Annotated in this window: 60 protein-coding genes, 1 tRNA gene and 1 pseudogene (2 of these 62 running past the window's edge); 25 read left to right on the top strand and 37 right to left on the bottom strand. The window is 73.6% G+C overall.

What is annotated here, in order from left to right; genetic code table 11:
• The 3 genes from cseB to EDD39_RS03320 form a co-directional block, all read right to left on the bottom strand.
• Positions 1-108, bottom strand: partial view of a two-component system response regulator CseB gene (cseB, locus tag EDD39_RS03330; protein WP_244256587.1) — the 5' portion only. It extends 660 nt beyond the left edge of the window; only the first 108 of its 768 coding nucleotides appear in the window; its start codon is at positions 106-108; its stop codon lies beyond the left edge, outside the window.
• Positions 109-218: 110 nt separating this feature from the next.
• Positions 219-1,157 (bottom strand): endonuclease/exonuclease/phosphatase family protein, encoded by a 939-nt coding sequence (locus EDD39_RS03325; protein ID WP_425269736.1) that lies wholly within the window; start codon positions 1,155-1,157, stop codon positions 219-221.
• Positions 1,158-1,195: 38 nt separating this feature from the next.
• The gene (locus EDD39_RS03320; protein WP_244256585.1) at positions 1,196-2,242 is read right to left on the bottom strand and encodes a D-alanyl-D-alanine carboxypeptidase family protein; all 1,047 of its coding nucleotides are present in this window, start codon (positions 2,240-2,242) and stop codon (positions 1,196-1,198) included.
• Between the two features lie 285 nt (positions 2,243-2,527).
• On the opposite strand from EDD39_RS03320, the gene EDD39_RS03315 reads away from it, so the two are divergent.
• Positions 2,528-2,600: transfer RNA gene (locus tag EDD39_RS03315), tRNA-Arg, on the top strand.
• 74 nt (positions 2,601-2,674) lie between these two features.
• Here the strand turns inward: EDD39_RS03315 and EDD39_RS03310 are convergent.
• The 12 genes from EDD39_RS03310 to EDD39_RS03265 form a co-directional block, all read right to left on the bottom strand.
• A complete protein-coding gene (locus EDD39_RS03310) occupies positions 2,675-3,841 on the bottom strand; it encodes a tyrosine-type recombinase/integrase (RefSeq protein WP_123553296.1) in 1,167 nt (388 codons plus the stop codon).
• Positions 3,841-4,065, bottom strand: coding sequence for an excisionase family DNA-binding protein (locus EDD39_RS03305; protein WP_033250982.1), 225 nt, complete (start codon positions 4,063-4,065; stop codon positions 3,841-3,843). Before EDD39_RS03305 ends, EDD39_RS03310 begins: the two co-directional genes overlap by 1 nt.
• On the bottom strand, positions 4,058-5,410 hold the full coding sequence (locus EDD39_RS03300; RefSeq protein ID WP_123553295.1) for a replication initiator: 1,353 nt from the start codon (positions 5,408-5,410) through the stop codon (positions 4,058-4,060). The genes EDD39_RS03305 and EDD39_RS03300 overlap by 8 nt, the downstream gene beginning before the upstream one ends.
• Positions 5,411-5,473: 63 nt before the next feature.
• Complete coding sequence (locus tag EDD39_RS39245; protein WP_162869927.1) at positions 5,474-5,644, bottom strand: hypothetical protein; 171 nt, start codon at positions 5,642-5,644, stop codon at positions 5,474-5,476.
• Positions 5,645-5,649: 5 nt separating this feature from the next.
• Positions 5,650-5,841, bottom strand: coding sequence for a hypothetical protein (locus EDD39_RS03295; RefSeq protein WP_123553294.1), 192 nt, complete (start codon positions 5,839-5,841; stop codon positions 5,650-5,652).
• 104 nt (positions 5,842-5,945) lie between these two features.
• Complete coding sequence (locus tag EDD39_RS03290) at positions 5,946-6,482, bottom strand: DUF6197 family protein (RefSeq protein WP_123553293.1); 537 nt, start codon at positions 6,480-6,482, stop codon at positions 5,946-5,948.
• Between the two features lie 14 nt (positions 6,483-6,496).
• The gene (locus EDD39_RS03285; protein WP_030908200.1) at positions 6,497-6,685 is read right to left on the bottom strand and encodes a hypothetical protein; all 189 of its coding nucleotides are present in this window, start codon (positions 6,683-6,685) and stop codon (positions 6,497-6,499) included.
• A 13-nt stretch (positions 6,686-6,698) separates the two neighbouring features.
• Entirely contained in the window at positions 6,699-6,890 is a 192-nt protein-coding gene (locus tag EDD39_RS03280) for a mobile element transfer protein (protein WP_123553292.1), read from the bottom strand.
• 19 nt (positions 6,891-6,909) lie between these two features.
• Positions 6,910-7,593 (bottom strand): DUF2637 domain-containing protein, encoded by a 684-nt coding sequence (locus EDD39_RS03275; RefSeq protein ID WP_123553291.1) that lies wholly within the window; start codon positions 7,591-7,593, stop codon positions 6,910-6,912.
• A gap of 81 nt (positions 7,594-7,674) precedes the next feature.
• On the bottom strand, positions 7,675-7,848 hold the full coding sequence (locus tag EDD39_RS39240; protein ID WP_162869926.1) for a hypothetical protein: 174 nt from the start codon (positions 7,846-7,848) through the stop codon (positions 7,675-7,677).
• Between the two features lie 81 nt (positions 7,849-7,929).
• Positions 7,930-9,309, bottom strand: coding sequence for an FtsK/SpoIIIE domain-containing protein (locus tag EDD39_RS03270; RefSeq protein ID WP_123560090.1), 1,380 nt, complete (start codon positions 9,307-9,309; stop codon positions 7,930-7,932).
• A 5-nt stretch (positions 9,310-9,314) separates the two neighbouring features.
• Positions 9,315-9,662, bottom strand: a complete 348-nt coding sequence (locus EDD39_RS03265; RefSeq protein ID WP_123553290.1) for an SCO3933 family regulatory protein — start codon at positions 9,660-9,662, stop codon at positions 9,315-9,317.
• Between the two features lie 175 nt (positions 9,663-9,837).
• Here EDD39_RS03265 and EDD39_RS03260 point away from each other — a divergent pair, with 175 nt between their 5' ends.
• The 4 genes from EDD39_RS03260 to EDD39_RS39235 all read left to right on the top strand — a co-directional run bounded on the left by EDD39_RS03260 (position 9,838) and on the right by EDD39_RS39235 (position 12,512).
• Complete coding sequence (locus EDD39_RS03260; protein ID WP_123553289.1) at positions 9,838-10,158, top strand: putative quinol monooxygenase; 321 nt, start codon at positions 9,838-9,840, stop codon at positions 10,156-10,158.
• A complete protein-coding gene (locus tag EDD39_RS03255; RefSeq protein WP_123553288.1) occupies positions 10,155-11,396 on the top strand; it encodes a transcriptional regulator in 1,242 nt (413 codons plus the stop codon). Before EDD39_RS03260 ends, EDD39_RS03255 begins: the two co-directional genes overlap by 4 nt.
• A 706-nt stretch (positions 11,397-12,102) precedes the next feature.
• Entirely contained in the window at positions 12,103-12,342 is a 240-nt protein-coding gene (locus tag EDD39_RS03250) for a DUF2188 domain-containing protein (RefSeq protein WP_123553287.1), read from the top strand.
• Positions 12,343-12,347: 5 nt separating this feature from the next.
• Positions 12,348-12,512, top strand: a complete 165-nt coding sequence (locus EDD39_RS39235) for a hypothetical protein (RefSeq protein ID WP_162869903.1) — start codon at positions 12,348-12,350, stop codon at positions 12,510-12,512.
• A gap of 354 nt (positions 12,513-12,866) precedes the next feature.
• On the opposite strand, the pseudogene EDD39_RS40570 reads toward EDD39_RS39235, so the two are convergent.
• A pseudogene (locus EDD39_RS40570) lies at positions 12,867-13,118 on the bottom strand (hypothetical protein); the annotation flags it as partial.
• Position 13,119: 1 nt separating this feature from the next.
• On the opposite strand from EDD39_RS40570, the gene EDD39_RS03240 reads away from it, so the two are divergent.
• From EDD39_RS03240 to EDD39_RS03235, 3 genes are all read left to right on the top strand, one after another.
• Positions 13,120-13,638: a hypothetical protein gene (locus tag EDD39_RS03240; protein WP_123553286.1), complete on the top strand. Its 519-nt coding sequence runs from the start codon at positions 13,120-13,122 to the stop codon at positions 13,636-13,638.
• 156 nt (positions 13,639-13,794) lie between these two features.
• Positions 13,795-14,175 (top strand): DUF6879 family protein, encoded by a 381-nt coding sequence (locus EDD39_RS42640; protein ID WP_425269735.1) that lies wholly within the window; start codon positions 13,795-13,797, stop codon positions 14,173-14,175.
• A 67-nt stretch (positions 14,176-14,242) separates the two neighbouring features.
• Positions 14,243-14,551 carry a hypothetical protein gene (locus tag EDD39_RS03235; RefSeq protein WP_123553285.1) on the top strand — a complete coding sequence of 103 codons (309 nt, stop codon included), beginning with the start codon at positions 14,243-14,245 and terminating at the stop codon, positions 14,549-14,551.
• A 143-nt stretch (positions 14,552-14,694) separates the two neighbouring features.
• Here the strand turns inward: EDD39_RS03235 and EDD39_RS03230 are convergent, their stop codons facing one another.
• From EDD39_RS03230 to EDD39_RS03220, 3 genes are all read right to left on the bottom strand, one after another.
• A complete protein-coding gene (locus EDD39_RS03230) occupies positions 14,695-15,105 on the bottom strand; it encodes a hypothetical protein (RefSeq protein WP_123553284.1) in 411 nt (136 codons plus the stop codon).
• A gap of 97 nt (positions 15,106-15,202) precedes the next feature.
• The gene (locus EDD39_RS03225) at positions 15,203-15,412 is read right to left on the bottom strand and encodes a DUF397 domain-containing protein (RefSeq protein WP_123553283.1); all 210 of its coding nucleotides are present in this window, start codon (positions 15,410-15,412) and stop codon (positions 15,203-15,205) included.
• Positions 15,405-16,235: a helix-turn-helix domain-containing protein gene (locus tag EDD39_RS03220; RefSeq protein ID WP_123553282.1), complete on the bottom strand. Its 831-nt coding sequence runs from the start codon at positions 16,233-16,235 to the stop codon at positions 15,405-15,407. Before EDD39_RS03220 ends, EDD39_RS03225 begins: the two co-directional genes overlap by 8 nt.
• A 114-nt stretch (positions 16,236-16,349) precedes the next feature.
• Here EDD39_RS03220 and EDD39_RS03215 point away from each other — a divergent pair, with 114 nt between their 5' ends.
• The 3 genes from EDD39_RS03215 to EDD39_RS03205 are packed head-to-tail and all read left to right on the top strand — an operon-like array spanning position 16,350 to position 17,142.
• Positions 16,350-16,724: a hypothetical protein gene (locus EDD39_RS03215; RefSeq protein ID WP_123553281.1), complete on the top strand. Its 375-nt coding sequence runs from the start codon at positions 16,350-16,352 to the stop codon at positions 16,722-16,724.
• Positions 16,721-16,906, top strand: coding sequence for a hypothetical protein (locus EDD39_RS03210; RefSeq protein WP_123553280.1), 186 nt, complete (start codon positions 16,721-16,723; stop codon positions 16,904-16,906). Before EDD39_RS03215 ends, EDD39_RS03210 begins: the two co-directional genes overlap by 4 nt.
• On the top strand, positions 16,903-17,142 hold the full coding sequence (locus tag EDD39_RS03205; protein WP_123553279.1) for a hypothetical protein: 240 nt from the start codon (positions 16,903-16,905) through the stop codon (positions 17,140-17,142). Before EDD39_RS03210 ends, EDD39_RS03205 begins: the two co-directional genes overlap by 4 nt.
• Before the next feature lie 34 nt (positions 17,143-17,176).
• On the opposite strand, the gene EDD39_RS03200 is transcribed toward EDD39_RS03205, so the two are convergent.
• From EDD39_RS03200 to EDD39_RS03190, 3 genes are all read right to left on the bottom strand, one after another.
• The gene (locus EDD39_RS03200) at positions 17,177-17,674 is read right to left on the bottom strand and encodes an ATP-binding protein (RefSeq protein ID WP_123553278.1); all 498 of its coding nucleotides are present in this window, start codon (positions 17,672-17,674) and stop codon (positions 17,177-17,179) included.
• Between the two features lie 176 nt (positions 17,675-17,850).
• The gene (locus EDD39_RS03195; protein ID WP_123553277.1) at positions 17,851-18,660 is read right to left on the bottom strand and encodes an ABC transporter permease; all 810 of its coding nucleotides are present in this window, start codon (positions 18,658-18,660) and stop codon (positions 17,851-17,853) included.
• On the bottom strand, positions 18,657-19,631 hold the full coding sequence (locus EDD39_RS03190; RefSeq protein ID WP_123553276.1) for an ABC transporter ATP-binding protein: 975 nt from the start codon (positions 19,629-19,631) through the stop codon (positions 18,657-18,659). The genes EDD39_RS03195 and EDD39_RS03190 overlap by 4 nt, the downstream gene beginning before the upstream one ends.
• A 276-nt stretch (positions 19,632-19,907) precedes the next feature.
• Between EDD39_RS03190 and EDD39_RS39230 the strand changes: the two genes are divergently transcribed.
• The 8 genes from EDD39_RS39230 (at position 19,908) to EDD39_RS03155 (ending at position 34,745) form a co-directional block, all read left to right on the top strand.
• Positions 19,908-20,072: a hypothetical protein gene (locus EDD39_RS39230; protein WP_157852240.1), complete on the top strand. Its 165-nt coding sequence runs from the start codon at positions 19,908-19,910 to the stop codon at positions 20,070-20,072.
• A 161-nt stretch (positions 20,073-20,233) separates the two neighbouring features.
• Positions 20,234-21,472, top strand: coding sequence for a cytochrome P450 (locus tag EDD39_RS03185; protein WP_123553275.1), 1,239 nt, complete (start codon positions 20,234-20,236; stop codon positions 21,470-21,472).
• Entirely contained in the window at positions 21,469-22,302 is an 834-nt protein-coding gene (locus tag EDD39_RS03180; protein ID WP_123553274.1) for a biotin/lipoyl-containing protein, read from the top strand. The genes EDD39_RS03185 and EDD39_RS03180 overlap by 4 nt, the downstream gene beginning before the upstream one ends.
• The gene (locus EDD39_RS41880; RefSeq protein WP_123553273.1) at positions 22,299-25,376 is read left to right on the top strand and encodes an ATP-binding cassette domain-containing protein; all 3,078 of its coding nucleotides are present in this window, start codon (positions 22,299-22,301) and stop codon (positions 25,374-25,376) included. The genes EDD39_RS03180 and EDD39_RS41880 overlap by 4 nt, the downstream gene beginning before the upstream one ends.
• A complete protein-coding gene (locus tag EDD39_RS03170) occupies positions 25,373-27,619 on the top strand; it encodes an ATP-binding cassette domain-containing protein (RefSeq protein ID WP_123553272.1) in 2,247 nt (748 codons plus the stop codon). Before EDD39_RS41880 ends, EDD39_RS03170 begins: the two co-directional genes overlap by 4 nt.
• A 1-nt stretch (position 27,620) precedes the next feature.
• Positions 27,621-30,869 carry a type 2 lanthipeptide synthetase LanM gene (locus EDD39_RS03165; RefSeq protein ID WP_123553271.1) on the top strand — a complete coding sequence of 1,083 codons (3,249 nt, stop codon included), beginning with the start codon at positions 27,621-27,623 and terminating at the stop codon, positions 30,867-30,869.
• Positions 30,870-30,897: 28 nt separating this feature from the next.
• Positions 30,898-33,165: a TOMM precursor leader peptide-binding protein gene (locus EDD39_RS03160; RefSeq protein WP_123553270.1), complete on the top strand. Its 2,268-nt coding sequence runs from the start codon at positions 30,898-30,900 to the stop codon at positions 33,163-33,165.
• 53 nt (positions 33,166-33,218) lie between these two features.
• Positions 33,219-34,745: a SagB/ThcOx family dehydrogenase gene (locus tag EDD39_RS03155; RefSeq protein ID WP_123553269.1), complete on the top strand. Its 1,527-nt coding sequence runs from the start codon at positions 33,219-33,221 to the stop codon at positions 34,743-34,745.
• An 82-nt stretch (positions 34,746-34,827) separates the two neighbouring features.
• Here the strand turns inward: EDD39_RS03155 and EDD39_RS03150 are convergent, their stop codons facing one another.
• The 3 genes from EDD39_RS03150 to EDD39_RS03140 form a co-directional block, all read right to left on the bottom strand.
• On the bottom strand, positions 34,828-35,520 hold the full coding sequence (locus EDD39_RS03150) for a response regulator transcription factor (RefSeq protein WP_123553268.1): 693 nt from the start codon (positions 35,518-35,520) through the stop codon (positions 34,828-34,830).
• Between the two features lie 31 nt (positions 35,521-35,551).
• Complete coding sequence (locus EDD39_RS39225) at positions 35,552-35,830, bottom strand: hypothetical protein (RefSeq protein ID WP_162869925.1); 279 nt, start codon at positions 35,828-35,830, stop codon at positions 35,552-35,554.
• 247 nt (positions 35,831-36,077) lie between these two features.
• Positions 36,078-36,407 (bottom strand): hypothetical protein, encoded by a 330-nt coding sequence (locus tag EDD39_RS03140; protein ID WP_123553266.1) that lies wholly within the window; start codon positions 36,405-36,407, stop codon positions 36,078-36,080.
• A 275-nt stretch (positions 36,408-36,682) separates the two neighbouring features.
• On the opposite strand from EDD39_RS03140, the gene EDD39_RS03135 reads away from it, so the two are divergent.
• Positions 36,683-37,699: a LuxR C-terminal-related transcriptional regulator gene (locus tag EDD39_RS03135; RefSeq protein WP_030459025.1), complete on the top strand. Its 1,017-nt coding sequence runs from the start codon at positions 36,683-36,685 to the stop codon at positions 37,697-37,699.
• Between the two features lie 349 nt (positions 37,700-38,048).
• Here EDD39_RS03135 and murJ read toward each other — a convergent pair whose 3' ends face one another.
• Both murJ and EDD39_RS03125 read right to left on the bottom strand, forming a co-directional pair.
• Entirely contained in the window at positions 38,049-40,163 is a 2,115-nt protein-coding gene (gene murJ, locus EDD39_RS03130; protein WP_244256584.1) for a murein biosynthesis integral membrane protein MurJ, read from the bottom strand.
• 306 nt (positions 40,164-40,469) lie between these two features.
• Positions 40,470-41,288, bottom strand: coding sequence for a phosphatase PAP2 family protein (locus tag EDD39_RS03125; protein ID WP_162869924.1), 819 nt, complete (start codon positions 41,286-41,288; stop codon positions 40,470-40,472).
• 346 nt (positions 41,289-41,634) lie between these two features.
• Between EDD39_RS03125 and EDD39_RS03120 the strand changes: the two genes are divergently transcribed.
• Both EDD39_RS03120 and EDD39_RS03115 read left to right on the top strand, forming a co-directional pair.
• The gene (locus EDD39_RS03120; protein WP_030918934.1) at positions 41,635-42,606 is read left to right on the top strand and encodes a sigma-70 family RNA polymerase sigma factor; all 972 of its coding nucleotides are present in this window, start codon (positions 41,635-41,637) and stop codon (positions 42,604-42,606) included.
• A 43-nt stretch (positions 42,607-42,649) separates the two neighbouring features.
• Complete coding sequence (locus tag EDD39_RS03115) at positions 42,650-42,841, top strand: hypothetical protein (protein WP_123553264.1); 192 nt, start codon at positions 42,650-42,652, stop codon at positions 42,839-42,841.
• A 10-nt stretch (positions 42,842-42,851) separates the two neighbouring features.
• Here the strand turns inward: EDD39_RS03115 and mscL are convergent, their stop codons facing one another.
• The 6 genes from mscL to EDD39_RS03085 all read right to left on the bottom strand — a co-directional run bounded on the left by mscL (position 42,852) and on the right by EDD39_RS03085 (position 45,940).
• Positions 42,852-43,268, bottom strand: coding sequence for a large conductance mechanosensitive channel protein MscL (mscL, locus tag EDD39_RS03110; protein WP_123553263.1), 417 nt, complete (start codon positions 43,266-43,268; stop codon positions 42,852-42,854).
• A gap of 582 nt (positions 43,269-43,850) precedes the next feature.
• Positions 43,851-44,063 (bottom strand): hypothetical protein, encoded by a 213-nt coding sequence (locus EDD39_RS03105; RefSeq protein ID WP_244256583.1) that lies wholly within the window; start codon positions 44,061-44,063, stop codon positions 43,851-43,853.
• Between the two features lie 34 nt (positions 44,064-44,097).
• Positions 44,098-44,460 carry a DUF6247 family protein gene (locus EDD39_RS03100; RefSeq protein ID WP_244256582.1) on the bottom strand — a complete coding sequence of 121 codons (363 nt, stop codon included), beginning with the start codon at positions 44,458-44,460 and terminating at the stop codon, positions 44,098-44,100.
• Between the two features lie 63 nt (positions 44,461-44,523).
• Positions 44,524-44,742 (bottom strand): DUF397 domain-containing protein, encoded by a 219-nt coding sequence (locus EDD39_RS03095; protein WP_123553262.1) that lies wholly within the window; start codon positions 44,740-44,742, stop codon positions 44,524-44,526.
• Positions 44,743-44,894: 152 nt separating this feature from the next.
• Positions 44,895-45,113 (bottom strand): DUF397 domain-containing protein, encoded by a 219-nt coding sequence (locus EDD39_RS03090; RefSeq protein ID WP_123553261.1) that lies wholly within the window; start codon positions 45,111-45,113, stop codon positions 44,895-44,897.
• Positions 45,110-45,940, bottom strand: coding sequence for a helix-turn-helix domain-containing protein (locus tag EDD39_RS03085; protein ID WP_123553260.1), 831 nt, complete (start codon positions 45,938-45,940; stop codon positions 45,110-45,112). The genes EDD39_RS03090 and EDD39_RS03085 overlap by 4 nt, the downstream gene beginning before the upstream one ends.
• Before the next feature lie 195 nt (positions 45,941-46,135).
• Here EDD39_RS03085 and EDD39_RS38880 point away from each other — a divergent pair, with 195 nt between their 5' ends.
• On the top strand, positions 46,136-46,342 hold the full coding sequence (locus EDD39_RS38880) for a hypothetical protein (RefSeq protein WP_148089378.1): 207 nt from the start codon (positions 46,136-46,138) through the stop codon (positions 46,340-46,342).
• 48 nt (positions 46,343-46,390) lie between these two features.
• Positions 46,391-46,711: a hypothetical protein gene (locus tag EDD39_RS03080; RefSeq protein ID WP_123553259.1), complete on the top strand. Its 321-nt coding sequence runs from the start codon at positions 46,391-46,393 to the stop codon at positions 46,709-46,711.
• Between the two features lie 334 nt (positions 46,712-47,045).
• Here EDD39_RS03080 and EDD39_RS03075 read toward each other — a convergent pair whose 3' ends face one another.
• From EDD39_RS03075 to EDD39_RS03065, 3 genes are all read right to left on the bottom strand, one after another.
• A complete protein-coding gene (locus EDD39_RS03075) occupies positions 47,046-47,384 on the bottom strand; it encodes an FmdB family zinc ribbon protein (protein ID WP_123553258.1) in 339 nt (112 codons plus the stop codon).
• A 95-nt stretch (positions 47,385-47,479) separates the two neighbouring features.
• Entirely contained in the window at positions 47,480-48,787 is a 1,308-nt protein-coding gene (locus EDD39_RS03070) for an MFS transporter (protein ID WP_123553257.1), read from the bottom strand.
• 205 nt (positions 48,788-48,992) lie between these two features.
• Entirely contained in the window at positions 48,993-50,534 is a 1,542-nt protein-coding gene (locus tag EDD39_RS03065) for a potassium/proton antiporter (RefSeq protein ID WP_123553256.1), read from the bottom strand.
• Positions 50,535-50,752: 218 nt separating this feature from the next.
• Here EDD39_RS03065 and EDD39_RS03060 point away from each other — a divergent pair, with 218 nt between their 5' ends.
• Positions 50,753-53,497, top strand: coding sequence for a penicillin acylase family protein (locus tag EDD39_RS03060; protein ID WP_123553255.1), 2,745 nt, complete (start codon positions 50,753-50,755; stop codon positions 53,495-53,497).
• 50 nt (positions 53,498-53,547) lie between these two features.
• On the opposite strand, the gene EDD39_RS03055 is transcribed toward EDD39_RS03060, so the two are convergent.
• Positions 53,548-53,960 carry the 3' portion of a 5-formyltetrahydrofolate cyclo-ligase gene (locus EDD39_RS03055; RefSeq protein ID WP_244256581.1) on the bottom strand. 181 nt of this gene lie beyond the right edge of the window, so 413 of the gene's 594 nt are visible here — the last part of the coding sequence; its start codon lies off the right edge, out of view; its stop codon occupies positions 53,548-53,550.

Raw genomic sequence — 53,960 nt, 5'->3', positions numbered from 1 at the left:
GACCCGGTACCCGTAGCGCTCCAGGGCCAGCTGGACCGAGCGGCGGATCACCGCGTCGTCCTCGACGACCAGCACGCCGACCGTGTCGGCCGCCCGGGTTGCGGACAAGACTTCTCCCGTGTCTCCGCCCGGGGCCCCGGGCTCCGGCGAGCTCACCGGTGGTAGATCGTAACCGCCCGGTGCCCCGGCCCGGAGCGCCCCGGGGACGCCGGCGGCCCTCACAGCCGCAGCGCCGCGGCGACCGGCAGGTGGTCGCTGCCGGTGCCGGGCAGGGTCCACGCCGCGCGCGGCGCGACGCCCCGCACCAGGACCTGGTCGATCCGGACCACCGGGAACGACGCCGGCCAGGTGAAGCCGAAACCGTCCCCGGCCTCCTCCTGCGCCGAGCGCAACGGCCCGGTGAGCACGCCCAGCGCGGAGTCGCCGACCGAGCCGTTGAAGTCCCCCAGGACGACCACCCGCGGCAGCCGCTCGGCCCGGACCGCCCCCGCCAGCCGGGCCGCCGCCTCGTCGCGCCGCGCCGTGGTGAACCCGGCCGCCGGCTGCACCCGGACCGAGGCGAGGTGCGCCGCGTACACCGCCACCGGCCCCTGCGGAGTCCGCACGGTCGCCCGCAGGGCCCGGGTCCAGGGCATGATCTCCACCGGCTCCACCTCCTCCAGCGGGTACCTGCTCCACAGCCCGACCCCGCCGCGCACCTCCGCGTACGGGTAGGCCGCGGCCAGCTCGCGCCGGAACACCTCCTGCGCCCGGCTCGCCAGCTCCTCCACCGCCAGCACGTCGGCCCCCGAAGCGGCCAGCGCCCGGGCCGTCCGCCCCGGATCGGGGTTCTCCTCGTTCACGTTCTGGCTGACCACCGTGAGGTTCCCGCCCCCCGCCCGTTTGTCGACCAGCGCCGGGGCGAAGAGCACCGTCCAGACCAGCGCCGGAGCCAGCACCGCGACCACCGCCGGAACCGACCGCCGCACCACCGCGACGACCAGCAGCAGCACGACCCCCGCCCCCGACCACGGCAGCACCGTCTCCCACAGGCTCCCGAGCCGCCAGATCCCGTTCGGCACCAGCGCGTGCCCCGCCATCAACCCGGCCCACCCCAGGGCGGCCACCACCCCCGCCCGTCCCGTCCTCCCGGCCGCGCCCACGCTGCTCACGCCCACCCCCGCCCGTCCCGTCCTCCCGGCCGCGCCCACGCCGCTCACGCCCACTCCCGCTGCTCACTGGCGAGCGCGGCCAGCACACCCGGCAGCTTCTGCTGCAACGCCTCGACGAACTGCCCGCTGCTCTCCAGCACGGCCCGCAGCCCCTCGGCCGGGGTGGTGCGGGCGTGCTGGCCGAGCACCACCCCGTAGACCAGCCGGCGCCCCTGCCCGCCCTTGCCGTCCGGTACCTCCATGGCCCACATCAGGTTGCCGCCCGCCGCCGTGCCCGAACCGGTCTTCAACCCGACCACCCCGGGCCGGCCGAGCAGCGTGTTGGTGTTCCGCAACGGCTCGTCCCGCCCCGGCAGCGTGGTGCTGCGCAGCGCCACGGTGGCCCGCAGCACCGGGTCCTTCATCGCCTCGCGGGCCAGCACCAACTGGTCGACGGCCGTGGACACGGTGCTCTCCTCGACCCCGCTCGCCCCGGTGTACGTCGTGCCCGTCATCCCCAACCGGGCCGCCTCCGCGTTCATCCGCGCCACGAACGCCTCCTGACTGCCCGCGTCCCAACGGGCCAGCAGCCGGGCCACGTTGTTCGCGGACGGCAGCAGCATCACCTCCAGCAGCTTGCGCAGGGAGAGCCGCTGCCCCGCCCGGACCGGAGCCGTCGACTCACCCGGCGAGGCGGCCTCCGCCGCAGCCTGCTCGTCCACCGCGATCATCGGACCGTCCTCGCCCTCCGCGAGCGGATGGTCCCGGAGCACGACGCGCGCGGTCATCACCTTCGTGACACTGGCGATCGGCACCGGCTGCTGCGCCCCCCGCAGCCCCAGCACCCCCGCACCAGCGACCGCCACCGCCGTCTGCCCCTCGACCGGCCACGGCAGATCCAGCCCGGCCGCGGCATCGGACAACCGGAGCCCCGGCACCACTCCGCCCCGCCCCACCGCCTCCGGCCCCGGCCCTCCGCCCGGAAGGACCGACACCACCCCGCCGCCGACCCCCACGGCCAGCAGCGCCCCCACCACCCCCACCACCCCGCGCCGGGACACCCGCCCCCGGCCGGCCCCGACCTCGAGTTCGGATTTCTGGTGAACGGACACGGCAACTGCCTCCCGGAGCAGAGCGACACGGACCCCGGCGCCGCCGACGGCCACCGGGTGTGCCCACAGACTCCGCGACCACCGCTTCCGTCCGGTCGGCACGGCGCTTCCACCACCGCGCAGCCGTGTATCAACCGTGTACCGCCGCCCCCGGAACACCCGCCCGGCACCCCGCCCGAGGAACACAGGTGGAGCACCGGCCTGCATCCGCTAGGCTGTCGTGGGCCCTGTCGCCCGGTCGCCGGAGATGTCCACCCGATCTCCGGCAGCACTTCCGACAGCCCCGCCTCAGTAGCTCAGGGGATAGAGCACGGCTCTCCTAAAGCCGGTGTCGCAGGTTCGATTCCTGTCTGGGGCACGAGCGTGACCAACGGGGAAGGCCCCGGTCGGAGAGGTTCATCCTCCGGCCGGGGCCTTCGTCGTTCGGGGCGCTCAGTCGTCCTGTGCCACGCCCGTGCCAGATTGCTCAGGCGGGTCCTGCTTCTCAAGCTCCTGTCGGACCATCTCGCCCATCCTGTCGGCGATGGCACGGTCGCGGTCGCTGGTCATGTGCTGGTAGATCAGGGCGGCCCGCGCGGTGCTGTGTCCCATCCGGGTCATGAGTTCCTTCGTGCTGGCACCGCTCTGCGAGGCGAGGGTGTTCCCGGTGTGGCGCAGATCGTGGAAGTGCACGTCCGCCGAGACCTTCGCCTTCGCCTTCGCGGCGCTCCAGTCGTCCCGGAAGTTGCTCCGGCGCAGCCGGCCTCCGCGCGGCCCGATGAACAGGTGGCCGTTCGGACCCTGGCCCGCGAAGTGCTCCAGGTGGTGGCGGAGGGTGTCCACGATCGAGGCCGGGAAGGCGACCGGGCGGAATCCGGCGCGGCTCTTGGGCGCCTTGTCGTAGAGCTTCCCGCTGTACAGCTCTGCCTGGTTCCGGCGGACCAGGAGGAGCCGCGCGTCCAGGTCGACGTCCCGCCGGCGGAGAGCGGCCAACTCGCCGAACCGCAGCGTGGTGAAGGCGGTGACCAGGACCAGCGCGCGCCACCGGGGTGCGATGGCGTCAGCCACGGCGAACACCTCGGGGACGGACAGGACCGGCCGTTCGGGAACGTCGTAGGTGTCGGCGCCCTTGATCCGGCACGGGTTGCGCTTGATCAGTTCGTCATCCACGGCGGTGTTCATGATGGCCCGCAGCATCTGGTACGCCTTGACCACGCTCGGTTCCCCGACTCCCGACTCCAGGAGTCCGGTTCGCCAGGACCGCACCCGTGCCGAAGTGATCTGTACGAGGAACTTCGGTCCGAGGACGGGCACGATGTGCAGTCGGAACACCGTCTCATACCGCTCCCGCGTGGTCTCCTCCAGCTTCCGTTCCTTGAGCCACCGGGCCGCGTACTCGCCGAAGTTCACCTTCCCGGCGTCCGGATCGGTCCAGCGGTCCTCCACGATGGCCGCCTCAAGTACGGACAGCGCGACCTCGGCGTCGGTCTTGGTGTCGTACGTCTTCTCGCCCGGGCGGAGCTGCCCGGTGACCGGGTCCGGGTAGCGGATCTGCCAGCGCCCGGAGGGCAGCCGGCGGACCGAGCCGAAGCGGCGCCGGTTGTTCTTGCTGTTGGCCATCAGGCGGCCCGCCTCTGGCCGGCGCGGCGGGCGGTGATCGGCTGGACGGTGCGCGCGGCGATGTAGGCGGTCACGGCGGACTCAGGGATGCGGACGTGGCGGCCGATCTTGACGAACGCGATGCGCCGTTCGGCGATGAGGCGGCGGGGGAACCGCTCGCCGCTGGTCTCCCAGGTCCCGAGCAGCCGGGCGACCTTCTCGACCGTGAGGAGCTGTTCAGCCACGGGTGGGTTCTCCTTCCGTTCCGGGTGCGGGGGTGAGCGCTTCGGCGAGCCAGCGTTCGCCGGGGGTGAGCCCGACGCCGGCGAAGGTCCAGTGGGCGAGGACGAGGGTGGTCGGCTCGTCGGCCGGAGCCGCGGTTCCCGTGGGCGCGGGCATTTCGGCGCCGAAGGCTTCGGCACGGCGCCAGGCGGCGCGGGCTTCGCGGAGGGCGCCGAGGGTGGTGGAGTAGCGGCGCGTCTTGGTGGAGAAGTGGCCCCGGAAGCCAAGCATGTGGGCCCAGGCCCGGAGGCGGAGGTCTTCCAATTCAGGTCGGGCGCCGAGAGTCCAGCAGGTGCGGATCAGGCGGCGGGCGTGCTCGGAGATGTCCAGGTGCGCGAGTTCGGCGAGGAGCTTGACGGGCCGGTCCAGGGTGCCGGTGGCGCTCTCGGCGCCCTTGGTCGCGTACTTGGCGATGTAGGCCGCCACGGCGCGTTCGGTGAGGGCCGAGCCGGCAGCGAAGTCGGCGGACTTGATGGTGCGAATGTCGAGCTGTTTGCCGAAGGCGAAGGTGTGGGCCGTGCCGTCGAGGACGGGCCCGGGGATCTCGGCGGCGCCGGCGGCGGCTCGGATCGCATCGGCCAGGAGATCGGGGGTGGCCCAGGCCGGGGGAGGGGTGGCGCCGCCTTCGGGGCCGTCGAGGCGGATCACGGCGTGGAAGTGGACGGCACCGCGCTTCTGGTACTCGGCGACCTTGGCGAAGGAGATCCGGGCGTACTCGCGAAACTCCCGTTGGGAGAGGCCCGCGCGCTTGGCGACTTCGCGGCGCAGGTAGATCGAGAACCGGGCCCAAATCTTCCCGGCGTGCGCGTTCCAGAGCACGGCGGACCGGTAGTCGTAGGTGTCCGGGTTGATCGGGGTGCCCAACTCGACTGCGCTGTCCGGGTGCTGGGCTCCGCAGCGGCACCGGCCGGTGGAGGGCCGGTTGTGGACGGCGCCGAAGCCCGGGGCGGTGAAGGTGGCGAAGACGCGGGGGTGCGCGGTGACCGTGGTCGGGGTGCCCTTGCCGCCGGTGAGCCCGGCGGTGATCAGGTGATAGGTGTCGCGCCGGTAGGTCTCCGCGCAGGCGGGGCAGCGAGTGGTGCGGCGGTTGTTGCAGCGCACGAGCAGGTGGCCGGCGGCGAGGGCGGCCGAGTCGAGGTGGTGCAGGATCTCGCCGGTACCGGTGTGGACTTCGGTCCGGTGGCCGTCGAGGCGGATGGGCCGTCCGCAACCCCCGAGCCCGGCGAGCTGCCGCATCAGGGCGGGCATGGTGCCGAGGGAGGCTAAGGCGGTCAGGTCGGCGATCGGCGGCGGTGCTGTGGCGGTCATGTGGATCACCTCCGGTGCGGCACGGCCCGGAGCCGGGGGGCTGGATGGCTCCGGGCCGTGCGGTCAGGACTGCTGGGCAGGCTTGGCGTGCTGGTCGGTCCAGGTCTCCGCGCAGACCTTGTGGGCGGGCTTGCCGCGGTCGGAGCGGAGGTTGGTCGGCTTCTCGCAGATGCCGCAGGGTTCGGCGCGTGGGGACCAGTGCTTCTTGTCGGACCAGTCGAAGCGGGTGCCCACGGCGATCAGCGCCGGGTAGTGGTGAGGGCGCGTCGGTCCGGGGTCGAGACCGTGCCGGTGCCCTGGCAGGTCGGGCAGGTGACCGGGGCGGTGTCGCGGGAGCCGTCGGGCCGGCGCAGGCCGGTGGCGATGGCGACACTGGCGAAGCCGGAGCAGTTGCCGCAGAGGCGGGCCGGGGCGTGGCTGTGCTGGGGCATGATGAAGCTCTCCTTCTGGTCGTGGTCTTGGGCTGCGGGTTGGAAGGGCGTCGGCTTCCGGGGCGGTGCGATGCTTGGCGGCTTGTGACCGCCCCGGAAGCCGCTCAGATACCGAGGGACAGGGCGCGGGCGCTGGCCCGGTCGAGCAGGTGGTGCACGTCCGCCTGACGGGTCGTCCGGGCGTCGTTGAACACGTCCGGGGAGGCGACGGGCCGTCCGGTGGCGTGCAGGACTTCCATCACCTGGTGGCGGGCGCGGTGGACGGTGGTCGGGGTGCCGTAACCGTGGGCCAGGACAGCGGCCTGTGCACCCAGGAGGCAGACCCGGCCGGCGGAGTCCCACAGGGCGCCCTGCACCCAGCCGAACGCGTTGAGGTAGCGAGAGGTCAGCCGCAGGTGATCGGCGACGGTCACCGGGGTCGGCCGGGCCGGGCGGTGGGCGATCCGGTCGAGGAGCGTCGGACGGAGCAGCGGGAAGCCGGCGTTCCAGGGCTGCACGGCGCTGCCGAGCGGGCAGACGTACGGGGCGAGGACCCGGGCCGGGGCGGGGAAGGTGGCCAGGTACGCCTCGATCTCGGCGATCAGGCCGGAGGCGTCCGGGGTGAGGACCAGCGGGCCGGGGGTGAAAACGGTGGTGGGCATGGTGGAGCCTCCTGTCACTTCTGGGTGACGGCGTTGACGCCGGAGCGGGTGGTCTGGTCGATCACCGGGGCGAGGAAGGTCCCGGCCAGGTAGAAGCCGAAGAGGGCGATGAGGGCGGCGACCCACAGGCGGATGCCGAGGAGCTTGACGGCGGTCCACACGCCGGCGCCGAGGACGACGACCAGGGGAAGGGTGACGTTCATGGCGGGTCTCCTGTCAGCGGATGGTGCAGCGGTGGGTGCGGGCGGCGATCTCGGCGGCGGCGCGGGAGTCGTAGTCGGCGGAGAAGCCGCAGCGCGGGGCGGTGCAGGCGGCGGTGTGCTTCTCGCGGCCGCGGTTGTCGAAGTAGGTGCCGACCTGGACGGGGCCGATGCGGAACACGTTGCGCAGGCGGATCGGGCGGGACATGGCTGATCTCCCTTCCTTCTCAGGCGAGTTGGGCGGTGATGGCGTCGGCGAAGTGCGGCGGGACGCCGAGGCGGACGCGAAGGGTGTCCGAGTCGATCGGGGCACCGGTTCGGGTCCGGTGGTCGTCGGCGATCTTTCGGGCGTGCTCCACCAGCGCGGCGGGAACTGCCACGGGCGGAGCCGCCGGAGGCGCGGCGGGCAGGAGCGCGGGCACCGGTTCGGCCGCTTCAACAGGTTCGGGACCCGGGTCGGCCGTAGGGATGGGCGGTGCGATCTCGGTTTCGTAGAGCGGGAGTTCGGATTCTTCCTCGGGTTCGGCCGAGTGACCGGCATCGGCGGAGCCGTGGGCGAGCAGGGTGCCGCCGAAGAACGCGAGGGCGGGCCAGCCGGCGACCAGGATGCGCAGCCAGGCCGGGACCTGGTCGAGGTCGAGGAGCCCGGCGGTGGCGACGTTGGCCCCGAGCGAAGCGGTCAGGGCGATGCCGAACCAGGTCCAGGCGGCCGGGGCCGGGGCGCCGACGGCCCGCAGGACGCGCATGCGGTGCCAGGCGGCGACCAGGAGCAGGTCAACCGAGACGGGGTAGGCCCATGCCTTCCAGCCGTGCTGTCCGGCGGCCTGGGCGAGGTCGTGGAGGTGGGCGAAGGACAGGGCGCCGGCGATGGCGGCTTGGACGAGTACCGGGTCCGTGCGGGGCAGTCGCATCGGTCGGTCCTCCTTCCGGTGGTTGGGCCGGGGCCGGGCGGGGCGCTGCGGCCGGCCGCCCGGTCTCGGCGGTTCGGGCAGCTACGCGGCGGTGCCGGAGCCGAGGCAGGTCGGGCACAGGACCTCGACCTCACCGGCCGGGCGGGATTTCCGGCCCCGGCCGACGGTGTGGGTCTCGCGGACCCAGCCGTCACCGGCGCAGGCAGAGCACTTGGGCAGTGCGGGCTTGGTGCGGGCGGTCTTCCTGGCGGCCATGGGGCACGGTCCTTCCGGATTCGGGCATGGCGGGGTAGGGAAGTGGCGCGGGTGCGGTCGCGCCGACCGTGGGCGGGGAGGTCAGCCGGTGACGGGACGGGGCTTGACCAGCGAGGGGCCGTCGGCCGGGGTGTTCACCGGCGGGACGTAGGGGCGGAACGCGGCCAGAGAGGGCAGTTCGGGCGCCAGACGAGCAGTCTCCCGGCAGATCCGGGCAGCGTCCGCGAGGGACATGTGCGGGGTACGGATGCGGGACCAGCCGCCGGAGGAGTCACCGGCCACCGCGACACCGGGCATCTCCGGGACGATCTGCGTAGCGGCGAGCACCGCCTCGGGCGAGATGTCCGCCAGGCCCATCCGCGCGGTCTCCACGTCGTTGACCCGGTGCACCACCCGGCCGGTGAGCTGAGCGCGCAGCATGGTGGCGCCCTTGCCCAGCTCGGAGCCGAAACGCTGGCCGCAGGCTTCCACGAACATTCCTGCGGCGCGGCCGAGTTGGGCGAGGCGGATCAACTGGGTGACCATGTGGTCGCGCCGCTCTTCGTCCTTGCGGGTGGCGACGAGGAACAGCTCGGCGATCTCGTCCACGATGAGCACCAGCGGAACGGGCCGGATCTCGGCGGGCAGGCCCCAGATGTCCGACGTGATCTCGTCGTCCGGCACCGAGCCCGGAATGCCCTGGTGGCTGCGGATCAGGTCGTAACGCGCTTCCATCTCGTCAACGAGCTTGTCCAGCAGAGAACTTGCCTGACCGGAGTCCGTGGCCAGAGCAGACAGCCGGGGTGTGAACGGGGCTAGCTCGACACCGAACTTGCAGTCGATCCCCACGAGTGCCACGTTCAGCCGGGCGAGCCTGGTGATCAGGTTCCGCTGGTACACCGACTTGCCGGTGAGCGTCGCACCCAGGGTCAGGCAGTGCGGCACCGCCCGGTAGTTCCGGACGAAGGCCGTGCCGTCCTCCCGGAGGGCCACCGAGACCAGCAGCTCACCGGCCGGCAGTCGGCGCGGCATCCGCACCCTGCGGAGCACGTCGAAGCCCGTCATCCGCAGCTCGATCACACCGGGCTTCACCACCGAGACGTGCACGGCGTGAACACCCCAGGCGTGCCGCAGACGCTCCGCCGAGGCAGCCACGTCCGCCGGTTCCTGTCCGGGAGCCAGCCGCAGCCGGACCCGCAGGCCCGTCGAAGTCGGCCGAACCCGCCGGATCTTCGGCGGAACGGGACGGATCTCCCGCCGGGTGGTCGCCCGGGTGATCAGTACCCGCAGCCGGGACGGCTCGACCGTCAGGCCGCAGGCGTCCATGGTGCTGCCGTAGGTGGCGGAGAACCGGGCCGCCGTGACCGGCAGACCGATCGCCGACCAGTAGAGGGCCGGAGCCTTGGCCCGCGCGTACCCCACACCGCCGGCGACAGCGGCCAGCGGGCCACCCACTTCGGCCAGGGTCAGCAGCTCGGACACCGCGCTCACGCCTTCACGGGAGCCGGGGCGAGGGACGTGACCGCCATCGCGCGGAACGAGATCCCGTGCCGCTTCTGGCCGTTGAACTCGTTTTCCCAGTCTCGCGCCTTGAGCCCGGTCACCGCGACCGGCGTACCCACCGCTAGCCCTTCGGACACGCCGGTCTCCGGCACGGTCACGGTGTAGAGGTTCGCCTCGCCGTCGTCGGCGATGGTCAGCCCCACCGTCAGGAGCTTCGCACCGGTCTCCCGGTCGATCGCCACTTCGCCGGTCTGCTTGCTCACCAGCTTGAGCGCCGGCGGGATGACCACGAACACGAACGCGGTCGAGAGGTCGATCTTGAAAGTGGCCATGGGCCTACTCCTTGAGTCAGCTCCGACGCCCGTGCGCCGAGTAGCAGCTTCTCTATGAAGGTAGGCGCAGTTTTTCTGCGAGTCAAGAAGTTCTGCGAGTAGCTGTGAAGCGGAACTTCTGCGAGCCTGGTTGCGCGCGCAACTGCGCGCGCAACCACGATCCGAGGGAGGGATCATGACCAGCGGCTTTGGCCTGATGGTCCGTTTTGAGCTGCGCGATGATGCGGCCGCTGCGGCCTTTGACGACTTGGTGGAGCAGACGCTCGCCGGCATCAAGGCCCTGGAACCCGGGACGCTCGCCTACGTCGTCCACGCGGTCCCGGAGGAGCCCAAGGTCCGGGTGTTCTACGAGCTGTACGCAGACCGGGACGCCTTCGACCAGCACGAGCAGCAGCCTCACACCAAGCACTTCCTCGCCCAGCGCGAGCAGTACCTGTCCGGCGTGGACGTGACCTTCCTGTCCGCCACGGCAGGGAAGGGGCCGGTGGCGGCGTGACACCCGAGGAGCGGCGCGCCTTCGGGGCGCGGGTGGCCGAGCTGCGCGAGGCGCGCGGGCTGACGCAGAAGCAGCTTGCCGCCGAGATCGGCAGGACGGCGAGTTGGCTCTCGCAGGTCGAGCGCGGCATCCAGCCGGTGAACCGGCTAGACGTGCTTCGCATGCTCGCTGACGGCCTGGGTGTGCCGCTCCAAGTCCTTCGTCCGGATGCGCCGGCGCCCGTCGCTGCTGTGCCCGTGCCACCCACGGAGGAGTCAAACGACCTTGACCAGGCCCGGCTTCTGATCTCCGGTCACCCCGTGCCCGAGGTGTTGTTGGCGGCAGATCCAACCGAGGCGCCGGTGACCGTCGCGGAGCTGCAAGCCGTGGTAGACCGGGTGTGGGAAATGACCCACAACAACCAGTTCGCTGAGCTGAGCAAGGCTCTCGGCTCGCTGCTGCCTAGGATCGAGCGCGCTGCCCGGACGGCACCCGCCGATCAGCGCCCTCAGCTGTGGGGCCAGCTCAGCCGCACCTATCAGGCGTTGTCCGCAGCCTTCGTACGCCAGGACGAGGGGGATGCCGCGTGGATCGCCGCCGACCGCTCGATTCGTGCAGCCGAGGAGTCCGGCCAGCCCTTGGAGGTGTTCGCCGGCGTTTTCCGGCTTGCGCAGGCGTTCGTGCGCTTGAAGCACTACGACCAAGCAGACCACTCGGCCACGACCGCTCTCCACGCGTTGGAGCAGCACATCCAGGTCGGCAATCCGACCCCCGAGGCTCTGTCGGTCACTGGCTCACTGCACTTGGTGCTGGCGCTGACCAACGCACGCTCCGGAGACCGCTCACGTGCACGCCAAGAGCTGGACCGAGCAAGGAAGGTCGCCCGCAAGCTGGGCGAGGACCGCAACGACTTCAACTTGGAGTTCGGGCCCACCAACGTCGAGATCCAAACCGTCTCGATCGCTGTCGATCTTGGTGACGCAGGCGAAGCCCTCGACGTGGGCACGCGGATCGACGCATCGGGACTCTCGGCTGAGCGACAGGCGCGGCTCCTTCTCGACCTTGGCCGGGCCTACACGCAGCGCCGGCAACTCGGTGAAGCCTTGGGCGCCTTGCTCCAGGCGGAGGAGCTGTCTCCGGACCTGATCCACACCCACGTGACGGCACGGGCCACGATTCGTGAACTGCTGCTGGTCGCAGGCCGGTCGGCAACGCCGGAGCTGCGCGATCTCGCCGAGCGAGCTGACGCCCGGGTGTGAGTGAGTAAAAACCTTCTCTACGGGTTCAAGGCGGCTCGCTACCGCTCGCCGCGCGCGCCCCGGCTCACCGCCGGGCCGACGCTCCTGTCTCCGCCCCGCTCCGGCCCGGCTTCCGCCGGGCGCGCGGCTGTAGCGAGTGCGCATTGAAGCCCTTGGGGCTCTGCCCCAAACCCCGGCCCTCCTCGGAGGGGGAAGCCGGCGGGATCGAAGGTGCACCTTCGTCGTGGTGAACGGTGTGGGGCGCGGGACGGCCCCCTCCTCGACCGGACACCCAAGGGCGTACCCGGAACCTCCAGAGGCCGCCAAGGCCAAGCGCAAGCGTCACCCGGTGAGCCTTGGCGGCCCCTGGAGAACCCGGGTGCGGCGGAGCTGCCCGATCGAGGAGGGGACCATCCCGCATGAGCCAGCGCGCGGCGGGGGCCGCCCTGTCGGGGATGGCCGGTACCCTATTGTCTGACTTGTCTTCAGTCGCTAGATGTTGTGGTGTCGTCAAGAACAGACACAACATCTAGTGGTGGGAGTTGCTGACGGAACGCCAGGGGTGCTTCACTAAACCCAAGCAGGCCCCATCCGGGGCCACGACATGAGGTCGGGCTGCCCTGGAAGGGGCCTAGATGCGTTGGTCGCGCCCTAGGACCCTACCGTCACCTTGCGAGCGATCCAAGATGGCACCCGGGGTGGCCTCGATCTCAGAATAGGAGATCAGATGGCCGGTCAGGCTAACTCCCGCGATGTGTCCAAGAGGCCGGAAGGCTGGGCCGTGACGAAGCCCGGCGGTCAGCGCGCGAGCGCTGTTCTCCCGACTCAGGCCGAGGCCGTTGAGCGTGCGCGGCAGATCCTCACCAACGATGGTGGCGGTGAGCTGCGGATTCGCAACACGGACGGCGTGATCCGCGACCAGCGCACCATCGCCCCGGGTAACGATCCGTACCCCCCGAAGGGCTGATAGAGATGGCCCAGTACTGGATCAACCGCGACGTCAGCGGCTTGCCGGACTACCAAATCCAGGCGGCTGGTTATCACGTCGAGGACACGTTCATCCACTTCTTCGACGCTGAGAACGAGCGCGTTCTGAGCATTCAGAAGAGTGTCGTCCAGGTCATCGAGCGCATGTAGTAACGCGCTCCTGGTCAGCGCAGAGGCTCCTGCCGGAGAGATCCGGTGGGAGCCTCTGTCGCGTACGAGTTGGTCATGCCATGGGCGTGCCAGATCGAGGGGTACGTGACGGGTACTCAGGTGCAGTAACGGACTGGTGGCGGACTCGGAGGCAGGTACCGCAAGACCCAGGTCAGAGCAGGTGCCGCACGCCAATCCTCCTAAAGCCGGTGTCGCAGGTTCGATTCCTGTCTGGGGCACGAGCACCACCGCAGGCCCTCCACCCCTCGGGGCGGGGGGCCTGCGACAGTTGCGGCCGAGACACTGCCGACGCCTCCGATGGCCCGCCCGACCGGAACGGCCGGAGCCTCGGCGACCCTCGCGCGCCACACCCTCCGGCCGCACGGCGACAACCGACAGCCCGGCCGCCCGCGCATCCGCGACGCTGGTGGCGGTACCGCCGCGTCCGTTGCCCGGTCGGCCGTCCCAGACCGCGACGAGGCGGTCGGCTCGGCGGAGCAGGTCCGCGTTGGCGGCTTCCTACGCCTCGCGGTCGGCCTCGGCGTGCGGCATCACCACGACCTCGGTGGCGGCCTGGTGGAGGCGGTCGAACTCCTCGGCGTGGTCCATGTGCCTCGAACCGCCCGCCGAACCAACGGCGGTGGACGAGGAGGTCCGCGCCGCGGCCGACCTGCTCCACCGGGTGGTCCGGCCGGAACCCCGCCTGCGCCTCGGCGAGGCGGAAGCCCTGGAACTCGCCCCGCTGGTCGTGGAGTGGCAGCGCCGCGGCAGCACCCCCGAGGACCTGTCCCGGGCCCTGCTGCCCGGCCTGCCGTACCCGATGCACTCGGCAGCCGCCGTGCTCCGCTCCCGCCTGCAACGCAGGATGCCCCCCGTCCCGGACGCCCTCCCGCAGCCCCCCGCACCCGCGAAGCCCTCCTACGCCGAGTGCGCCACCTGCCACGACCCGGTACCGACCCCGGGCATCTGCGGCCCCTGCGCGGGCCGCACCCCCCGCCCGGTCGCCATCGGCGTCGGCTCCTCCGTCGTTCGAACCGGAGCCCAACGGGCCCGCACCGCCCTACGCGCAGCCCGGGACGCCGTACCGCTCGGCCACTGCCTGAACGCCGCCCCCACCGCCGGCTAGCCCGGAGCCGTGGCAACCCTGGCGCCGCGTCACACGTCCGGGAGCCGCCCCGCCTTGACGCCGCCGCCGAACGACGCCACGGGCCGGGGTTCGTCCGTCGTGCAGGGGGACGTGTTCGACGGCTTCGCCCCGCCGGCGGAGGCGTAGCGGCTTGAGATCCTGCCCGAGTACCGGATGCCGCAAGAGGCCGAAGAATTCCAGCGGTTCCGCTCGGGCGAGCGGTTTGCCGGGCCCTTCGAGGACTGCTGGACGGGGCTGATCCACGGGCGCCGGACGAACGGGAGGACGCTCGGGCGGGTCCACGTCGTCCGTCGTCCCCTGTCGGACTACCTGCGGTTCGAGTTCCAGCGTTACTGCGCGCACAGCGCCCGGGCGGGCGGGAACGGCGGCCCCCGAACCGCAGAACGGCCTGAGCCCGGCCCGTCCGAGTCCCCATCCCGCCACCGGAAGTCATGCACTGGCTCGGCAGACAACTCGCCGACGCCCCCGCCCTGCCCCGTGCGGGGCCGCTCGGCCGGAGCAACACCCGTTGCTTGAAAGTGAGTTGCAGGGCGGCGTACCAATGGCAGCGGAACGGGAAGCGCGGCCGGGAGGGGAGAAGCGGGTGGCAGTGGGGAGAGCGGCGCGGCAGGAGGCTCGTAGGGCGAGGGTCGAGGCGGTGTTCGGGAAGGACGCGGCGGCTGCGGCTCTCGACCTGTTGGTGCTGGTCGAGTACGCGTGGCACGACGCCTACCAAGAGGTCACGCCGTCCGAAGAGCTGATCGACGACGTCCTGACGTGTTCGCAGGGGGATCTGGGGCGGCTGGTCCGGTTCGGCCTGCTGGCCGTCGTGGACGCGCGGGACCTGTGGATGGCCGCCGAGCGGATCAGGACTGCCGGGAACGGCCCTGGGGCGGGTGGGCCGGTCGGCTGAGGTCGGGGCGGCGGGTTGTCATGCGTTCGGGTGGCGGCCCGCCTTGACGTCGGCGACGAAGGTCTGCCAGGTGCGGGCGGGGTCGGACCCGTGGTGGTCGTCTACCCGGTTCTCCGGTGGTCGGATCCGCCCCGCCGCGCGAGCTACGCGTAGTAGGAGGAGTAGGCGGCGGTCTGCCGGGCCACCGAGAAGCCCTCGAAGTCGCCTGCTTCCTCGGATGCGAGCAGGCGGCGGAGTGCGGCCCGGGCCGGTGCGGACGGGTCGGCTGCCAGGTGGTCCTTGGTGGGAACGAGGCCGCAGCCGCAGAGCAGTTGGATCTCGATCGACGCGTCGGCGTCCATGCCGGCGGTCTTGGCCTGCCAGATGAGCAGGACGTCGTCGGGCACGGCGGCGGTGAAGAGCTGGACGCAGCACAGCTTCATCAGCGCGGTGTCGCCCGCGCCCTGGGTGCGGCGTTCGGCGTCGGTCTGCTCCCGCAGGAGCCGACGGACTTCGTCGAGCTGCCCGGCGGCGGGGTGCAGCCCGTGGCGTTCCAGCCACTCGTCTTCGTTCACCGTGCTGTCCCCACTCGGTCCACCGCCGCCGGGGGCGCGACGCGAAGGCCCCGGCGGGAGCGGACCCAGCCGGGGCCTTGCTGGGACTGATGGGCCATCATGCGGTGGGGTAGTGACCTGCCTTGACGCTGGCGACGAAGGTCTGCCAGGTGCGGGCGGTGAAGGTGAGGCGGGGGCCTTCGGGGTCCTTGGAGTCGCGGACGGTGCCGGGGTTGGCGTCGTCCACCTCGATGCACTCGCCGCCGTCGCCGCCGCTGTAGGAGGACTTGCGCCAGGTGGAGGTGCTGAGGTCGAGAGCGTTACTCATGTGCGTATTCCTCCGCCGCCGACTCGATCAGGGCCAGGGACGCCGCCGGCGACAGCGCGACGGCCCTGGCTAGATCGTATGACCCCTGGCAACGGGCGACTATGGCCGGATCGTCGAGCAACTGGCCCGAGTACGGGCCTTCGACGTACGCCACGGGAGGGGCCTCCGCGAAGGTCATCAGGAAGAGCGACCCTGTTGCCATGGCGTGTGCTCCAGCGCTGAACGGGAGCACCTGGAGCAGGAGTTTGCCCGCCCCCGCCAGCGCCGTGAGGTGGCGCAGCTGATCGGCCATCACGCGCCTGCCTCCGACGGGCATCCGGACCACCGTTTCGTGGAGGATCACCCACAGCAGAGGGGCTGCTGACTTCGCCAGGACACGGGCCCGTTCGAGCCTGGCCGCCACTGCTTCGTCCACTGCTTCGGTCGGTGCGAACGGCTTGGCCGCGCGGACGACAGCGCGTGCGTAGTCGGCTGTCTGGAGCAGTCCTGTCACCAGTGTCGGTGCGTAGTGGGAGATCGTCTCGGCCTGGGCCTCCAGCTCGGCCGCCCGAGCGAAGTGGGCGGCGTGCCGGGTGCGGGCCACCATGAAGTAGAGGCGAGTGAAGTGCCCGCCGGTCTCCAGGACCGCGTCGAGTCGCGCCGAGAGGTCCGCCTGCGGTTTCCGGACCGCGACCTCGATCTGCCCGATGTACGCGCCCGAGCAGAAGACCAGCTCGCCCAGCCCGCTCTGGGACAACCCCTTCTCCTCGCGGAGCCTGCGGACCTCCGCCCCGTAGAAGGCGCTGGGGGAGGAGGCAGGGTCGAGGTTCTTTCCGCTGACCATCCGTCATTTCCCCGTTCCGGCAGTGCCCTTGCTGGGATGTGGCCCCTGTTCAGGGTAGCGACGGATGCCGACGCTGATGGAGGGAAACCGGGCAGTCGACAGTACGGAGCAACGATGGCGGAGACGGCGGAGACGGCGGAACTGGAACAGGGGACGGCGCAGTGGCGTGCCCACCGCGTGGAGGCGGAGGAGGCGGCGGAGGCCGTGGAGACGGCGTGGCGGCTCGCGGGGCTGCCGTCCGAGCCGGGGGCGGTGCCGGTGACGAGGGGGAGCGGGCCGGCCGCGGGGGCCCATGTCTCGCTCGGGGGGTGCAGCGCGGCCACGGCCCGGGTGCTGGCCGAGGTGCTCACGGAGTACGCCCGGTTGACCGGGCGGTTGGTCGACGGGCGGTCGCGGCGGGTGCTGGCCCGGGTGTTCGCCGACTGCGGGGTGCGGCCGGTGTCGCCGGGCGACGGGGTGTACGTGGTGGCGAAGGGGCTGACCGCGTGAGCGGCGAGCGGTGGGAGCCCCGGGAGGGGCGGCCGGCCCACGACCGGCGTTCGGGCGAGGACGTGGGGGTGATGGCGGTGCACGCCTGCGGGGTGTTCGTCCGGAGTCTGCGGGACGGGCGGGAGGGCGTCACCACGCTGGGCGAACTCGTTCCGCCGGAGCGGGCGGCGGAGGAGTCGTGACGGAGCCTGCCGTCCGGGCCTGGGAGGCGGCCTCCCGGCTGGTGGAGCTGCTCGACGTGGAGGTCAGGGTGGCGGAGGAGGGCGAGGGCATCCGGATCTTCCTCGAACTGCCGCCCCACCGGCGGGAGACCAACCACCTCGAAGTGCTCTCGGTCCTGCAGGCCGCCGACCGCTTCGGACACCGCCGGAGGTCCGGCCAGGAGCAGCTGTGGGCCGTCTACCGGACCCTTCCCTGACGGGCCGGCCGGCCGCGCCGGTGGGCAGCGGCCGTCAGCGGCAGCGGTTGACGGGCGGGGGCGGGGAGGTGGGGACGCGGGGCTGGTTGACGTCGACCAGGACGTGGTGCGGAGGGGCGGCGGGTTCGGTGGCGGCGTCGGCGGGGAGTTCGGCCCAGACGACCTTGCCGTCGGGGGCGGTGCGGTAGTAGCCCCAGCGGGAGGAGAGGGTGTCGATCAGGTGGAGGCCGCGGCCGCCGGTGGCGTCGGGGCCGGCTTCGCGGGGGCGGGGCGGCTGCGGGTCCCGGTCGCCGACCTGGACGAGGAGGTGGTCGCGGTCGAGGACCAGGGAGAGGGTGAAGCCGTGCGGGCCGCCGCGGGCCCGGACCGCGTTGGTGGCGAGTTCGGAGACCACCAGCCGTGCGGCGTCGGAGAGTTCGACCCGGGCGTGCCAGCAGTGCAGGACCTGGTCGGTGTGGCGGCGGGCGCCGGAGACCGACTCCGGGGTGCTGTCGAGCGTCAGCAGGCTGAGCTGTGGACGGCTGCGGGGCATCGCGGACCTCCGGGGGGCTGTGGCACGGGCACGGGCACCCGCCGACGACAGGAGACGGCCCGCACAGTCCAGACTCCGATGGTGCGCCACCGGCCCGCCACGGCCGGAAGTCCCCTGGTGGAGGGCACTTTCGGCCGTGGCGGGCCGGTCGGAGGTGAGGGGGCGGACGGCAGGGGTCAGCCGCGGCGGGGCTCCCAGCGCAGCAGGCGGCGGGAGAGCATCGCGGCGGCGGCCAGCCAGGCGGCGAGCAGCAGCAGCGAGGGCCCGGCCGCCGTCCAGCCGCGCAGCAGGTCGAGTTCCCGGAGCGGGCCGCCGGCCCAGGTCTCGGCGCCGAACTCGCGGCCGAACCAGGCGGTGCGCAGTCCCCGGATCACGGGGGAGAGCGGCAGGGCCCCGGCCGGTCCCTGCAGCCAGCCGGGCAGGCCGGCGACGGGGGTGAACACGCCCGCGCCGAACATGCACAGCACCAGGACGGGCGTGGCCACCAGCGGCGCCGACTCGGCGGACGGCGTCACGCCCGACAGGGCCACCGCCAGCACCGAGAACAGCAGGTAGCCGCCGAGCAGGGTGAGCAGCAGCAGCACCGGGTCGGCCGGCAGCGGCGCCCCGAACCAGACCACCGCGACGCCGCCCAGCACCAGTGCCTGGATCAGCACCACCACGCCGCCCGCGCCCAGTTGCCCGGCGAAGATCGCGCTCGGCGGGCACTCGGTGCCGCGCAGCCGCTTGAGCACCAGTTCCTCGCGGCGCGACACCACGCTGCCCAGCAGGTTGACGAACGAGGTCACCAGGGCCAGCCCGAGCAGCCCGACCGCCACGTACCCGGCGGCGTTCACCCCGCCGATCTCCTTGTCGCGCAGCGGCGCCGCGATCACCAGGTTGAGCAGCACCGGCAGCAGGAACCCGATGAAGGTGGAGCGCCGGTTGCGCCAGAACACCTTCCAGTCCAGCGCGAACTGGCCCTTGGCGTACGTGAACCAGCTCATCGGGACGCTCCCAGGGGGACGGGGGAGGAGACAGCGGTGGAGGAGACAGCGGCGGGGGAGGCGGCGGCGAGGTCGAGGAAGACGTCCTCCAGCGAGCCGGTGCGCACCTCCAGGCCGTCCAGTTCGACGCCCCGGTCCGCCGCCCAGGCGTGCAGCGCGGCCAGCGCGGGCGCCGAGCGGGGCACCCGGTAGACCGCCCGGCCGCCGGTCAACGACGGTGCGGCGCCGAGCAGTTCGGGCAGCGCGGCGAGTTCGCGGCCGGGCGGCAGCGGCAGGCTGATCAGGTCGCCGCGGCCGGACAGCACCTCGGCGACGGTGCCCGCGGCGGCGATCGTGCCGCGGTCCATGATGGCCACCCGGTCGGCCAACTGCTGGGCCTCCTCCAGGTAGTGGGTGGTCAGCACCACCGTGGTGCCGGCCGCCCGCAGCTCCTCGACCAGGTGCCAGGTGGAGCGCCGGGCCTCCGGGTCCATGCCGGTGGTCGGCTCGTCCAGGAACAGCAGCTCCGGGTCGTTCAGCACGGCCAGCGCCAGGTCCAGGCGGCGGCGCTCGCCGCCGGACAGCTGGGAGACCCGGGTGCCGGCCTTCGGCTCCAGCGCGACCCTCGCCAGCACCTCGGCGGTCGGCCGGGCCCCGCTGGTGAAGGCGCGCCAGCAGTCGACGGTCTCCTTGACCGTCAACTCCTTGAAGAACCCGCCCTCCTGGAGCATCGTCCCGGTGCGCCGGCGCACCTGCGGGCCCGCAGTGAACGGGTCCAGGCCGAGCACCCGGACCCGGCCGGAGGTCGGCGGGTGGTAGCCCTCCAGCACCTCCAGGGTGGTGGTCTTGCCCGCACCGTTGGTGCCGAGCAGGGCGAAGAGTTCGCCGCGGGCGATCGAGAAGGAGATGCCGCGCACCGCCTCGTAATCGCCGTAACTGCGCCGCAGATCCACTACCTCCACGGCCGGGGAATTCTCGGAAAGAGGTGTCATGCATGCAGCGTGACGGGTGCGGCCGGGGAACGGCAAGTAGCGCATCGTCGCAGGTCAGAACATGTGCAAAATGTCATCTCGGGTGGTGACATTTACGCCCCGCGGAATCTGACATCTCCTACTGCACGGACTTTCGGAACTCGGTCATAGTTGAGACATCGCCGAGAGCGGAACCGGAGAAAAGCGAAACCGGGAAAGCGGGCGGCGAGAAAAAGGGTAAACCGAGGCGGCCGGTCCGAGAAGCGGGCCGGCGCCGCGAAACCGAGGGAGATTCCCATGGCGCAGAACGAGATCAACAAGGACGAGCAGTTCGACATCGAGGTCGAGGAGCTGGACACCGTCAACGGCGGCGTCTCCGTCTCCTCCCTGCTCTCCGCCGCCTGCCCGGTGTCGAGCTTCAGCTCGGTGTCGAACTCCGTCGCCGAGGTCGCGGCCGAGTAATTCGGGACCTGTGCGGGGGTGGTCCGCTCTCCGGCGGCCCACCCCCGCACCCCGCTCCGGCCGCAGCGGCCCGGCCCCGACGGCCCGGCCCCGACGGCCCGGCCGTAAGGACACCGGCACCAACGACCCAGCCCCACCGCCAGACTGAAGGAGAGCCGGGCATGGACAGCCTCCGGCACGAGCTGACGCGGTTCATCCAGCAGCCCGCCGCTCAGCAGGACCCACCCGCGCTCTACCGCCGGCTGCTGACCGAGGCGCCCGTGCTGGACCTCGGCCCGCTGTGCGTGGTCTCCGGCCACCAGGAGATCCTCACCGTCCTGATGAACCCCGGCACCAACGTCGACCCGACCACCGTCGGCCTGCCCCGGGCGGGCAACACCGCGCTGCTGCGGGTGGTCAACCGGATGCTGCCGATGCGCGACGGCGCCGACCACACCCGGCTCAAGCGGCTGGCCACCGCCGCGTTCAGCCACCGCAGGCTGGAGCAGATGCGCGAGCGGATCGAGGGCACCGCCGCCCGGCTGCTCGCCCCGCTGATCGCCGCCGGCTCCTTCGAACTCGTCGCCGACCTGGCCGTCCCGCTGCCGGTCGCCGTCTCCTGCGCCATCCTCGACGTCCCCGACTCCGAGCAGGACCGGATCACCGGCTGGGCGAGCCTGGTCGCCCGCGCGATGCTCGACCCCTTCGGCGACGGCCCCGAGGCTGCCGAGATCGACGCCGAGTTCGCCGAATTCCACGCCTACGTCGAGAAGTTGTGCGCCGCCCGGGCCGCCGCTCCCGGTGACGACCTGATCAGCCGGCTGACCGCCGCACGCGGCGAGGGCCGGCTCGACACCGAGGAGCTGCTCGCCTTCGTGGTGATGCTGCTGGCCAACGGGCTGGAGACGCTCACCTCCGGACTGGCCGTCGCCGCCTGGGAGTTGATCCGCACCCCCGGCCTGGCCGCCCGGGTGCGCACCGAACCCGCGCTGGCCGCCGCCGTGTTCGACGAGGCCCAGCGACTCGGCAGCCCCGTCCGCGCCAGCGCCCGCGCCCTGACCCGCGAGGTCGCGCTCGGCGACACCGTCGTCCCGGCCGGCAGCGTCGCCATGCTGCTGTACGCCGCCGCCAACCGGGACCCGCGCCGCTTCGCCGACCCCGACCGCTTCGACCCCGACCGCCCCGAACGCGGACACCTCGCCTTCGGCCACGGCCCGCACCACTGCCTGGGCGCCCCGCTCTCCCTGATCGCCGGCTCCGCCGTCCTGCGCGGCCTCGCCGAGGCCGACGCCGTACGGGAGTTGAGCACCACGCTGACCGACGCCACCGCCCGCCGGAACGAACAGTTCGCCTTCGGTGGGGTGCGCGAACTGCCGGTGGCCTGCCCGCCGCGCACCGAACTGATGGAGGTGGCGGCATGAGCACCGTGACGGAGCCGGCAGCCGAGCCGAAAGCCGAGCCGGAAACCGCTCCGGCAGCCGCCCCGGCAGCGGCGTCGCAGGCGCGCTCGCAGACGGCCGCGGTCGCCGCCGCCCGCGCCGCCGCCGTGCTCGAACCCGGGCTCGACCAGCCGGTGCGGCTGGTCGGGGCCCGGCTGTGGCTGGCCGGTGCCGCGCTGGTGCTGGCCGTCGGCGCGGGCGCGAGCTGGACGGTGTGGGGGCGCCTGCCGCACACCCTGACCGTGCACGCGGTCGCCGCGCACGGGGACGCGCCCGTCCGGGTGGCCGCCGAACGCGCGGGCAGCCTGGTCGAGTTCAAGGTCCGGCCGGGCGAGCGGGTGGCCGCCGGCCAGGTGCTCGCCCTGGTCGGCGACGCCGGGCTGACCGCCCCCGCGGCCGGCACCGTCAGCGCCCTGCTGGCCGCTCCCGGTGACCAACTCGCGCCCGGCGCACCCGTGTTGACGCTGGACGCGGCCGCCGCGCCGCCCACCGTCCGGCTGCTGCTGGACAACCCGAAGGACGCCGCGAAACTCACCCCCGGCCTGCCCGTGCTCGTCCCGGCCCCCGGCGGGGGCGCGGTCCGCGCCGTCGTCGACCGGGTCGAGCCGCTGCCCGTCCGCGCCGACTCGCTCGACGGCACCCTGCCGGTCGCCGTCCCCGGCCTGCCCGCCGGCCCGGCCCCCGTCTGGGTGGCGTACGCCCGGCTCCCGCAGGGCGTCGCGCTGAACGGGCCGCTGGCGCTGGACGTCCGGGTCGACCTCGGCAGCCGGCACCCGTACCAGGCGGTGCTCGGACAGGAGGCCAAACGATGAAGCCCGCGCAGACCGCCACCGTCGAACCACCCGCCGGAACCGACCCGCGCACCGCCGGCGGCGGCGCCCCCGAGCCCGCAGCACCGACGCCGAAGCCGACGCCGACGCCGACTTCGAAGCGCAAGAAGCCGCGCAGGCACCTGCGCACGCCCGTGGTGCCGCAGATGGAGGAGCAGGACTGCGGGGCGGCCTGCCTCGCCGTGGTGCTCGGCGCGTTCGGGCGGCGGGTGACGCTCAACGAGGCGTCCCGGGCCTGCGGGGTCAGCCGGGACGGGGTCAGCGCCGCCGCCGTCGCCCGCGCCGCCGGGCGGTACGGGCTGCTGGCCCGCGGCCGCCGGGTGGTGCGCCGCGAGGACGAGCGGCTGGAGGGCCTCGACGCGGTGCCGGTGCCGTCGATGGTGCTGGTCACCGGCCCGCACTTCGCCGTCTTCGAGGGCGTCAAGCGCGGCCGGGTGTACGTCAACGACCCCTCGCTGGGCTCCTACTCGGCCACCCCGGCCGAGTTCTGGGAGTCGTTCGCGGGCATCGCCGTCGGCTTCGAACCCGGCCCCGACTTCGAACGCGGCGGCCGCCGCTTCCCGCTGCTGCGCTCGCTCGGCGCCCGACTGCGGCCCTACGTCTGGCCGATGCTGGTCGCGGTGCTGGTCGGCATGCTGATGACGGTGCCCGGCGTGGCCTCCGCGTTCCTGCTGCGCACCTACCTGTCCGCCGTGGTCAACGGCGGCGCGAGCGGCTGGGCGGTACCGCTCACGCTGGCCGGCCTGACCGTCACCGGACTGGTCCTGGCCGGGAACTGGCTGCGCTCCGCGATGGTCAACCGGGTGCTGGAGGCGATGGCCGCCCGCTCCTCGGCGGCCTTCCTGTGGCGGATGCTCCGACTGCCCGGCGCGTTCTTCCACCGCCGCCAACTCGGCGGCCTGGTCACCCGGGTGCAGCTCAACGACGGCCTGGCCAACCTGCTCTCCTACCGGGTGGCGGCCGCCGCCTCCTCACTGGCCGCCGCCGCCGTGCACCTCACCGCGCTGCTCTGGCTCGCCCCGAAGCTCGCCGCGATCCCGCTCGCCGTCGCCGCCCTGGACGCGCTCGCGCTGCGCTCCGCCGACCGGCGGCGCGGCGGCATGATCCACCGGCTGCACGCCGAGGGCCACAAGCGCGACGGCGTCGCGTTCGCCGGGGTCTCGGCGATCGAGACCGTCAAGGCCGAGGGCGCCGAGGACGCGCTGTTCCGCTCCTGGGCCGGCTGGCAGGCCCGCGCCGCCCACACCGGGCAGCGGGTCGCCGAGACCGTCCTGGTGCCGCTCTCGCTGCCCGGCGCGCTCAACTCGGCCGCCGCGGCCGCCGCGGTGATCGCCGGAACCGCCCTGCTGCTGGCCGGCTCGCTCTCCTTCGGCACCCTGCTGGCCTTCCTGCTGCTGCTCAACGGCTTCCTCCTCCCCGTTTCCCAACTCGTCGGCACCGGAGCCGAGTTCACCGTCGCCCGAGCCCAGAACGCCCTCCTGGAGGACATCGAGACCAGCGAGGTCGACCCGTACCTCGCCCCGGTCCTCGACACCCCGGCCGAGCCGGTCCGGCTGCGCGGCGAACTCGAACTGCGCGACCTGGAGTTCGGCTACGACCCGAACCGGCCGCCCGCCCTCGCCGGGATCTCGCTGCGGATCGCCCCCGGCGAGTGGGTCGCCGTGGTCGGCGGCAGCGGCAGCGGCAAGTCCACCCTGGCCCGGCTCGCGGCCGGCGTGCTGCGCCCCTGGAAGGGCGAGGTGCTGCTCGACGGGCGCCCCCGCGACGACTGGCACCGCGGCGTCGTCACCGGCCAGGTCGCCTACGTGGAACAGCAGTTGCGGCTCTTCGAGGGCACCGTCCGGGAGAACCTGACGCTCTGGGACCCGTCGGCCGACGAGGACACCCTGCACCGCGCCCTCGCCGACGCCGAAGCCACCGAACTGGTCCGCCGCCGCGGCGGACTGGACGCGCCGATCGACGAGGACGCCCGCAACTGGTCCGGCGGCGAACGCCAGCGCCTGGAGATCGCCAGGGCACTGGCCCTCGACCCGGCCCTGATCGTGCTCGACGAGGCCACCAGCGCCCTCGACGCCCACACCGAAGCCGCCGTCAACGCCCACCTGCGCCGCCGCGGCACCAGCTGCCTCGTCCTGGCCCACCGCCTCAGCACCATCCAGGCCGCCGACCGGGTCGTGGTGATCCGCGAGGGCCGGATCGTCCAGCAGGGCCCACCCGCCGAACTTGCCGAACAGGACGGCCCCTACCGGGACCTGCTCCGCGAGTCGGCTCCCGCCGAACCGACCGGGCCCGCCACGAACGGGACCGCCGCCGCGGACGCGGGCCGCGAGCCGGCTGCCGCCGGAGCGAGTGGGGCATCCGAGACGGCTGCGCCCGCCGCAGGCACGAGCTGCGGGCCGGTTGCCGCGAACGTGGCGCGAAGCCGGGGCGAGACCGCCGGCGTCCGTCCGTCCGGAGCCGCTGCGAGCGGAAGCGTTCCGGAGGGCACGTCGCCGCCCGAGAACGGCCACGAGGCGGCCGCTACCGGGCCGACCACCCCCGCCGCAGGCGGAACCTCCACCGCCCGTCCCGGGCGCGCCGCAGGCGGGACCCCCGCCCCCGCCGCAGGCGGAACTCCCGCTGCCCGTCCCGGGCGCGCCGCAGGCGGGACCCTCGCCCCCGCCGCGGGCGGAACCTCCACCGCCCGTCCCGGGCGCGCCGCAGGCGGGACCCTCGCCCCCGCCGTAGGCGGAACTCCCGCTGCCCGTCCCGGGCGCGCCGCAGGCGGGACCCTCGCCCCCGCCGCAGGCGGAACCTCCACCGCCCGTCCCGGGCGCGCCGCAGGCGGGACTCCCGCCCCCGCCGCAGGCGGAACTCCCGCTGCCCGTCCCGCTCGCGCCGCAGGCGCGTCGCCGGGCCCCGGGGCCGCCGTCGAGACCGCCACGGCACCCAAGCCCGCCAAGGCGCCCAAGCCCTCCCGGGCCCCCAAGCCCTCCCGGGCCCCCAAGACCACCAAAACCACCCAGTCCACCCAGTCCACCCAGAACCGCCCCGCCCGGACGGAGGAGCAGGCATGAGCACCACGACCGCCGCCCGTCGGGGCGGGTCGCAGACCGCCGCGGGGGACGAGGAGCGCGATCCGGCGACCCGGATCGACGCCACCGTGGCGGCCAACCGGACCGCGCTCGCGGACGTGTTGGCCGAGTTGGGCACCGCCGACAGCCGTCCGCACACCTCCCCGCGCCCCGGCGGCACCTCGCCGGCAGCGCCGCGCCACCGCGCGGACCAGGCGCGGGAGGTGCTGCGGGCGCTGGGCGTCGCGGTGCCGAAGGAGGTCCCCGCCGCGGTGCGGGACGCCGCCGATCCGGTGACGGCGCTGCTGCGCCGGGCCGGGGTGCGCTGGCGTCCGGTCACCCTGACCGGCGGGGACGAGACCGGCACGGCCGGGCCGATGGTGGCGTTCGCCGCCGAGGACGGCCGGCCGATCGCCCTGATACCCCGGGCCGGGCGGCACCGCCGCCACGACCCGGACCCGGAACGGGCTGCCACCCGTTCCGAGTTGAGCCGCCAGGCGCTGCTGCTGTACCCGCCGCTGCCGCCGGGGTGTCCGACCTCGGCCGACCTGCTGCGTTTCGCCCTCGCCGTGCCCGGTGCCCGCCGGGACCTCGGGGTGCTGAGCGTGGCGGGTCTGGTGTCGGCGCTGCTCGGCCTGCTCGTCCCGCTGTCCACCGGAGTGCTGCTGCCCGGCCTGCTGCTGGCCGAACGGCACCCGGTGCGCTGGCTGGCCGTGCTGCTGGGCTCCGCGGTGGTGGCGTCCTGGCTGCTCACGCTGGTCCGCAACACCGCGGCCGTCCGGCTCACCAGCCGGGTGCAGCACGCGCTCGAACCCGCCGTCTGGGACCGGCTGCTGGCCCAGGACGCCAGGTTCTTCCGCGACTACACCACGGGCGACCTGGTGCACCGGGCGAACGCGGTGGCGCAGGCCCGGCAGGCCCTCTCGGAGGTGCTGGTGGGCGCCGTGCTGGGCGCGGTGTTCGCCGTCACCGGGCTGACCGTCCTGCTGCTGGTGGACTGGCGGCTCGGCGGGCTGCTGCTGCTCGCCGTGCTGGCGGTGACGGCCGCGCTGCTGCTGCTCGGCCGTCGCCGCCAGGAGCACGAGTCGAAGGTGTACGCGGCGCACGGGCAGCTCCAGGGCGTGCTGTACGGGCTGCTGCTGGGCATCGACAAGGTGCAGACCGCCGGCCGGGAGATCCAGGCGTTCGCCCGCTGGGCCGTCCCGTTCGCCGGGCAGAAGCGCGCCGACGCCGCCGCGATGCGCAGCGAGGCGCTGTCCGGTGCCCTCACCACCGCGCTCCAACCCCTGCTGCTGGCCGTGCTGCTGGCCGGGGCGACGTTCGGCCCGGCCGCCGAGGCCGGGCACCTGATGGCGGCCGGTGTGGCCGCCGGACAGGTCGCCCTGGCGCTCGGCCAGGTCACCCACGCCGCGGCCGGCGCGTACGGCGTCGCCCCGGTGCTGGAGCGGCTGCGGCCGATCCTCGCCGAGCCGGCCGTGAACGCCGCGGAACGGGCCGGGCAGCTCGCCGACCCCGGCCGTCTGAAGGGGCGACTCGCCCTGGAGGACGTGGTGTTCCGCTACCCGGGCAGTGCGCTGCCGACCCTGGACGGGGTGTCGCTGCACGCGGAGCCCGGCGAGTTCGTCGCCGTGGTCGGCCCGTCCGGCGCCGGGAAGTCCACCCTGGTCCGGCTGCTGCTCGGCTTCGAGCGGCCCGAGTCCGGCGCGGTCCGCTACGACGGGCGCGAACTCGCCTCGCTGGACGCCCGGTTGGTGCGCCGCCAGCTCGGCTCGGTGCTCCAGCACGGCCGGATGCTGCGCGGCTCGCTGCTGGAGAACCTGGCCGGCGCCGACCCCGACACCGCCGAGGACCGGATCTGGCACGCCGCCGAACTCGCCGGGATCGCCGACGAGTTGCGCGCCCTGCCGATGGGCCTGGGGACCAGGGTCGGCGAGGACGCCCAGGGCTTCTCCGGCGGCCAGGTGCAGCGCCTGCTGCTGGCCCGCGCCCTGGTCCGCGACCCGGCCGTGCTGCTGCTCGACGAGGCCACCTCCGCGCTCGACAACGCCACCCAGCAGCGGGTCGCCGAGGCCGTCGCCGGCCTCGACCGCACCCGCCTGGTGATCGCCCACCGACTGAGCACCATCCGCACCGCCGACCGGATCTACGTGCTGGACGGGGGCCGGGTGTCCGCCGAGGGCACCTACCGCGAACTGCTCGGCACCGACCCCCTGTTCACCCGCCTCGCCCGCTTCCAGGAGATGTGAGATGTCGCTCGACGTTCAGACCTGGCTCCGCACCGCCGGAACCCCGGGCCACGCGGCCCCGACGACCGCCCTGCTGCCCGGCCTGCCCGGCGCCGACGAGCGGCTGCACGCCGTGATCGCCGCCGCGGCCAGCTTCGAGGAACGCGCCGCCGCCCGCGACGACGGGCAGGCGCTGTTCACCCCCGACCCGGCCGAGGACCGGCGCAGCCGCACCGCCGCCGTCGAGACCTGGCTGCGCCGCGCCGCGGGCGACCAGCGCTCCGCCGGGGTGCTGCTCGACCACCTCGCCGAGACCGGCCGCCCGCTCGGCGACGGCCTGCGCCGGGTCCGCCTCGCCGACCCGGCCAAGCTGCCGTCCTGGGCGTACCCGCTGGCCGTGTTCCTGCGCGCCCAGAGCCAGGCGCCCGCCACCGGCCCGGGCGCGGTCGCGGCCGGCTTCCGGGCCGCCGCCGACGCCCTGCTGCCCGCCGGGGACGGCTCGGTGCTGGGCGTCCCGGTCACCGCGAAGGGCCGCGCCGACGTGGTCGGCACCCTCACCGGACGGCTGGTCGAGGTCGCCAACCTCACCCTCTGCCAGGAGTTCCAGCTCGCCACCGGCCGCCCCCGCGCCACCGGTTGGGACGCCGAGGGCGGCCCGGACGCCTCCGCCGCGGGCTGGCTGGCCCGGCTGGAGCGGCTGCCCGCGCTGGCCTACCTGATCGGCACCGTCTGCCGGCAGTGGCAGGAGATGTACACCGAGATGTTCGCCCGGCTCTCCGCCGACCGGGCCGGCCTGGTCGCCGAGATGTGGGGCGGCACCGACCCGGGCGCGCTGGACTCGGTGCACGGCGACGCGGGCGACCGGCACGCCCAGGGCCGCTCGGTGGCGCTGCTGCGCTTCGAGAGCGGCGCGGGCGTGGTCTACAAGCCCAAGGACATGCGGCACGCCACCGCCTTCCTCGGCCTGGTCGAGCGCCTCAACCGCGAACTGAGCCTCGACCTGCCGCTGCGCACCGTGCTGATCCGCTCCGACCGCGGCGACGACGGCCACGGCGCCTCGCTGAGCACCGACTGCTCCGGCGACTACGGCTGGGAGGAGCTCGTCCCGTCCCGCCCCTGCGCCGACCGCGCGGGCTTCGCCCGGTTCTACCGCCGCCTGGGCATGACCATCCGGCTGGTGCAGCTGCTCGAAGGCCGCGACCTGTGGGCCGACAACCTGCTCGCCGACGGCGAGCACCCCGTCCTGATCGACCTGGAGTGCCTGCTCTACCCGCGGGTCCAGGCCCCGCCGGTCCTGACGGAGAGCCAGCACGGCCTGCTGGACGAGCTGGAGACCACCGTGGTGCGCACCGCGATGGCCTTCCAGGCGTGGACCCCGGCCGGACGCACCGACGCCCTCGACATCGGCTGCCTGTCCCGGGTCGGCAGCCTGGAGACCGCCCCCGGCGTGCCCGCCCTGCCGCTGCCCGCCTACCGCCCGGTGCACGACGGGCAGCCGGCCGACCCGTGGCAGTACACCGAGGAGGTGGTCGACGGCTACCGCGAGATGCACGCGGCACTGCACCGGCTGCGCGGCGAACTCGCCGACCCCGAAGGCCCGCTCGGCGGGTTCCGGGGCATCTGGGTGCGCTACATCTGGCGCCACACCTGGGACGGCTACAAGATCCTGCGGGCCTCCACCAGCCCGCTCGCCCTGGACGACGGCGCGACCCGGGAGACCGTCATCGCCGGTGCGCTGCGCGGCGCCGTCACCGCCCGCGCGGGCGACGCCGCCCGCGGCGACCTGCTGGAGGTGGTGCTCGCCGAACTCGACTCGTTCCGCTCCTTCGACATCCCGTTCTTCCGCTCGCTGACCACCTCCTCCTCGGTGTTCACCGCCGACGGCCGGGAGGTTCCCGGGCACTTCCAGTCCACCGGCTGGCAGCGCCTGCAGCAGCGGGTCGCCGAACTCGACGGCTTCGACCTGGAGGGGCACGTCGCCGTGCTGTCCGGCTGCACGGACGCCGCCCGGGCCGGCACCGAGCAGCCCCCGGCGAAGCCGGCCCGGCCGCTGCGCGCGGCCGAACCGCCCACCTCCGGCGAACTGCTGGCCGCCGCCACGGCACTCGGTGACCGCATCCTCGCCGACCGGCGCCCCACCGGCTGGCTCGGCCAGAGCTGGTACCCGGGCACCGGCCTGCGACAGGTCGAGGCGCTCGGCCCCGACCTGACCTCCGGCACGCTCGGCATCGCCCTGCTGCTCGCCGAACTCTGGTCCGCCACCGGCGAACCGCGCTTCCACCGGGCCGCGCACGGTCTGCTCGCCGAGGCCGCCGCGCTGATCGACCCGAAGGAACCGATGGCCTTCGCGTTCGCCGGGGACTCCCGGCTGGCCTCCGGCGCTCCCGTCCCCGGCGGCTTCTTCGGCCCCGGCGCGATCATCCACGGCCTGGCCCGCGGCGGACTGCTGCTGGGCGAGACCGACTTCCTGACCGCCGCCCAGGCCCTGGTGCCCGGCGCCGTGTCGGTCGCCGAGTCCGCCTCCAACCGGCCCGGCCGCCCGGTGCGGATCCCGCACGCCGACGTCCCGCTCGGCACCGCGGGCCTGCTGCTCAACCTGCTGCGGCTGCGCCGCGCCGCGGGCGCCGGCCACGCCGACACCGACCGGGCGATCCGGCAGCTCGCCGCCGGGGCGATCGACCGACTCGCCGACGAGCACACCGCGTTCGACTTCCTGGAACTCGTCCCCGGCGGCACCGACTCGATCGCCGCCGCGCTCGCCCGCACCCTCGCCGAGGCCCCCGCGCTGCTCGCCGACCCCGAGGACGTCCGGGCCCGGCTGCACGCCCACCGCTTCGCCACCGGCACCCGCTCCGGCCGGCTCGCCTGCCTGGACACCGCCGTCTCGCTCGGCGCCGACGCCGTCGACGGGGCCGACCTCGGCGCCCTCGCCCCGCCCGTCACCGGCCCCGAACTCGCCGCCCTGACCGGCCGCGCCCTGCTCGCCGCCGCCACCGAGGCGCTCACCGCCGCCGAGGCCGGACTCGTCCACACCCTGCCCGAGGACGCCGCCGAGGCGCTGCTGCCCGGCCCGTTCTACGACGGCCGCGAGGCCGCCGCCCTGATGGTCCGCGAACTGCTCACCCGCCACCGCCTGCACGGCACCTGGTTCCCGGACCGGGCCGCGCACGACGCCGTCAACCTCGGCGCGCTGGACGGCACCGTCGCCGTCGGCCTGCTGCTGCTGCGCCTGCACGACGCCTCCGCCGCCCCGCTCGCCACCCTGCGCTGACCGCGCGCCGCTTCGAGGAGTACCCGCCATGTCCGAACTCATCGGCTTCAAACGCCACTTCACCCCGTACGTGGTCGACGGCGAGGCCGTCTACCTGGTCTCCGAGCGCGGCGTCTCGGTGGTCGACGGCAGGCTCGCCCAGGCCCTCGCCCCGCTGCTGGACGGCACCCGCACCGCCGAGCAGATCGGCGCCGCCCTGGACGGCGTCGTCCCCGCCGACAAGCTCCGCGCCGGCGTCGACAAGCTCCGCGCGGGCGGCTGGGTCACCGCCGCCGACCCGGCCACCGACCGCCCCGGCGCGGCCTTCTTCGAGATGGCCGGGCAGGACGGCGACACCGCGATGACCGCGCTGCGCACCGCCACCGTCCGGGTCGAGGTGCACGGCGAACTCGACCCGGCCCCGTTCCTGGCCGCGCTGGCCGCCGCGGGCGTCACCGCCGACCAGGACGCCGAGTTCACCGTCGCGCTCACCGACGACTACCTGCACCCCGGCCTGGCCGAACGCAACCGGCAGGCCCTCGCCGACGGCCGCCCCTGGCTGCTGGCCCGCCCGGTCGGCTCGATCGTCTGGGTCGGCCCGGTGTTCAGCCCCGACGGTCCCGAAGGGGACGGCTCGGGCTGCTGGGAGTGCCTGGCGCACCGGCTGTCCGCCAACCGGCAGTCGCTCAGCTACCTGCAGCACCGGCTCGGCCAGGACCAGCCGATCTCCACCGCCGGCGCCCACCTGCCCGCCACCCTGGCGCTCGGCACCCAGCTCGCCGCCCTGGAGACCGCCAAGTGGCTGGCCGGCGCCCGCCCGCCGCAGCCCGCCGTCACCACCCTGGACACCGTGCTGCTGGAGAGCGAGAAGCACGTCCTGGTGCGCCGCCCGCAGTGCCCGTCCTGCGGCGACGACGCGATGGTCTCCGGGCGCCAACTCGCCCCCGTCGCCTTCGAGTCCCGCCCCAAGGCGTTCACCGCCGACGGCGGCCACCGCTCCGCCTCGCCCGAGGACATGCTGGAGAAGTACCGCCCCCAGCTCAGCCCGGTCACCGGCGTGGTCACCACCCTGGTCCCCGCCGCCCGCACCCCCACCGGTCTGCGGGTCTACGTCTCCGGGCAGAACCTGTCCCGGCAGAGCGGCGACCTCAAGCAGCTGCGCACCGGCCTGCGCTCGGTCTCCTGCGGCAAGGGCCGCACCGACGTGCAGGCCCGGGCCTCCGCGCTCGGCGAGGCCATGGAGCGCTTCTCCGGCGTCTTCCAGGGCGACGAGGCCCGCCGCACCGCGACCTTCGCCGAACTCGGCGACGCCGCGATCCACCCCGAGCGCACCCTGCTGTACTCCGCGAAGCAGTACGCCGAGCGCGACCGCTGGAACGTCAAGCAGTCGATGTTCAACGTCGTCCCCGTCCCGTTCCGCACGGACGACCCGATCGAGTGGTCCCCGGCCTGGTCGCTGACCGAGCAGCGGCACCGCTGGCTGCCCACCCAGGCGATGTACTACGGCTACCGGCACAGCGGCCGGTTCTACGCCGCGGGCGACTCCAACGGCTGCGCGGCCGGCACCTCCTTCGAGGACGCCGTGCTCCAGGGCTTCCTGGAACTCGTCGAACGCGATGCGGTGGCGCTCTGGTGGTACAACCGGGTGCAGCGCCCCGCCGTCGACCTGGACGCCTTCGGCGACCCGTACGTCGACCAGCTCCGCGAGGTCTACCGCGGCCTGCGCCGGGAGATCTGGGCGCTCGACCTGACCGCCGACTTCGGCATCCCGGTGGTCGGCGCCTTCTCCCGCCGCACCGACGCCCGGCCCGGCTCGGGCACCAACGAGGACGTGCTGATCGCGTTCGGCGCCCACCTCGACCCGCACATCGCCCTCACCCGCGCCCTCACCGAGATGAACCAGTTCCTCGGCCCGGTCGCCGGGGACGAGCACGGCAGGGTCGGCTACGCGGGCGCCGACCCCGAGCAGAAGGCGTGGTGGACCACCGCCACCGTCGCCAACCAGCCCTACCTGCTGCCCGACCCGAACGCCCCGCGCTCCACCCCCGCCAGCTGGCTCCCGCTCGCGGGTCCCGACCTCGCCGACGACCTCGCCCTCGTGCAGAAGATCGTCGAGGACCGCGGCATGGAGTTCCTGGTCGCCGACCAGACCCGCCCCGACGTGGGGCTGCCCGTCGCCCGGGTGATCGTCCCCGGCATGCGGCACTTCTGGGCGAGGTTCGCGCCCGGCCGGCTCTACGACGTCCCGGTCCGGCTCGGCTGGCTGGACACCCCGACCCCGGAGAGCGAGCTCAACCCGATCCCCATCTTCATCTGACCGCACGCGGGGCAGCCGGGCCCGGCTGCCCCGCCCCTCCGGGGAGGTACACCATGACCGTCATCGAAACCCTGCCACCCGCCCCCGCCACCGGGGGCCGCCACCCGCTGCGCCGCCTGCTGCGGCTGCGCCCCGAGGTCGAGGTCACCGCCCAGGGCGCCGACGTCGAACTCGCCCACCCGTGGGGCCGCCAGCGCGTCCACGCGCTCGGCGAGCGCACCGTCGCCGCGCTGCTCGACCTGACCCGCGCCGACGCCGACCTCGACCTGCTGGCCCTCGACCACGTCCGGCTGCTCAAACTGCTCGAACGCTTCCCGTACCTGGTCACCACCACCGTCGCCGACCCGCTCGGCACCCCGCTGGCCACCGCCGTGCCGATCGCCCGCTCCGCCGCCCTGCCCGGATTCGCCCGCCCCACCGGCCAGTTGGTGCTCTCCCGGTTCGCCTACCTGCGCCGCCTGCCGGACGGCCAGGGCCAGGACGGCGAGAGCTGCGTCCTCGAATCGCCGATGGCCCCGTTCCGCCTCACCCTGCACCAGGCCGCCGCGGGCGCCTTCGTGGCGGCGCTCAGCGCCTCCCGGACCGCCGAGGAGGCCGCCCTGCTGGCCGGGATGAGCCCCGGCGAGGGCGAGGCGCTGGCCGGACTGCTGGCCGGCGGCGGCTTCCTGGACGCGGGCAAGGGCGCCGAGGCCCCGCTCTGGGACTTCCACGACCTGCTGTTCCACTCGCGCAGCCGCCCCGGCCGGCACGACTACCCCACCGGCGGCGTCTTCGCCCACCAGGACGTCCCGCAGCTGCCCGCGGTCTCCGCCCCCGGCTCCCGCGAGGAGGGCGAGGGCATCGACCTGCCCGTCCCCGACTGGGACACCGTGGTCGCCCGCGACCCCGCCCTCAGCGAGGTCCTCGAAGGCCGCCGCTCGGTACGCTCCTACGCCGACACCCCCGTCACCCTCGACCAACTCGCCGAACTGCTCTACCGGGTGGCCCGGGTCCGCCGGGTCATCCCCGGCGACCCCGCCGACCCGCACGGCTACGACGGCGTCGAACGCCCCTACCCGGCCGGCGGCGCCACCGGCGAACTCGAGGTCTACCTCTCGGTGGTCAAGTGCGTGGGCCTGGAGCCCGGCGTCTACCGCTACGACGCCGCCGCCCACCGGCTGCGCCCCCGCCCGTTCCAGCACCCGGGCGAGGAGGCCGCGTTCAGCGAACTCGTCACCGCCGCCTGGCGCGCCACCGCCTGCACCGTCGACCCGCAGGTGCTGCTCACCGTCACCAGCCGGTTCGGCCGGCTGTCCTGGAAGTACAGCCAGATCGCCTACGCGCTGACCCTCAAGCACGTCGGCGTGCTCTACCAGACGCTCTACCTGGTGGCCACCGCCATGGGCCTGGCCCCCTGCGGCCTCGGCTCCGGCGACACCGACGCCGCCGCCCGGGCGCTGGGCCTGGACTGGACGGCGGAGTCCTCGGTCGGCGAGTTCCTGATCGGCAGCCGCCCGGCCGGCGTGCCGCGCACCGCGCACGGCTTCGCGGACGTGGTGGCCGCCGCCCGCGCCGGGGAGGGCTTCGGCGAGAACTTCTGAGCACCCGTACGCAGACGCGCCTGCGACCCGTCAGCGGGAATCTGACGGGTCGTCGGCGAGCCTGCGCCTCCTCGTGCCGGTCCTACAGCCAGCCGCACTCGCGGGCGATCCGGATCGCGTCGCAGCGGTTGCGGGCCCTGGTCTTGGCGATCGCCGCCGAGACGTAGTTGCGCACCGTCCCCGGCGAGAGCGACAGCGCCGCGGCCGCCTCCCGCACCGTGCTGCCCTCGGCGATCTCGCCCAGCACCGCCAGCTCCCGGCGGCTCAGCGGCCCGGCCTGCCCGGTGCGCACCACGTCCAGCACCAGCCGCGGGTCGTACACCCGGCCGCCGCGGGCCAGTTCGCGCACCGCCGCGATCAGCGCCGGCGCCTGCACGTCCTTCAGCAGGACCCCGGCCGCGCCCTCCACCAGCGCCCGCCGCGACTCCGCCGTCCGCGGCAGGGCCGGCACCAGCAGCAGCACCGCCGCGCCCGGCGCCGCCTGCTGCACCAGCCGGGCCAGCACCGGCCCGTCCGCCTGCTCCGGGTCCAGCCCCAGCACCGCCACCGCGGGCCGCACCCGGGCCGCCGCCGCGACGGCCTCCTCGCCGCCGGCCGCCTCGGCGACCACCGCGAGGTCCTCCTCCCGGTCCAGCAGGGCCCCCAGCCCCGAACGGAACAGGTGGTGCCCGTCGGCCAGCAGCACCTGCGCCGCCGACTCCACCGCGGTCCCGCCGATCGGGAACCGGTGCGCCAAGTCCCGCTGCCCCAGCGGGCGTTCCAGTGCGGTCGTCATCCGCGCGCCTCCCCGGTCCGCTCCGGCCCGATCAGCCCCAGCCCCAGGTCCCGGACTGCTGCGGGGCGCTGGCGGTCGGGGACGGGGTCGGGCTGCCGGACGGCACCGGGCTCGGGTCCGTCACGCCGGGGCCGACCACGGTCGCCTGCGCCGCGTCGCCCGGCTGCTGCGGGCCGTCCGCGACCGCCGCGTCGGCCGCGACCACGGCGCCCGGCCGGGCCGGGCCGGCCAGTTCGGCGGCGGTGGCGACGCCGCCCACGGCCAGTGCGCCCATCATGGCAATCGTGACAAAACGGATGTTCAGCGACATGGGAGTGCCCGATCCTCTCGCGTTCGGCTGACCCCGGGCTGCCACCGGGGGTGTGGTGCGATCCGCCGCCAGGTGCCCGGTGCGGTCCGCGTCCCCCGCCGGGGGCTGCTGCCGCGTCCTCGCTCCGTCGTCCTGCCGACAACAACGAGAGTGCTCCCCGGAGCCCCTCCGTGTCAGTAGCCGGAGCTGGCACCAGAGTGCCGTGACACTGTGAGGACAGCTCCCCGACCTGCTTGTTGATGCACCGTCAGCTACGGGCGCGGTCCTGCCACAGGCCCAGCGCGAACCACGGATCCGCCTCGCAGTGCGCCACCGACCAGCCCGCCAGCGGCCCGTCCGGCCCCACCAGCGCCGCCGCGCCCGCCCGCAGCGCCCACTCCGCGGCCAGCAGCGAAGCGGCCGTCAGGAAGCAGACCGCAGCCAGCCCGTCCGCCCCCTCCCGGACCCGGGCGTGGCACACCCGGGCCCCGTCCAGCGGCAGCCGCAGCAGCGCGGCCCGCACCGGACCGGCCCCGGCGGACTCCGCGCACCGCCCCGCGGCGGACGGCGGGACCAACTCCAGGCGGATCGCGTACATCCGTCCAGCGTGGCAAATCCCGAACCGATCCGCGCGGTACGACGGGTGTCACATCCCCGCCTGGCACGAAGATGACAGTTGTCTGATGGTCTTCACGCCTCGCCCACCCGTGCGACAGAATCTCCGCAAGCCATTTCTTCACACTGACCTGTCGGCACCAGCCGGGCGCCGGTCAGCACGAATCCGGGGGGCGCGCCGCACCACGGCGCGCTGGAGGTCGACATGGGCAGAACCACGCGGACGGGCACGGACCGGAGCACGCGGAAGACCGGCCGTTGACCGCCGGCGGCCCGATCGGGCTCGACGCGTTCGGCGAGGCGGTGTACCGCGCCATGCTGCTGCACCCCGACCTCGACACCGGCGGCCTGGCCGGGCACCTCGACTCCACCGAGGCCGAGATCGGCGACGCCCTCGACCGGCTCGCCGACCTCGCCCTCACCCGCCCCGCCAGCTGCGGCACCCGCTGGCGCGCCGTCAACCCCGAACGCGGCCTCGCCGCGCTGCTCGCCCACCAGGAGGCCGAGGAGGCCCGCCGCCAGCGCGAGGCCGAACGCAGCCGCGCCGCGATGGCCGGCCTGATCGCCGAGTACGCCAGCATCCACGCCCCCGGCGCGGGCGGGCAGCGCGGCATCGAGATGCTCTCCAGCCTCGACCAGGTCCGCGACCGGCTGATCCAGCTCGCCTCCGACGCCACCGCCGAGGTGCTCTCCTTCGCCCCCGGCGGCCCGCAGCCCGCCCCCGTCATGGAGGCCAGCCGCACCCTCGACCAGGAGACCCTGGAACGCGGCGTCCGGATGCGCACCGTCTACCAGGACAGCGTCCGCAACGACCCCGCCACCGTCCAGTACGCCCGCTGGCTGCACGGCCTCGGCGGCGCCGTCCGCACCACCCCCACCCTCCCGCTGCGCATGATCGTGGTCGACAACGCCACCGCCATCGTCCCGATCGACCCCGACGACCCCCGCAAGGGCGCCGTCCTGCTGCAGAGCCCCGGCGTCGTCACCGCCCTGCGCGCCCTCTTCGACCAGGTCTGGGAACACGCCCGCCCGCTCGGCGAGAGCACCCAGCGCGACCCGCACGGCCTCACCGGCCAGGAGCGCGAACTCCTCCGCCTGCTCGCCGAGGGCCTCACCGACGAACGGGCCGGCCAGCGCCTGGGCGTCTCCCTGCGCACCGTCCGCCGCATGATGGCCGACCTGATGGTCCGGATGGACGCCCGCAGCCGCTTCCAGGCCGGCATCCAGGTCGCCGCCCTCGGCTGGCTGGAGGCGGCCGAGGACGCCTCCGCCTAGGCCCTGTCCGGTCGATCCTGCCGGGCGCACGACGCCGGGCATCCCGCCTGGAAGCACCGGCCCGACACCCGAGTACATCCAGTACGAGGGCGTCGGGCCGGCACTCCCAGCCGGGCGCCCACCGCCGCGCGCCGATCCGACAAGATCGACCGGACCGGGCCTAGTGCCGCCGCAGTTCCTCCGCCGGGGCACGCCGCGGGCGGTTCCGGTGCCGGCCGTTTGCTGCCGGGGCTGGCCGCGGGCGGTTCCGGTGCCGGTCGTCCGTCGTCCTCGCCCGCCGCGGGCGCGCTGCCGCCGCGACCCCGCCGCAGGCCCTCCGCCGCCGTCCGGGAGCCCGCCGCAGGCGGTTTCAGCGCCGGTGCTTGCCGCTGGTCGGCGCCGGGGCCGGGTACGGAATCCGCAGCTTGCGGGCGAACGGCGCCACCGAGGCGCCCACGCCCAGCGGACGGGCCAGCACGAACAGCGAGACCAGCACCGCCAGCGAACCCGCCGCCAGGCCGGTCAGACTGCCGAACAGGCCCGCGCCGAACCGCCCCGCCAGCCAGTGCGCGGCCAGCGCACCCGGCACGCAGGCCACCACCAGGCCCAGGTGCAGCACCACCAGCCGGCCGCCCTCCAGCCCGCTGCCGCGCCGCCGCACCCCCAGGTCCACGGTGGCGTTCGCCCCGGGCGCGAAGGCGTCGGTGCGCAGCACCATCGTCTCGTCCGGGCCCCCGCCCGCCCGCCGCGGTGCGGGCACCGCCGCCGGGGGGGCGCCCTTCGCCAGCCGGCGGCCCAGCGCCACGCCGGTCACCACCGCCGACAGGGTGGCCGCCACGGTGTGCGCCACCGCCATGCCGACCACCTTGTAGCGCAGCGGCAGCGTCTCGTACGCCACCCAGCACAGCGCCGCGTTGGTGCCGGTGGAGATCAGGGTCAGCCAGAACGGCGTCCGGGCGTCGCCCATCGCGTAGAAGCCGCGGGCCAGGCCGTACTGGGCGCAGAACGCGGGCAGGCCGACCGCGAAGGCCATCAGCAGCAGGCCGACCACCATCGCGTCGTCGTGCACGTGCGCCCCGGAGCCGTACCCGTACGCGGCCATCGAGATCTGCGAGCCCAGCGCGAAGAACAGCACCGCCGCGGTGACCACCATCGCCGCCGAGGAGCGCAGCACGCCCGCCAGGTCCTCGCCGATCTTCCGGTAGTCGCCCGCCGTCGCGGCCCGGGCCATGCCCGGCAGCAGCGCCGTCACCAGCGACACCGTGATCACGCCCTGCGGGACCACGAACAGCGCGTAGGCGTTGTTGTAGGCGGTGAAGCCCCGGCCGCCCAGGACGCCCGCGTCCTTCGCCGCGGTGCCCGCGCTGGTGCTCAGGCTGGTGATCACCGCGAAGGACAGCTGGGTGGCCACCACCAGGGCCAGCGCCCAGCCCGCCGCGCGCAGCGGCCGGGTCAGGCCCGCGCCGCGCCAGTCGAAGCGCGGGCGGTAGGTGAAGCGGGCCGAGCGCAGCGAGGGCAGCAGCGCGGCGGCCTGCACCACGATGCCCAGCGTCGAGCCGAGGCCCAGCAGCATGGCGTCCCCGCTGCTCACCTCGTTCGCCTCGTAGGCGTGCCTGCCCATCGCCAGGTAGCCGCCGAACACGGCGATCGCGACCACGTTGTTCAGCACCGGCGTCCACATCATGGCGCCGAACCGGTCGCGGGCGTTCAGCACCTGCCCGAGCAGGGTGAAGACGCCGTAGAAGAGGATCTGCGGCAGGCAGTACCGGGCGAAGGTGATCGCCAGTTCGCGCTGCACGGGGTCGTCGAACCCCGAGTAGAAGTCGACGATCTGCGGGGCGAACAGCCAGGCGCCGACCGTCAGCACCACCAGGATCACCCCGCACAGGGTGAGCAGCCGGTCGCTGTACGCCTGGCCGCCGTCCTTGTGGGTCTGCATCGCGTGCACCAGCTCCGGCACGAACACCGAGGCCAGCACGCCGCCGAGCAGCATCATGTAGACGATGTTCGGCAGCGAGTTCGCCACGCTGAACGCGTCACCGGCCGGGCCGGTGGCCAGCGCCGCCACGATCACCGCGCTGCGCACGAAGCCCAGCGCCCGGGAGGCCAGCGAACCCATCGCCATGATCAGGCCGTTGCGGCCGGTGGAGGAGGCGGGCTTCCCGGCCGCGGGCTTCGGGGCGGCCGGCTCCTCGCCGGCCCGCGGCGGCGGCACCGGCCGCTCCACCGGCCGCGGCGGCAGCGGGGGCGGCCCGAACTGCTCGAACGCCTGGGCGGGGATCCGGCCCAGCTGCATGGTCGGCTGGTCCTGCCCGGGGTACGGCTGCCCCTGCGGCGGGTAGGACGGGACGCCCTGCTGCCGGTACGGGTCGTGCTGCGGTCGGGCGCCGTCCGGGTGGTACGGGTCGCCCTGCGGCGGGTAGGGGGCGCCCTGGGCCTGTGCCTGGTACGGGTCGCCGGAGCCGTCCGCGGTGTGCATGGTCATCGGACCCCCCGTCGATCGGTGCCCGTCCGGCGCTGCGTGGGATGAGTGCGGGAGATCCGGCCCTGGTCCGGACTCCGCCTGCCGGTTGCAGGGTGCACCAGCCGCAGAAGTCTGCCCCACTTCGGCACCCGATGGGGAGTCGGGTGCCGACCGGCGAGGTGTTCGAGCCGGTCGCACCGGCGTCCGGGGGCCTTGCGGCACCGGCCGGGGAGCGCCGTTTGCGCCCGGAAACACGCGGAATGCTGCCCGCGCCGTTCCCCCGCCCGGAGGAGGCCGGAAACGCGGTGTGACGTTGCTCACGATCCGTCAGGAACGGCCCGGATCGCGCTCCGTGGCGGACTCCACCGGCGGCAGCGGCGGGGCCAGCACCCGCTGCACCCGGGGCCGGGCCCGCCGGCGCAGCAGCCGCACGTCCCGGCCGAACCGGCCCGGAAGCCACAGCTCCACCGCCAGCGCCGGGCCGGCCAGCGCCACCGCCGCCGCCGCCCAGCCGGCCGGCACGTCGCTCGGCCAGTGCACGCCCAGCGCGATCCTGGTCCAGCCCACCGCCAGCACCGCCAGCGCCGCCGCACCGGCCGCCGCCACCCGCACCGGCCGCTCCGTCCGCGGCCACGCCAGCACCAGCAGCGCCCCGCAGGTGACCGCCGAGGCCAGCGCGTGCCCGGACGGGAAGGACAGCCCGGAGCCGACCGCCACCGGGTCGGCGAAGTGCGGCCGGGGCCGCCCGGCCAGCGCCCGGCCGACCCCGGTCGCCGCCCAGCCCAGCAGCGTCGCCGCCACCGCCCAGCCCGCCAGCACCCGGGCGCCCAGCGCCCACAGCCACACCGCGACCGCCCCGAGCAGCGCCCGCATCACCCAGGGCGCGCCCAGGTCGGCCAGCGTCTGCATGGCGGCCGTCCACACCGGGTGGCGCAGCGCGTACCGGTGCAGCACCGACACCCAGCCCTGGTCCAGCCGGGCCAGCGGCCCCCAGCCGGTCCTCACCAGCACCAGCAGCAGGGCGAACGCCAGCGCACCCGCGAGCGCCGGCCAGGCACAACGGAGCACCCTCGGGCGTTGTACCCGGGGACGGGCCGCGGAGCGCCCGGCGGGCGCCCGGGAGCCGGGGTCGGTGGACTGGTGCATGACAGACACCTTCCCAGCACCAGGAGGCGAACCGGCGCTGACCCGATCGCAATTCGGCATCGGTTGTGCGGACGCCGCGCGAAGGCTCCGCGAAGGGTTCGCGCCGGTCCGGTGCCCGCCGCCGGTCGGGCCCGGTGTGCGCGCGGTGTCCGGAGCCGGTCACGCTGCGTGTACCGATCGGATGAAAATCGGCAGGATACTGCATCCCCGGCGGAAAACTGAGCCACTTGGGAATGTTGTCCGATTTCTGTGCGTTGGATCGTTACGTGTGAGCCACGAACGGCCCACACGGTTGTGCCGAGCGGCGGAACGGAGCGCCACCGGCAGCGTCAGTGAGGGAGCAAGCATGGCCACCCGTGCCGTCGTACGCGACAGGGCCGATCGGACTCGCACCGCCCGCCCGACCAACCTCGAAGCCGACCGTGACCTGGTCGGCATGTACCTCGACGAGATCGCCAGGACGCCCCTGCTCGATGCCGCGGAGGAGGTCGAGCTGTCCCTGCGGATCGAGGCCGGGGTCTTCGCCCAGCACCTGCTCGACGAGGAGGAGTCCCTCGACGGCGCCACCACCGAGGAGCTGCAGGCGATAGCGGACGACGCCGAGCGCGCCAAGGACGTCTTCATCCGCTCCAACCTCCGCCTGGTCGTCGCGGTGGCCCGCCGCTACCCGCGCAGCGGCCTCCCGCTGCTCGACCTGATCCAGGAGGGCAACGCCGGCCTGGTCCGCGCCGTGGAGAAGTTCGACTACTCCAAGGGCTTCAAGTTCTCCACCTACGCGACGTGGTGGATCCGCCAGGCGATCACCCGCTCCATCGCCGACCAGTCCCGCACCATCCGCCTCCCCGTCCACCTGGTCGAGGAGCTCGGCCGGATCCGCCGGGTCCAGCGCGAGAAGGCCAAGGAACTGGGCCGCGAGCCCGAGCCCGCCGAGATCGCCGCCGAGCTGGACACCACCGAGCAGCGCGTCAAGGACGTGCTGGACTGGGCCCGGGACCCGGTCAGCCTCAACATGTCGGTCGACGACGAGGGCGAGACCCAGTTCGGAGACCTGGTGGAGGACACCGGCGCGGTCTCCCCGGAGGACGCGGTGATGGTGATGCTGCGCCGCGAGGAGCTGGACGACCTGATCGGCCGCCTCGACGACCGCACCGCCTCCATCATCCGCAGCCGCTACGGCATGGAGGACGGCCGCGAGCGCACGCTGACCGAGGTCGGCAAGCAGCACGGCCTGACCCGCGAGCGGATCCGCCAGATCGAGAAGCACGCCCTCGCCGAACTCAAGAAGATCGCCGACCACGCGGGCTTCGAGGCCGCCTGACCGCCGCCCCGCCGGGGCCCGCGGCCGCCCTACAGTGGAGGACATGACCTCCCCGGACGACGCACCGCAGCCCGAGCCCCGGCCCGCCCCCGCGGCCAGGCCCCGCCTGGTCTTCACGGACCCGTTCGACCAGCAGACCTCCGACGACACCGACCGCGGCTGGGGCGACGCGTCGGGGGAGCGGGGGCTGGACTGGTACCGCAGCCAGCGGCCCCCGCACCACGGGGAGAAGTGACGTAACGGGATCAGCCGCGGCGCACCAGCGCGTCGCGGATCTCGGTGAGCAGGACGACCTCCTTCTCCTCGGTCTCCAGGGCCTCCTCCTCCAACGACTTGCGCTTCCGCATGTAGTGGTTCATCGGCAGGATCAGCAGGAAGTACACGACGGCGGCGGTGATCAGGAAGGTGAGCGCGGCGCTCAGCACCGAGCCCCAGAGGATGTAGACGCCCGAGGTGACGTTCCCGGCGGCGTCCACCTCGCAGGGGCCCTTGAGGCAGGACTTGTAGGCGGACAGGTCCTTGGTGCCGAAAACGCCGACCAGCGGGTTGATCACGCCCTTGACGACCGCGTTGATGACGGTGGTGAAGGCCGCGCCGATGACGACGGCGACGGCCAGGTCCACCACGTTTCCGCGGAGCAGGAATTCCTTGAAGCCTTTCATGCCGCGTCGAACGGCGGACACCCCCGGAGGTCACGGGTGAATCCGACCTCACCGGGTTGACGCCGGAGGGCACCCGCCCGCCCCGCCGACCGCCGGCGGAGCCCCCCGCGGCGGCCCGCACAGCAACCCCGCAGCCAGCACCAGGCACCCCACCGCCACCACCCCGCCCCGCCGCCGCACCACCCCCCGCAACCGGTGGCGACCCGACGCCACCCCCCGGATCGGCGGAAAATCAGGCACCTCACGGCGCGGCGGAACCAGCACCGCAGGCAGCGGCGGCAGCACAGAGGACGTCATCACAGAGCCTTCCCGACCGGACCCCACGGCCCCGAACAGGGCCGCGCCGGCCATCCTGCGCCCCACCCCGACACCCCGCCCCGGCATTTCCCCACCCTGTGGACAACCCCGCCCCTGTGGACAACCGACCCCACCCGCCCGGGTGAACCCCCCTGCCATCCGGCCCAACCCCCGCAACCACCCCCACCCCACCGTCCGAAGGAACCCGCGTAACCCGCCCCCACCACAGCAGAAACCCGCAGCCCGACCGCTCCGGCCTGCGGGGTTCTTGGGGGTGCTCGTCTTTCAGAGGGCAGTGACCTGGACGATGAAGACCCGTTCGAGCCGCGGAGCGATGAAGTAGTGGAACATTCCACCGGGGACGTCCACTGCCTCCATTGCGGGCCCGATGCCTTCGAAGGCCCTCCCGTCCAGGTAGAGGGCCTCGGCCATCCTCACCAGCTCAGCGGCTTTTCCTGACACCTCGGCGAGGAACTCGGCCGCAGCGCCGGCGGCCACGTACTCGGCATCGGGTGGTACTCCCAGGACCAGCTCATTCCTGGATCGCCGCCGTGGCCGCACGGAGGATCCCACCGGACACCGCAAGGTGTTCGCGGGCTTCCTCCGGGGTTTCGGCCTGTTGGGCGAGGTAGAGGCTCCGGCGGTACGTGCGCGCCGTCTCCGGGAAGCGCTCGATCTCGACGATCGTCGCCCAGTGCACGAGGAACGCGTGCACCGGTGTGAGGCTGTCCAACTCGGCGGCCCGGTTGAACGCCTTCTCCAGGTTGTCCTGCATCTTCGGCAGGAGGTTCGGCGCCACGACCGCAAGGGCGGCCTTCAGCGCGGCCGGGGACTTCGAGGGCCTCGGGATCAGTTCCTCGGCATGGTGTGCTGCCGTGCTCAACGCGTCCTCCAAGAGGTACCTCCGCCACCGTACGGCAGCCCGAGCCTCCCGAGCGGCCCGACCGTTCAGCGGGGTCTAGCCCATGGCGAAGCGGCCGGACTTGACCGCGGTGACGAAGGCGGCGAAGGCGGTCTCGGTGAAGAGCAGGGCGGGGCCCTGGGGGTCCTTGGAGTCGCGGACCGGGACGAGGCCGTGGGTGGCGGTGAACTCGGGCGCGAACTCGACGCAGTTGCCGCCATTTCCGCTGTGGCTGCTCTTCGTCCAACGGGCGCTGGACAGGTCGATGCAGGTCATGTGCGTTCCTCCCATGGCGGATGCGGTGCTCGCGGCGGCCGAGCGTACGTTCCTGGCGAAGCCGCCCGGGTGGGGTTTCCCGGTTCTGGGCATGAAGAAGCCCCGCGCGCCCAAGTGACCGGACTGCGAGGCTTTTTGGCGCTGCTGGTGCGTCAGTTGGCGTCGAAGCGGCCGGACTTGACCGCAGTGACGAAGGCGGTGAAGGCGGTTTCGGTGAAGAGCAGGGCGGGGCCCTGGGGGTCCTTGGAGTCGCGGACCGGGACGAGGCCGTGGGTGGCGGTGAACTCGGGCGCGAACTCGACGCATTCTCCGCCGTCGGAGCTGTAGCTGCTCTTCACCCATCGAGCACGGGGGAGGTCGATGCGGGTCATGAGAGTTCCTTCCGCGCAGTTCGGATCATGGCTAGTGAAGCGGCCGTTGGGAGGGACTCCACCAGGAGCCGATCGTAGCGCTTGGACCAGGACGCGACGGTCTCCCGGCTCCGCTCCACATGGCCTCGGGCCAGGGACTCCGCGTAGCCGAGCATCGACCGATCGGGAAGCGTCAGGAGGACCACCGACATCCTGAACGGGGCCCACTCGCCCAGCGTGAACGGAGCGATCTGCAGCACGACGCGGGGGCTTGCGGCCAGGGTCTCCAGGTGGGCGAGCTGAGCCGCCATCACGGCCGGCCCGCCGACGATCCGGCGGATGCACCCCTCGTCCAGCACCGCGTGGACGAGCGGCGCGGTGGGGCGTCGAAAGATCTGCTGGCGGTTCAGCAGGAAGGAGACCCGGGCCTCCGCCTGGGCCGCGGTGATGTCTCCGCGCTGTGCCGCCGCCATGGCCAAGGCCGAAGCGTAGGCAGGAGTCTGGAGCTGTCCCGGAACGACGCCCAGCTGGAAAGTACGGAGCACCCGGCACCTGGCCTCGGCCTCGACGTACTCCGTGAACCCCTCCACCAGACTCGCGTTCGAGTACAGCCGCCAGAGCTCCTGGAAGCGCGAGCCGGTGCCGAACACCTCGTCGGCCTTGACTGCGAAAGTAAAAGTTAGTGCCCGCTTACCTCGTTCGATGAGCGAGATGTAGCCGTTCGTGTAGCCCATCTGTTTGGCCAGCCTGACCTGTGACCAGTCGCGGGCCGCCCTTGACCTGGCAAGTTCCCGGCCGAAGCGCAGGGCGGGAGATGTCACCACATCAACTTCGTTGCCAGTTTCCATGGTTGTCCCCTTTGACGGACCGGATCAGTCAACGGTCAAGTCCTGGTGAGCGTAGCCGTTCCCGCCGATGCTCGTGACGCACAGAACGCAGAAAGAAGCGGACGGTGACCGGCGTGCGGGAGCTCGGTCCGGGCGCGTGGACGCTTCTCGAAACCCTCCTTGCGCAGCGCAACCATTCCCATGAGGTCAATCGTCATGCCGAACCGCCAACCCCCGGAGCCGACAGCGAAGTTGACGATCCGGGTCTACACCGTGCGGGCCGACGGGGCCCGGGTGCAGGTCTCGTCCTGCACGTCCGACGAGGACTGCTTCCCGCCGCTGGTCTCCGCGCTGATCTGGCCGGCCTGCCGGTGCCCGCGCTGCGGCGGCCGCGACGCGGTCCGGGAGCCGGACGCGGCCTGACCGTCCGGCCGTCCCCCTGCCCCCCGATACTCGAACGAAGGGACGCACGTGTTGTACACCGGACAGTCGCTGGAGGCGGTCGACGTCCTCCGGGGCTTCCTGCGGGACGGGTTCGCGGACTCCGAGCAGGCCGCCGACCTGTTGGAGCGGGCGTTCCGGCTGGCCCGGCTGGAGCCGCCGCCGGGGCTCTCGCCGGTCTACCGGAGCGACGTGCCGGCGGAGTACGGGGGTGTCGCGCTGGGGTGCGCGGGCCTGCCGTGGGTGCAGCGGCCGGCCGAGGCGCTGCTCGAACTCGCCTTCCTGCGCGGCGACCTGCACCCCGTCCGGCCCGGTGCCGGGGGTCGTCCGGTGCTGGGCGCGGCCTCGTGACCGGTGAGGAGGAAGGACTCCGGGAGCGGGCGTGGGTGATCGCCGACCGGCTGGCGGGAGCCAGTGGAGGGGAGGCCCGGATGATCACGCTTCCCGGCGGTTACCGGATCGAACTGCACTTCACCGCCCGGGCGCCGGACGAGCCCGGGGTGGTGGCCGCGATCGCGCTGGGTGACCGCTGGGGCCACCGCTACTCGCCGCCGGAGCGCAACGGCGGGGTGGCGAAGGAGAGCGTGTGGAGCGAGGTCCGCCGGTCGCCGCCCGACGGCCGACCGGCCCCGGACAGCACGGAGCCCCGTCCGGCGCGGCCGGACGGGGCTCCGTGGAGAGCGGGTCAGCTCGCGGTGGACGCGGAGCCGGAGGAGGAGCCGGAGCTGCTCTTCGCCGTCGAGGCGGCGGAGGAACCCGAGGAGCCCGACGAGGAAGAGGAAGAGGACGTGGAGGAGGTCGAGGAAGTCGACGAGGCCGACGACGAGCCCACCGAGCTGCTGGAGCTGGAGCGGCTGTCGGTGCGGTAGAAGCCGGAGCCCTTGAAGACCACGCCCACGGCCGAGAAGACCTTGCGGAGCTTCCCCTGGCAGTCGGGGCACGTGGTCAGCGCGTCGTCGCTGAACTTCTGCACCGCCTCGAGGCCGTTGCCGCACTCGGTGCACTGGTACTGGTACGTGGGCACTTTCCGCTTCCTCCTGTCACTCCCCCTGGCACTCTCACGCCATGAGTGCTAACGACGGTCCATGATGCGGCATTCCGCGGGTGGAGTCCAGCCGCTCAGCCGCGTCGGGCGGCCGGTGCCGCCTCCTCGCGGACCGCTCCTCCCCGTGCCACGGTACGGGTCGCGGGGGCCGGAACGAGCAGCAGGCGGCGCATCGTGACGAGCGCCACCAGGCCGAGACCGGAGCCGGCCAGGGCGACGGTGAAGCCGAGCGAGGGTCCGGAGCGGTCGATCAGCTGTCCGGCGGCGGTGGAGCCGAGGGCCAGGCCGAGGCCGATCGAGCCGGTCAGCCAGGTGAACGCCTCGGTCTTGGCGCCGTCCGAGACCAGGGTCTCCACCAGGGTGAAGCCGGTGATCAGGGTGGGGGCGATGGCCAGGCCGCAGAACAGGCCCGCCACGGTCAGCGCGACCAGGTTGGGCATCGCCCACAGGGTGGAGCAGCCGAGCACCAGCAGCGCGTAGCAGGCGACCATCCGCTGCCGGGCGCTGCTGCGCCACGGGACCAGGCCGTAGAGCACGCCCGCCACCATCGAGCCGGTGGCGAACAGTCCGTAGACCAGGCCGCTGAGCCCGCCGGAGCCGGCGTCCTCGGCGAAGGCGGTGATCGAGACCTGCAGGGTGCCGAAGACGGTGCCCAGGCCGAGGAAGGCTCCGGCCAGCAGCCGGACGCCGGGGGAGGAGAGGGCGGAGGCGCGGCGGTCGCCGGGGGCGGCGGGGCCGGTGGGCGCGGGCGCGGTGTCCCGGCGGGCGGCGAAGGCCAGGCCGCCCAGCAGGGTGAGGGTGGCCTCGGCGGCGAGTCCGGCGGACGGGTCGACCAGGGTGGCGATGCCGGTGGCCAGCATCGGGCCGATGACGAAGGTGAACTCGTCGGTGACGGACTCGAAGGCGAAGGCGGTGTTCATCAGGGCGGGCCGTTCGCCCAGCCGGTGCACCCAGCGGGCCCGGACCATCGCGCCGACCTGCGGCACCGAGGCACCGGCCGGCGCGGCGGCCAGGAACAGCGTCCACTCGGGGGCCCCGGCACGGGCCAGCACGATCAGCGCGGCGACCGCGCAGGCGTGCACGACCACGGCGGGCACCAGTACGGCGGCCTGGCCGTACCGGTCGGCGAGCCGTCCGGTCTGCGGGCCGATCAGGGCCTGCGAGACGGCGGCGGCCGCGGCGACCGCGCCGGCCAGGCCGTAGGAGCCGGTGGTGTCGTGCACCAGCAGCACGATGCCGAGGCTGAGCATGGCGTACGGCAGCCGGGCGACCAGGGCGGGGAGCAGGAAGGTCCAGGCCCGGGGGGTGCGCAGCAGCGCTCCGTAGCCGGTGCCGCGGGGGCCGTGGGAGGTGGTGTCGTCGACCGGTCGGCGCGCCGCCACGGTCGGTCCTCTCTGCTGCCTGGTAGCGCCGCGCGGGTGGGACCGGCCGGGCGCCGAGGGTCGTCCTCTCGCGCGCCGACCGGGGCCGTCGCGCCGACTCTGCATCAGGCAGATGTGGAAAATCCGGGTGGAGATCCGGATGGAAATCAGGGTGGATCAGAATGTACAAGCGTATATCAGGGCGTTGCGCCTTCGGTTCGGAAGTTCAGCCGTTCTTCTTCCTTCCGTTGGAAGGCGTCCTCCGGGTGCCTGCGGGCAGCGCCTCCGCGTTGTGCAGCCACCCGGCGAGCTTGCCGCCGCGGTCGACGGCGCGCAGCCGGCGTTCGGCGGCCCCGGAGACCTCCTCGGTGGTGACCACCAGCAGTTCGTCGCCCTCGCGCAGCACCGTCATCCGGTCCGGCACGAAGCTGGCGCCCTCGCGGACCACCAGGGTGACGGCGGCGCCCTTGGGCAGCCGCAGTTCGGAGACCTCGACGCCGGACATCCGGGAGCCGGGGGAGAGCTGGACGGAGAGCAGGTGGCCGTGCAGCTTCTCCAGCGGCGCGGACTCGATGCCCAGGTCCTGGCCGATGTCGCCCTCGCCGATCTTCAGCCACTTGGCGACCAGCGGCAGGGTCGGACCCTGGAGCAGGGTGAAGACCACGACCAGGATGAAGACCACGTTGAACAGCTGCTGGGCGTCGGTGGCGCCTGCCACCAGCGGGATGGTGGCGAGCACGATCGGCACCGCGCCGCGCAGCCCGGCCCAGGACAGCAGCGCCTGCTCCTGCCAGGGCACCCGGAACGGCGTCATGGTCAGCAGCACCGACAGCGGCCGGGCGACGAACACCAGCACCGCCCCGGCCACCAGGCCCGGCACCAGGGCCGAGCCCATGCTGGCGGGCGTCACCAGCAGGCCGAGCAGCACGAACATGCCGATCTGCCCGATCCAGGCCAGCCCGTCGGCGAAGCCGCGCACCGCGGGGCCGTGCGGCAGCTTGGAGTTCCCGAGGATCACCGAGGCGATGTACGCGGCCAGGAAGCCGGAGGCGTGCAGCAGCGCGCCGCCCGCGTAGGCGAGCACGATCAGCGCCAGCACCGCGATCGGGTACAGGCCGGAGGAGGGCAGCGCGACCCGGCGCACCGCGTACGCGCCGAGCCGGCCGACCGCGTAGCCGACGGCCGCGCCGATCGCCAGCTCGACGACGATGGTGCCCACCAGCACGTACCAGGGGTCGAGCTCGCCGGTGGTGGCGAAGGCGACCACCAGGATCACCACGGGCGCGTCGTTGAAGCCGGACTCGGCCTCCAGCAGGCCGGTCAGCCGCTTGGGCAGCGGCACCATCCGCAGCACCGAGAAGACCGCCGCGGCGTCGGTGGAGGAGACGATCGCGCCGAGCAGCAGCGCGGTGCGCCACTCCAGGCCGACCAGCCAGTGCGCGCCGGCGGCGGTGACGAACACCGAGACCGCGACGCCGAGGGTGGCCAGCACGGCGGCGGCCGGGACCACCGGCCTGATGGCCTGCCAGCTGGTCTTGAGCCCGCCCTCGGCGAGGATGACCACCAGGGCGGCGTAGCCCATCACCTGGGTGAGCTCGGCGTTGTTGAAGCTCATGCCGAGGCCGTTCTGACCCAGCGCGACGCCGATCCCGAGGTAGATCAGCAGGGAGGGCAGCCCCGAGCGGGTGGAGATCCGCACCGCCACGACGGCGAACAGCAGGACCACGGCGGACTCGAGCAGCAGGGTGTTCAGGTGGTCAACGGTCACGCAGGGGCACCTCGGGCAGGGAGGGGAGCTACTGGCAGATCGTTACCCATCCTAACATTTTACTTGATCTTTACGCTAGTCCCTTCTTCCGCCCGGGCCGGGTAAGGTCCCCTGCGTGCCGTAGAACCGCCGCGGTGTCCCCCGTGCACGGCTGCCGGTGCCCTCGCCCTAATGTGGTGACCTGTCACGGCCGCACGCTCCCTCATACAAGGACTCGGATGCCCCGCTCGAAGAAGTTCCGGCGCGCACGTCTGATCATGATCCTGCTCGCCGTGCTGCTGATCGCGGGCCTGGTCGGCGGCGGCTGGTGGGCCGTGGACACCGTCCGCTCCTCCTTCCCGCAGGTCAGCGGCACCGTCAAGGTGGCCGGCATGTCCGCCCCGGTGGACGTGGTCCGCGACGACAAGGGCATCCCGCAGCTCTACGCCGACACCGACGCCGACCTGTTCCGCGCCCAGGGCTACGTGCAGGCCCAGGACCGGTTCTGGGAGATGGACGTCCGACGGCACATCACCTCCGGCCGGCTCTCCGAGATGTTCGGCTCCTCCACGGTCGAGCAGGACACCTTCCTGCGGACCATGGGCTGGCGCCAGGTCGCCGAGAAGGAGTGGAACAACCAGCTCTCCGACGACACCAAGCGGAACCTGACCGCCTACACCGAGGGCGTCAACGCCTGGCTCGCCGAACACCCCGGCGGCGCCGGCGCCTCGCTCGAGTACGCGCTGCTCGGCACGGTCAACTCCGGCTACAAGCCCGAGAAGTGGGACCCGATCGACTCGGTGGCCTGGCTCAAGGCGATGGCCTGGAGCCTGTCCGGCAACATGCAGGAGGAGATCGACCGCTCGCTGCTCACCCAGGACTTCAGCACCGAGCAGATCGAGCAGCTCTACCCGGCGTACCCGTACGACCGCAACGGCACCATCGTGAAGACCGGCAAGCTCTCCGCCGACGGCACCTACACCCCCGGCGAGGGCGCCACCGTGCCCCAGCTGCCCGGCTCCGCCGCCGCGGTCGACAGCTCGCAGGCCCGCGCCGCGAGCCAGGCCCTGATGGGCGACCTGTCCCAGCAGGTCTCCGCGCTGCCCCAGCTGCTCGGCCCGCAGGGCCAGGGCATCGGCTCCAACTCCTGGGTGGTGGCCGGCGCCAACACCACCACCGGCCTGCCGATGCTGGCCAACGACCCGCACCTCGGCCCCGGCATGCCGTCCATCTGGTACCAGATGGGCCTGCACTGCCGCACCGTCTCCGCCACCTGCGGCTACGACACCGCCGGCTACACCTTCGCCGGCATGCCCGGCGTCGTCATCGGCCACAACAAGGACGTCGCCTGGGGCTTCACCAACCTCGGCGCCGACGTCACCGACCTGTACCTGGAGAAGGTCACCGGCCCGGACACCTACCTCTACGACGGCAAGGACACCAAGTTCGCCGTCCGCAAGGAGACCATCAAGGTGGCCGGCGGCGACGACCGCACCATCACCGTCCGCACCACCCAGGACGGCATGCCGCTGATCTCCGACCAGTCCTCCGAGGAGCAGAAGGTCGGCCAGTACGCCCCCGCCGGCAACGCCGCCCCCGACCGGGCGGCCGGCTACGCCGTCGCCCTGCGCTGGACCGCGCTCGTCCCCGGCAAGACCATGGACGCCGTCTTCGAGCTCGACCGGGCCACCGACTTCACCTCCTTCCGGGCCGCCGCCAAGGACTTCGCCGTCCCCGCGCAGAACCTCATCTACGCCGACACCAAGGGCAACATCGGCTACCAGGCCCCCGGCCTGATCCCGGTCCGCGGCAAGAAGGGCGACGGCCGCTACCCCGCCCCCGGCTGGGACCCGGCCTACGCCTGGAACAGCAGCTACCTGCCGTTCAAGTCGCTGCCCTACGCGTACAACCCGCCCGAGGGCTACATCGTCACGGCCAACCAGGCCGTCGTCGACCAGAGCTACAAGCCGGTCCTCACCACCGACTGGGAGTACGGCACCCGGGCCAAGGAGATCGGCGACCTGATCCAGGCCAAGCTCAAGAACGGCGGCAAGATCTCGCTGGACGACATGCAGTCCATGCAGCTCGACAACACCAGCGTGATGGCCAAGGAACTCGTCCCGCTGCTGCTCAAGGTCAAGATCGACGACCCCTACGTGCGCGAGGCCCAGGACCTGCTCAAGGACTGGAACTACCACCAGGACGCCGACTCGGCCGCCGCCGCCTACTACAACGGCGTCTGGCGGGCCCTGCTCACCCTGGCCTTCGGCCAGAAGTTCCCCGCCGACCTCCGGGTCGAGGGCGACTGCCTGCTGGTCCGCCAGAAGCGCGACAACACCCTGCCCGACGACGCCCTCGGCGGCGCCGCGCAGGCCGTCACCGAGTGCGGCACCCGCAAGGCCGCCCAGGCCCAGCCGGACGGCGGCGACCGCTGGACCGAGGTCGTCCGCAAGCTGCTCGCCGACCCCAAGTCGCCCTGGTGGGACTACATCGACTCCGACCACCAGCAGCAGCACGGACTCGACAGCCTGCTCGCCGAAGCGCTCAAGGACGCCCGCCAGGACCTCACCTCGCGCCTCAGCAAGGACATCTCCACCTGGAGCTGGGGCCGCCTGCACCAGCTCACCCTGCAGGAGCAGACCCTCGGCACCGACAACTCCTCGATCGCCTCCGGCCTCGTCCACAAGCTGCTCAACCGGGGCCCCTACAAGCTCTCCGGCGGCAGCGCCGCCGTCGACGCTACCGGCTGGAACGCCGCCGCCGGCTACGACGTCGACTGGATCCCCTCCATGCGGATGGTCGTCGACCTCAGCGACTTCGACTCCTCCCGCTGGATCAACGTCGGCGGCGCCTCCGGCCACGCCTTCCACCCCAACTACAACGACCAGACCTCGCTCTGGGCCTCCGGTCAACTCCTGCCCTGGGCCTACAGCAAGGACGCGGTCGCCAAGGCGGGCAAGAACACCCTGACCCTGACCAACTGAGGCCGACGCCCCGACGGGGCCCGGGGAGCACCGCTCCCCGGGCCCCGTCCTCACTCCCCGAAGCGCGTCACGCCGTCCGGGGTCACCACCGCGTGCACCGGCAGGTCGTGCGGCTCGGCCGGGACCGCGGGCAGCAGTTCGGCCGGGTAGAGCAGGGTGGCCAGCAGCGGGCGGGCGCCGGCCCGGGTGAGACGGGCCAGGACCCGGTCGTAGGAGCCGCCGCCGCGGCCCAGCCGGGTGCCGCGGAGGTCGACGGCCAGGCCGGGGAGCAGCACGACGTCCGCGCCGAGGACGGCGTCGGGGCCGAGCCGGGGGCCGACGGGTTCGAGCAGGCCGCGGGCGGCGGGAGCGAGCCGCTCGTCGTCCTCGTACCGGGCCCAGTCCAGGTCGTTGTCGGGCAGCAGCACCGGCAGCAGCACCCGGACACCGGCACCGGCGAGGGCGCGCAGCAGCGGGCGGGTCC

Source organism: Kitasatospora cineracea, from assembly GCF_003751605.1.
GTDB classification, from domain to species: domain Bacteria; phylum Actinomycetota; class Actinomycetes; order Streptomycetales; family Streptomycetaceae; genus Kitasatospora; species Kitasatospora cineracea.
Note: the sequence above shows the minus strand (reverse complement) of the source record. Positions and strands in the feature narration are given on the sequence as shown.

What these genes read in the sequence shown, in the direction of transcription:
- EDD39_RS03170 (WP_123553272.1), top strand. Translation starts at nt 25,373, where the DNA reads ATGAGCACCACGACCGCCGCCCGTCGGGGCGGGTCGCAGACCGCCGCG.
- EDD39_RS03190 (WP_123553276.1), bottom strand. Translation starts at nt 19,631, where the DNA reads ATGACACCTCTTTCCGAGAATTCCCCGGCCGTGGAGGTAGTGGATCTG.
- EDD39_RS03095 (WP_123553262.1), bottom strand. Translation starts at nt 44,742, where the DNA reads ATGACCTGCATCGACCTGTCCAGCGCCCGTTGGACGAAGAGCAGCCAC.
- EDD39_RS03115 (WP_123553264.1), top strand. Translation starts at nt 42,650, where the DNA reads ATGACCTCCCCGGACGACGCACCGCAGCCCGAGCCCCGGCCCGCCCCC.
- EDD39_RS03260 (WP_123553289.1), top strand. Translation starts at nt 9,838, where the DNA reads ATGACCAGCGGCTTTGGCCTGATGGTCCGTTTTGAGCTGCGCGATGAT.
- EDD39_RS03185 (WP_123553275.1), top strand. Translation starts at nt 20,234, where the DNA reads ATGGACAGCCTCCGGCACGAGCTGACGCGGTTCATCCAGCAGCCCGCC.
- EDD39_RS03285 (WP_030908200.1), bottom strand. Translation starts at nt 6,685, where the DNA reads ATGAACGTCACCCTTCCCCTGGTCGTCGTCCTCGGCGCCGGCGTGTGG.
- EDD39_RS39240 (WP_162869926.1), bottom strand. Translation starts at nt 7,848, where the DNA reads ATGGCCGCCAGGAAGACCGCCCGCACCAAGCCCGCACTGCCCAAGTGC.
- EDD39_RS41880 (WP_123553273.1), top strand. Translation starts at nt 22,299, where the DNA reads ATGAAGCCCGCGCAGACCGCCACCGTCGAACCACCCGCCGGAACCGAC.
- EDD39_RS03155 (WP_123553269.1), top strand. Translation starts at nt 33,219, where the DNA reads ATGACCGTCATCGAAACCCTGCCACCCGCCCCCGCCACCGGGGGCCGC.
- EDD39_RS03200 (WP_123553278.1), bottom strand. Translation starts at nt 17,674, where the DNA reads ATGCCCCGCAGCCGTCCACAGCTCAGCCTGCTGACGCTCGACAGCACC.
- EDD39_RS03120 (WP_030918934.1), top strand. Translation starts at nt 41,635, where the DNA reads ATGGCCACCCGTGCCGTCGTACGCGACAGGGCCGATCGGACTCGCACC.
- EDD39_RS03220 (WP_123553282.1), bottom strand. Translation starts at nt 16,235, where the DNA reads ATGGTCAGCGGAAAGAACCTCGACCCTGCCTCCTCCCCCAGCGCCTTC.
- EDD39_RS03290 (WP_123553293.1), bottom strand. Translation starts at nt 6,482, where the DNA reads ATGCCCACCACCGTTTTCACCCCCGGCCCGCTGGTCCTCACCCCGGAC.
- EDD39_RS03310 (WP_123553296.1), bottom strand. Translation starts at nt 3,841, where the DNA reads ATGGCCAACAGCAAGAACAACCGGCGCCGCTTCGGCTCGGTCCGCCGG.
- EDD39_RS03125 (WP_162869924.1), bottom strand. Translation starts at nt 41,288, where the DNA reads ATGCACCAGTCCACCGACCCCGGCTCCCGGGCGCCCGCCGGGCGCTCC.
- EDD39_RS39230 (WP_157852240.1), top strand. Translation starts at nt 19,908, where the DNA reads ATGGCGCAGAACGAGATCAACAAGGACGAGCAGTTCGACATCGAGGTC.
- EDD39_RS03295 (WP_123553294.1), bottom strand. Translation starts at nt 5,841, where the DNA reads ATGCCCCAGCACAGCCACGCCCCGGCCCGCCTCTGCGGCAACTGCTCC.
- EDD39_RS38880 (WP_148089378.1), top strand. Translation starts at nt 46,136, where the DNA reads ATGCCGAACCGCCAACCCCCGGAGCCGACAGCGAAGTTGACGATCCGG.
- EDD39_RS03250 (WP_123553287.1), top strand. Translation starts at nt 12,103, where the DNA reads ATGGCCGGTCAGGCTAACTCCCGCGATGTGTCCAAGAGGCCGGAAGGC.
- EDD39_RS39235 (WP_162869903.1), top strand. Translation starts at nt 12,348, where the DNA reads ATGGCCCAGTACTGGATCAACCGCGACGTCAGCGGCTTGCCGGACTAC.
- EDD39_RS03275 (WP_123553291.1), bottom strand. Translation starts at nt 7,593, where the DNA reads ATGCGACTGCCCCGCACGGACCCGGTACTCGTCCAAGCCGCCATCGCC.
- EDD39_RS03280 (WP_123553292.1), bottom strand. Translation starts at nt 6,890, where the DNA reads ATGTCCCGCCCGATCCGCCTGCGCAACGTGTTCCGCATCGGCCCCGTC.
- EDD39_RS03240 (WP_123553286.1), top strand. Translation starts at nt 13,120, where the DNA reads ATGTGCCTCGAACCGCCCGCCGAACCAACGGCGGTGGACGAGGAGGTC.
- EDD39_RS03085 (WP_123553260.1), bottom strand. Translation starts at nt 45,940, where the DNA reads ATGGAAACTGGCAACGAAGTTGATGTGGTGACATCTCCCGCCCTGCGC.
- EDD39_RS03300 (WP_123553295.1), bottom strand. Translation starts at nt 5,410, where the DNA reads ATGACCGCCACAGCACCGCCGCCGATCGCCGACCTGACCGCCTTAGCC.
- EDD39_RS03180 (WP_123553274.1), top strand. Translation starts at nt 21,469, where the DNA reads ATGAGCACCGTGACGGAGCCGGCAGCCGAGCCGAAAGCCGAGCCGGAA.
- EDD39_RS39225 (WP_162869925.1), bottom strand. Translation starts at nt 35,830, where the DNA reads ATGTCGCTGAACATCCGTTTTGTCACGATTGCCATGATGGGCGCACTG.
- EDD39_RS03215 (WP_123553281.1), top strand. Translation starts at nt 16,350, where the DNA reads ATGGCGGAGACGGCGGAGACGGCGGAACTGGAACAGGGGACGGCGCAG.
- EDD39_RS03195 (WP_123553277.1), bottom strand. Translation starts at nt 18,660, where the DNA reads ATGAGCTGGTTCACGTACGCCAAGGGCCAGTTCGCGCTGGACTGGAAG.
- murJ (WP_244256584.1), bottom strand. Translation starts at nt 40,163, where the DNA reads ATGACCATGCACACCGCGGACGGCTCCGGCGACCCGTACCAGGCACAG.
- mscL (WP_123553263.1), bottom strand. Translation starts at nt 43,268, where the DNA reads ATGAAAGGCTTCAAGGAATTCCTGCTCCGCGGAAACGTGGTGGACCTG.
- EDD39_RS03090 (WP_123553261.1), bottom strand. Translation starts at nt 45,113, where the DNA reads ATGACCCGCATCGACCTCCCCCGTGCTCGATGGGTGAAGAGCAGCTAC.
- EDD39_RS03160 (WP_123553270.1), top strand. Translation starts at nt 30,898, where the DNA reads ATGTCCGAACTCATCGGCTTCAAACGCCACTTCACCCCGTACGTGGTC.
- EDD39_RS03140 (WP_123553266.1), bottom strand. Translation starts at nt 36,407, where the DNA reads ATGTACGCGATCCGCCTGGAGTTGGTCCCGCCGTCCGCCGCGGGGCGG.
- EDD39_RS03225 (WP_123553283.1), bottom strand. Translation starts at nt 15,412, where the DNA reads ATGAGTAACGCTCTCGACCTCAGCACCTCCACCTGGCGCAAGTCCTCC.
- EDD39_RS03265 (WP_123553290.1), bottom strand. Translation starts at nt 9,662, where the DNA reads ATGGCCACTTTCAAGATCGACCTCTCGACCGCGTTCGTGTTCGTGGTC.
- EDD39_RS03060 (WP_123553255.1), top strand. Translation starts at nt 50,753, where the DNA reads ATGCCCCGCTCGAAGAAGTTCCGGCGCGCACGTCTGATCATGATCCTG.
- EDD39_RS03150 (WP_123553268.1), bottom strand. Translation starts at nt 35,520, where the DNA reads ATGACGACCGCACTGGAACGCCCGCTGGGGCAGCGGGACTTGGCGCAC.
- EDD39_RS03165 (WP_123553271.1), top strand. Translation starts at nt 27,621, where the DNA reads ATGTCGCTCGACGTTCAGACCTGGCTCCGCACCGCCGGAACCCCGGGC.